This window comes from uncultured Algibacter sp. (assembly GCF_963976535.1).
GTDB lineage: Bacteria > Bacteroidota > Bacteroidia > Flavobacteriales > Flavobacteriaceae > Algibacter_B.
This window is the reverse complement of sequence record NZ_CAXBLF010000017.1, coordinates 1-57282: the sequence shown is the minus strand read 5'-3', so window position 1 is coordinate 57282 and position 57282 is coordinate 1. Positions and strand designations below refer to the sequence as shown.

Sequence of the window (57282 nt, the reverse complement as noted above, 5' to 3'; positions counted from 1 at the left end):
ACTTAGACTAACTAAATAAAACACATCACAATATTTACAGAGATAACTATTACAACTAGAATAGTTAATCCTATAATAAAATATTTATTAAGAATAGTATTCTCTTTTCCCATTTGAGATTTAGGCATTGGATTGAGTTTTAAAAACTTTGATTAAAAACCCTGCACCATTACAGTGCAGAGTATCTAAAAAATTCTCTCTCAAAAGAATTAATTAATAGCACTGTAAATGTAGTATGCATTGAGGAGAAAAAAAATACGCACTTCTACGTATTTTTGAAGTTCGTTTTTAGGAAAAAAGGTTTATAAAAAATGAAAACTCTAAATCATTACAATTTAGAGCTTTCTATAATTCTCCCTAAGAACTAATTAATAGCACTGTAAAGATAACTTGTTTAAGTGATATACGAAATACGTACTACTACGTATTTTATAACTTTTATTAATTTCAATTGGTAAAAGGTATTACAAAAAATCTTTATTTAAAGTGGCCCAAATAGAAAGGGAAGTGGGTTTGTTGTCTAATTCAAGTTTATGTACAATATTACTACGATGCTTATCTACAGTTCTAACAGAAATTGATAATTCATCAGCAATATCCAGACTTGTTTTATTTTCTGAAATAAGCTTTACAATTTTTAATTCAGCTCTGGTAAGAGCTTCTAAAGTCTCAGGTTTTAAATTTAAAGTACTCGCATTTAAGTATGATGCTATTTCTTCGCTAAAATATGGTTTACCATTAATAACCTGGCTTATACAAGTTTCTATTTCTTCAATGGCAAATTCTTTTAAAATATAACCGAAAACGTTAAACGCTTTAGCTTGATCAAAAAGTTCTTCTTCTTTGTCAAAAGTTATAAGAATAACTTTAGTTGGTAAATTGTTTTTTTTACAGGCTTCGGCAATTTCTAATCCAGTTTTGTAGGGCATTCTTATGTCAAGAATCGCAATTTCTGGTTTTAATTTTACAATTAAATTGTAAGCTGCATTACCATCTTCTGCACTACCTATAATATTATAGCCTTTAGAGGTTAAAAAATCTGTTAAACCACGCAACATTAATGGATGATCATCAGCTATGACAATAGATGTATTCATTTAGATTAAGAGAGAGATTTAGATTGCTATTAATTTATAACTTTAAATATAGATATTTCTTTTCATAATCTATTACGGCTTTCCCTTTTTTTAAAATATCTGCACCAATAATACCATCAACTGGTTTAGAATTGTGGTTTATAAGTGCTGTATTTACGTGCGTTAGATTGAATAAAACTAAAACCACTTTATTATTGATCCACTTTCCAATTTTAACCTTATTTTTCTTTGATGTTTTAGTGTCCATATCAATAGCTCCCGCTCCAGCAGCTTTAATTAAGGAGTCTTCTGCTTTAAGTTTAAATGTTTCTATGGCTTCAAACCCCACACAAGAACTTGATGCTCCTGTATCTAAAATAAACAGTCCCTTTTTTCCATTTATGGTGGCTTTTATTTCAAAATGATTTGTTTTGGTAAGGTGTAATTTCACCTTGGTATAGCCTTTTTGCTCCAGAAAATGTTGCAACGTTTCCATCTAATTAGTTTTAAACAAATATAATCATGTAAAAACAATTATTTTTACAAAATAGTATAACATAAAATTTCGACTTTGATTATTACAGATACCCACACACATTTATATAGCGAAGCTTTTGATGAGGATAGAAACGAAATGATTAATCGTGCTATTGAACAAGGTGTTTCTCGTTTTTTTATTCCAGCTATAGATTCTACATATACAGATTCAATGCTTCAACTTGAAAAAGATAACCCAGAACATGTATTTTTAATGATGGGTTTGCATCCTACACATGTTAAAGATGGTTATAGAAAAGAACTCAAACATGTTGAGGAGATGCTCGCAAAGCGAAAATTTTATGCAGTAGGTGAAATTGGTATTGATTTATATTGGGATAAATCAACATTAGATATTCAGAAAAAAGCATTTAAACATCAAATTCAATTAGCGAAGCAATATAAACTACCAATTGTTATTCATTGTAGGGATGCTTTTGATGCTATTTTTGAAGTTTTAGAAACTGAAAAAAGCGATGATTTATTTGGAATTTTTCATTGTTTTACAGGAACGCTTCAACAAGCACATCAAGCGATTTCTTATAATATGAAATTGGGTATTGGTGGCGTAGTAACTTTTAAAAATGGAAAAATAGATCAGTTTTTAAATCAAATAGATTTGGAAAATATTGTTTTGGAAACGGATGCACCCTATTTGGCTCCAGCGCCATACAGAGGAAAGCGTAATGAAAGTATGTATATTATAAAGGTATTAGAAAAACTGTCAGATATTTATAATGTCTCTCAAGAAGATGTTGCAGAAATAACGACACAAAACTCAAAAGATGTTTTTAAAATATAAATCATGATTAAATCTAAAACAAACATACTCCTTATATATACAGGAGGAACAATTGGTATGGTGAAAGATTTTAAAACGGGCTCTTTAAAAGCCTTTAATTTTAAAAATCTTTTAGACAAAATTCCAGAATTGCAACTTTTAGATTGTAAAATAGATACAGTGTCTTTTAAAAACCCAATAGATTCGAGCAATATGAAACCCGAATATTGGGTGCAAATTGCTGAAATAATTGAAACTAACTATAATAAATTTGACGGTTTTGTAGTATTACATGGAAGCGATACCATGAGTTATACGGCTTCGGCTTTAAGTTTTATGCTAGAAAATTTGGCAAAACCTGTCGTTTTTACGGGGTCTCAATTACCTATTGGCGATTTACGAACAGATGCTAAAGAGAATTTAATTACGTCTATTCAAGTGGCTTCAATGCAAAATAAAGGAAAGCCTGCAATTAAAGAAGTGTGTTTATATTTTGAATATAAATTATATAGAGGTAACCGAACAATCAAACTCAATGCAGAACATTTTCAGGCGTTTGCTTCATTAAATTATCCTGATTTAGCTAAATCTGGAGTACACCTAAAGATCAATTATGAATATTTGTTCAAACCAAATCTTAGAAAGAAACTTAAGGTTAATAAAAATTTAGATGAAAATATTGCAGTTATAAAATTATTTCCTGGTATTTCTAAGTCAGTTATAGAAAGTGTGCTTAATACTTCCAATTTAAAAGCAGTTATTCTTGAAACCTATGGTGCTGGAAATTGTACTACTGAAAAATGGTTTATCAATATTTTAAAAAATACAATATCAAAAGGGATACATATTATAAATATTACACAATGTTCTGGCGGAAGTGTTATGATGGGCCATTATGAAACGAGTAGTGCCCTAAAAAAAATTGGTGTAATCTCAGGAAAAGATATCACTACAGAAGCTGCTGTGGCTAAATTGATGTATATGTTGGGACAAAATATTTCTGGTAACACCTTCAAAACCATATATGAAGCACCTTTGCGCGGAGAAATGACTTAAAATTAACTCTTAAAGTTTTAGTCTTTAATTTTTTTTTTGTTATTTGGACCGCAGTAATTAGTTTTTTAAATAAAGAGAGGTGGCCGAGTGGCTTAAGGCGCACGCTTGGAAAGCGTGTATGCGTTAATAGCGTATCGAGGGTTCGAATCCCTTCCTCTCTGCTGTTTTTTTTTATTATTTTTAATTACTTTTTTTTTATATCTTTAACACTTTAACTAATAAAATTAAGATCGAAACATGAAAAGATTATTTTCTATCCTTGCCATAACTGTAATGGTGGCATTCGGAACTGCTAATGCAACTACAATTGCTAACACTAGTACAGCTGTAGCAACAGTTACAACAATGACACAAGATGACGCAGCACCTGCTGAAGAACTTGGATTTCATCAAGAATTAAAAAAGAGATTTATTGAAGGAGGCCCAGGCTTTATGGGTATTGTATTATTATGTTTAATTCTAGGATTAGCAATTGCTATAGAAAGAATTATCTTTTTAAACTTATCAACTACAAACACTAAGAAATTAACGCAAGATGTTGAAGATGCTTTATCTTCTGGTGGTGTTGAAGCTGCTAAAGAAGTTTGTAGAAATACAAAAGGACCTATTGCATCCATTTACTATCAAGGTTTAGATAGGACAGATGAAGGTTTAGATGCTGCTGAGAAAGCTGTTGTAGCTTACGGTGGTGTTCAAATGGGTCAATTAGAGAAAAATGTATCTTGGATTTCATTATTTATTGCACTGGCACCAATGCTTGGTTTCATGGGTACGGTAATAGGTATGATTCAAGCATTTGATAAAATTGAGGCTGCTGGAGATATGCAACCATCACTTGTTGCTGGAGGTATTAAAGTAGCACTTTTAACAACGGTATTTGGTTTAGTAGTAGCCATCATACTTCAAATTTTTTACAATTATATTATTGCTAAAATTGATAGTATTGTTAACGATATGGAAGATGCTTCTATTACGTTAATGGATCTATTAATTAGAAACAAGAAATAATAATATAATTAAATAAAAGAATTATGGGTTTACATAAAATTTTAAAAATAGTAGCTTTTGCCCTAGCTATTATTGGTGCGATTGTTGCACTAATAATTATTGCGGGAGATGAAGATACAGCTCTAAGTATGAGCGGTAATATGCTATTGATAGCTTATGCGGTATTAGGCATAGTGATTCTGTTAGTTTTATTATTTGTAATAAAAGGATTATTTGCAGGAGATATTAAAAAGACTTTAATGACGGTTGGTGCATTTGCAGTGGTAATCATTATATCTTATGTTATATCATCTGGTTCAGATTTAAACTTACAACCTTTTAATGATAAAGGATTAGGAATTACTGAAGCGATATCAAAAAATGTAGGAGCTGGATTAAATGCTTTTTACATTCTTGCAGTATTGGCAATAGGCTCTATGCTATTAGGAGGAGTAAAAAAACTTTTTAATAAATAAATTATGGCAAAAAGAGCAGCACCAGAAGTAAATGCAGGCTCCATGGCCGACATTGCTTTCTTACTATTAATATTCTTTTTAGTAACGACAACAATCGAAACAGATTCTGGTATTAACAGAAAACTCCCACCTATGGAAGAGTCTGACGAAGATGTTATTATAAAGCAAAAAAACATTTTTACGGTTTTATTAAATGGTAAAGATCAATTACTTGTAGAGGATGATATAATGGAATTGAAAGATTTGCGAAAAGCAGCCAGAGAGTTTTTAGATAATGGCGGAGATGGATCATGTACTTACTGTAAAGGTAAAAAGGATCCTTCTTCTTCAGATAATCCTGATAAAGCTATTATTTCTTTAAAGAACGAACGAGAAACATCCTATAAAACATACATTGCTGTGCAAAATGAATTAGTTGCGGCATATAATGAGTTAAGAGATGCCAGAGCCGAAGCCTTATATGGTAAACCATTTACAGAAATGGAAGCTAATTATAAGGATGTAAATTGGCCTGGAAATAAAGATAAGCTGAAAGAGAAAATTGATCAAATAAAGGTTGATTACCCTCAAAAGCTTTCAGAAGTACAATAGATTAAAATTTAACATTTATAGATATGTCTAAATTTAATAAGAAAAAAAGTGGCGATATGCCAGCGGTTAATACAGCATCATTGCCTGATATCGTATTTATGTTATTGTTCTTTTTTATGGTTGCCACTGTGATGAGGCAAAATACCTTAAAAATTGCAAATAATTTACCTTTCGCCGATCAAGTTGAGAAACTTGACAAAAAAGATTTGGTCATGTATATATATGCAGGTCAACCAAGTCAAAATTACAAACAGTATGGTACTGAAGCAAGAATACAGCTTAATGATGACTTTGCTAGCGTAAAAGATATTGCTGCTTTTATTGCCCAGGAACGCGCTTCCAAGCGTGAGGAGTTAATTCCATTTTTAACTACAGCCTTAAAAGTTGATGGTGATGCCAATATGGGATTAATTGGTGATATAAAGCAAGAGCTACGTAAAGTTAATGCGCTTAAATTAAACTACACAACCAAAAAGGGTAGTGTGTTTGGAAGAGATTAATTTTACATTCTTAATTTTATATAAAGGCGCTTTGAAATTTCAAAGCGCCTTTAATTTTTTAATGCCTTCACAATTTTAATTATTATTGTGAGGTTATATTATAACTCCCATAATATTAGTCTTAGATGAGATATCTGTTTTTGATCTTGTTTTGTTTATCAAGTATTTCCTTTTGTTATACTCAAGAAAATACGATTAAAGAAGTTGATTCACTTTACAAAGAAGATCAATTTTATGCAGGTATCACCTACAACTTATTAGGTAGAAAGCCTAATAATCTTAATCAAAGTGGTTTTTCATTAGGGTTCCATTTAGGATTTATTAAAGATATGCCGATTAATAAAGCAAGAAATATTGCCATAGGCATCGGTTTGGGTTATTCTACAAATTCATTTAATCAAGACCTTTTTATAAATAAAAATAGTACGAATGCGTTTGAGTATAGCATTCTAGAGGATAGTCAAACGTATTCCAAAAACAAATTTTCAACGCATTTAATAGAAGTGCCTATAGAGTTTCGATGGCGAACATCAACATCAACAGATTATAATTTTTGGCGTATTTATACAGGATTTAAGTTTGGTTATATCGTAGCAAATACTTCAAAATATGAAGGTGATTTAGGCCGAATAAAACACACTAACAATAACGATTTTAATAAGGTTCAATATGGACTTACACTAAGTGCTGGGTATAACACTTGGAACATTCACATATATTATGCTTTAAATTCAATATTCTCAAAAGATGCAAAAATAAATGGCGAGAACTTAGATATCAATGCTATAAAAATAGGACTCATGTTCTATATCTTATAAATAATTTCTTCATTCCCATGAAGATGGGAATCTCTATAACCAATAGTTTACCAAAATTAGTTGAGGCATAAACCCAATAAAAACCCCTATAATTAACTCTATATAAGTATGTGCTTTTAAATGTAGTCTAGAGGTTGCAATAGCACCTACTATTATGGCCGTTAGGGCTAGAGTTCCATTTATATTAATGCTAAAATGAATACTAAGGGCTACGAAAAACATAAACACTCCAGAAATAGCTATCATGTGTATGCTTGCTTTAAATTTCATAATGGCAAGTAATAAACAAGTCATATTAGATATAAGGATACCTACAAAGAAAAAGTAAAGCTCAATAGCTTGTGTTGGTGTCAAAATGCGTTGCAAAACAATTAATATAACAATACCATTTAGTATTAATGGATAAATACGCTCTTTGGTTGTTTCAAGATTAATGGTATGAACTATTCCAACTGTTTTCAACAATAAATACAGTAAAATAGGAAGTATAACAGTTAATATAAAAAGGGATACTAATTTAGCTTGAATTATTTCAATTGGAATGAAACGAGGTGATTTTGAAAAATAAAAAATGACACCCAATAAAGGCATTATCAAAGGATGAAAAATATATGAAATACTCTTTAATAGTTTATCCATTATATTTTTTTACGTAAACGTGCTACAGGAATATCTAATTGTTCTCTATATTTTGCAACTGTACGTCTGGCTATAGGATACCCTTTTTCTTTTAAGATAGAAGCTAAATTCTCATCGGTTAATGGCTTTTTCTTGTTTTCTTCTTCGATTACAGTTTCGAGAATTTTCTTTATTTCTCTTGTTGAAACGTCTTCTCCTTTATCATTTTTCATGGATTCAGAAAAGAATTCTTTTATCAACTTGGTGCCATAAGGCGTGTCAACATATTTACTGTTTGCTACTCTTGAAACCGTTGAAACATCCATATTAATTTCATCTGCAATATCTTTAAGAATCATCGGTCTTAAATTGCGTTCATCACCAGAAAGAAAGTATTCTTTTTGGTAATGCATTATTGAGCTCATGGTAACAAATAGTGTTTGCTGACGTTGTTTTATAGCTTCAATAAACCATTTGGCAGCATCTAGTTTTTGTTTAATGAAGATAACCGCATCTTTTTGTGATTTCGACTTGTCTTTGGCATCTTTATAGCCCTTAAGCATATTGTTGTATTCTCTAGAAACATGAAGTTCTGGTGCGTTTCTTCCGTTAAGTGTTAATTCTAATTCACCATCAACAATTTTAATTGCAAAATCTGGCACAACATGTTCTACAATTCTGTTATTTCCAGCATAAGAGCCTCCAGGTTTGGGGTTTAAATGCTCAATTTCAGATATGGCATGTTTTAACTGAATTTCAGTAATGTTAAATTTATGAAGTAATTTTTTGTAATGCTTTTTTGTGAATTGATCAAAGGCATTATCAATAATATTAACAGCTAATTCAGTATCTACTGTTTTTGCTTTTCTATGTAATTGAATACTTAAACACTCTTGAAGATGGCGTGCACCAACACCTGCAGGGTCTAGTTGATGTACTATTTTTAGAACTTTTTCAATTTGATCTTCAGTGGTATAAACGTTTTGTGTAAATGCCAAATCGTCCATGATATCACTTAATTCACGTCTTATATAACCGCTTTCATCTACACTTCCAACTAAAAATTCAGCAATATCACGTTCTTCATCAGAAAGTCTATAAGTGTTTAATTGATTTTTTAAATGTTGCGTAAATGAAGTGCCTGCTGCATAAGGCATCGTTTTTTCTTCATCGTCACTACTGTAATTATTGGCATGTGTTCTGTAATCTGGAATTTCATCATCACTTAAATACTCATCAACATTAATATCTTCAGCATTTATTGATTCGTTGTCCTCATAGTCGTCAGTAGAATTGTCAAAATCAGAATCTAATTCGTCTTCTTGACGCTCTTCCTTTCCACCTTCTAATGCAGGGTTTTCCTCTAGTTCTTGCTTTAAACGTTGCTCAAAAGCTTGTGTAGGCAACTGTATCAATTTCATTAATTGAATTTGCTGCGGCGACAGTTTTTGTGATAATTTAAATTGTAAATATTGTTTAAGCATATTTTGATTTAAGGTTCTTTCTCAAAGATAAAAAAAGGGATTAGTATACCAAAGTTGTACCAAGGTTCCCTTTTCTTTAACTTTTTGCTAAAATTCTGCGTTTTGAGGGGTTCTAGGAAACGGAATAACATCTCTAATATTACTCATCCCTGTTGCAAACATAACTAAACGCTCAAAACCTAAACCAAATCCTGAGTGAACAGCAGTTCCATATTTGCGTAAATCTAGATACCACCAAAGCTCTTCTTCTGGAATATTTAAAGCAGCCATTTTTTCTTTTAAAACATCTAATCGTTCTTCACGTTGCGCACCACCAACTATTTCTCCAATTCCTGGGAAAAGAATGTCCATGGCACGAACGGTCTTGCCATCCTCATTTAAACGCATATAAAAGGCTTTAATGTTTGCAGGATAATCAAACAAAATAACGGGGCATTTAAAATGCTTTTCGACTAGAAAACGCTCATGTTCACTTTGTAAATCTGTTCCCCATTCGTTTATTAGATATTTGAATTTCTTTTTCTTATTAGGTTTAGAGTTTCTCAAAATATCAATGGCTTCAGTATAACTAACACGTTTAAAATTGTTATCTGTAATAAATTTTAACTTTTCAATTAAAGTCATATCGCTTCGTTCTACCTGAGGTTTTGTTTTTTCTTCGTCTTGAAGACGTTTGTCTAAAAACTCTAAATCTTCACGATTGTTATCTAAAATATATTTTATAACAGATTTCATAAAATCTTCTGCTAAATCCATATTTCCAGCTAAATCCATAAAAGCAACTTCTGGTTCAATCATCCAGAATTCAGCTAAATGGCGAGATGTGTTTGAGTTTTCAGCTCTAAATGTTGGCCCAAAAGTATAGACTTTACCTAAAGACATGGCATAAGTTTCTGCTTCTAGCTGTCCTGAAACGGTTAAATTGGTTTCTTTTCCGAAGAAATCTTTTGAATAATCAATATTTCCTTCATCATTTAAAGGTGGGTTTTTAGCATCAAGACTTGATACTTTAAACATTTCGCCAGCACCTTCAGCATCACTTCCAGTAATAATTGGCGCGTGCATGTAATAAAACCCGTTATCATTAAAGTATTTATGAATAGCAAAAGAGAGTGCTGAACGTAATCGCATAACAGCACTAAAGGTATTTGTTCTGGTGCGTAAGTGTGCATTTTCTCTTAAAAACTCAAAAGAATGTTTTTTTGGCTGAATGGGATAAGTATCGGGGTCTGAGTCTCCTAAAACATCTAATTCACTAACTTGAATTTCAACTTTTTGCCCCTTACCTTGGCTTTCAACAAGTTCGCCTTTAATATGAATTGCGGCTCCAGTTGTAACTCTTTTTAATAAGGATTCATCAAAGTTTTCAAAATTTACCACACACTGAATATTATTAATTGTTGAGCCATCATTTAAAGCAATAAAACGATTTGCTCTAAAGGTTCTTACCCAGCCTTTAATTTCTACCTCTGGGATAATAATATCTTCCGATAATAATTCTGAAACAGTTTTCAAAGTCACTCTTTTTTAAAATTAATAATGTAAATATAATGGTTTCATTCATCAAAATTCAATTTCTAAATTTCAAAATTTAAAGGCGTTGAAATTTGATATTTTTTTTGAATAATTAGATTTTAATTCACTACGTCGTCGTCTTCAGGAATAATATTTATGGAAGGTTTTCTAAGCACCTGTTTGTTTGCAATGCTACGTTCTAAAGAAAGTAATAAAGAGGGTAAAAGCAGTAAATTAGACAACATGGCAAATAATAATGTTGCTGAAACTAAAGCTCCTAAAGCTACGGTGCCTCCAAAACTTGAAATTGTGAATACTGAGAAACCAAAAAACAAAACAATAGAGGTGTAAAACATGCTTACCCCAGTTTCGCGTAAAGCACCATAAACCGAGACTTTAATTTTCCAATTATTAGCTTGAAGTTCTTGTCTGTATTTTGCTAAAAAATGAATGGTATCATCAACCGAAATACCAAAAGCAATACTGAATACTAAAATTGTTGAAGGTTTTATAGGCACTCCTATGTAACCCATTAAACCAGCTGTTACAAGAAGTGGTAATAAGTTTGGAATGAGGGATATGATTATCATTCGTCCAGATCGAAACATATAAGCCATAAATAAAGCAATTAAAAGTATGGCTAATGTGAGTGATATGACTAAATTTTTAACAAGATATTTTGTGCCTTTTTGGAACACTAAGGCTTTACCTGTCATGGTAATATCATAGCGTTCTTTGGGAAAAACCTTGTCTATTTTTGTTTGAAGATTTTCTTCAATACGTTCCATTTTGTCGGTGCCAATATCTTTCATAAAAGTGGTGATACGAGCATATTGTCCAGTACTATCTACAAAGTTTTTTAGTAAGTCTATGTTTGAAGATGAGTTTTTTGCATACGTTAGAATAAAACTATTTTCTTGAGAGGTTGGCAACTGATAAAATTTAGTATTGCCATTGTAATAGGCTTGTTTAGAATATTTAACCAAACTAACTACAGAAATGGGCTTTGAAAGCTCTGGAATTTCGATAATTAAATCTTCAAGTGCATCCATGCGCTTAAGCGTGGAAAGCTTCATCACGCCCTTTTTACGCTTGGTATCTACCATAATTTCTAATGGCATAATACCATTAAATTCATCTTCAAAAAATCGAATATCATTTACAAATTCAGATTCCTGAGGCATATCTTCAATTAAGCTACCTGATATTTTTATTTGATAAATCCCAATGATACTTACAACTAGTAAAACTACAGAAGTAATATAGATAGCAATTCTTTTTTGCCTTACCATACCTTCCATCCAATTAACAAAACCACCTATCCAACGCTTGTTTAAGTGCTCTAAGTGGCGATCTTTAGGATAAGGCATGAAGCTATATATAATAGGTATAATCAATAAACAGAGAATAAAAATAGCTAAAATGCTTAGTGATGCTACAATACCAAACTCTTTTAAAAGTTTACTTTCGGTTAAAATAAAAGTAGCGAAACCAGAAGCCGTTGTTACGTTAGTCATCAGTGTTGCATTACCAATTTTTGTGATAACACGTTGTAACGATTTCACCTTATTACCATGTAGTTTTACTTCATGCTGATATTTATTAATTAGAAAAATACAGTTTGGGATACCTATTACAATAATTAAAGGAGGAATTAGTGCGGTTAAAACACTTACTTCATATTCCAATAGACCTATAATTCCTAAAGTCCACGCTACACCAATACATACTACAATAAGCGAAATGAAAGTGGCTCGAAATGACCTAAAAAAGAAAAAGAAAATAATAGATGTTACAAGCAAAGCAGCAATAACAAATAAATTAATTTCGTCAACAATATTTTGCGAGTTTAAAGTTCTGATATAGGGCATGCCTGAAACACGGACATCTAAATTATATTTGGTTTCAAAAGTTTTAATCTTTGGAATTAAAATATCAATAATAAAATCTTTTCTTGCCGATGTATTTACAATGGCTTTATCCATATAAATAGCCGTTCGTATGGTTTTTGTTTCTTTATTGAATAAGAAATTATCGTAAAATGGATATTTATTGAAAAGCTCGTTTTGAAGTGTTTCAATTTGGGCTAAAGATGTAATGGAGTCTTTAATAAAAGGTTCTAAGTTGAACTTTTCATTTTTAGTATCTTTTATTAATTTTTGAAGGTCTTTTATTGAAATGACTGTTTCAACAGATTCATTGCTTTTAAAATCTTCTGAAAGTTTATTCCAAGCATTTAATTTTTCTACCGTAAAAAGAGAACTGTCCTTTACCCCTAAAACAATAAGGTTTCCCTCTTCGCCAAAGGTTTTTAAAAAATTATTATAAGTAATATTTACTTCATGATCGTCGGGCAACATATTAGCCTCACTATAGGCTAAACGCATGTTTTCCCATTGACGACTAAAGAAAATAGTAACCAAAAGAATACCAACAAGAATCAAAATTTTATTACGTAAAATCAATCTTGCGGTAACATCCCAAAAGTCTTTTGTAAAAAGTTTAAACATGCTTTAGCTAAAAGATGGGCAAAGGTAGAAAAAACAAGTATAATACGTCATAATGTGACGTTAAATGTAAACTTAATTGCAACGTTATCACCAAACTCTGGTAAATAATAAGCACCATATCGATAAGTACAGCTTAAACCAAAACCAAATAGTAATTTATTAAGCTCAAAACCAGATTCTGTATAGCCTTTTTTTAATGAACCAAACGAAATGTTTTGATGCCTCTCAGGGTTATCCATATCTCCAATAGCGAATCTCGTAATTAAAACCAATTGGGGTTTGTATCGCACTGAAATATTAAATGGTTTTATAAAATGTTTTAGTTGAAATGTGGCAAATTTATCTGAAAAAAATTCATTAAAATACATGGTTTCAAAACTATTTAAACCCGCCACAGAAAAACGTTGTAATATTGTTTCTTTTGTGATATTGTTAGGATAGGCATGATATAAATGAGTAATAGGAATATTTCCGCTAGCGATTCCAGAAACGATGGTGATTTTTGAAAACGAATCTTCACCTTTTCCAATTTTATGAATGGTTCTAAAGTCGAATTTTGAAAAACCAAAATTACTACCAAAAACATCTTTGAAACTTTTAGTGTACTGAAAAGTAAATTTCGGGTAACCATCTTGGGTTTCTTTAATTCCTTTTTCTGAAGATTCAAAAGTGCTAAATGGACTCCATTGAAAAGCTATTTTAGCAGTACTTAAATGAAAAGAATTAGTAGCTATATTATCTAATACGTAGCTGTAATTATAGGTAGGATCTATGTTGCTTATTGCAAATTCTGTTTCAGATAATAAATTAGGTAAAAGTTGGTGTTCTAATGCAATGGCTTTTGTAATATGTTTGTAAAATAAATTAATATTCAACAAACGAGGTTCAAAAAATTGAAAAAACCGTTTGTCTGTTAGAAATTTTGTACTTCCGGTTTCCTGTAAATCATCTGTATAAGATAGGTTTATCCAAGTGTTCGTTTTTTCGGCCAATCTAAAACCGCCCCCAATACTATATTTAAAACGATGGTCTCTAAAACCATAAACAAGGTAGCTGTTAATTCTGTATTTTTCTGAAAAAGCATTATTAGTAATACCACCAAGACCAGTTCTTACGCCTTCGTATTGGTTATACTTTATTAAGTATCGTAAATCTAGATTAAAATATTTTGAAGGAAGGAAACCATTTCCAAGGTTTTTTAATAATTCCTTTTTTTTAATGGAGTCTTGTCTAGGTTCTGGAACTTTTTCATGGAATGATTGCGCTTGCACTAGAGTTGTGCAAATAATTAAAATAAAAAAACAATAACGTTTTAACATTTGTAATACCAATTATTATTTAAAATGGGCTATAAATAATTTGAATTATATTTTGTTCAGATGAAATAGAAAATATAAGCATAGCCATAGTTACGGTTTTATTTTATATTGAAATATGAGCGAAATAGAAACAAATTATATGGATTGTTTTGAGTGATAATTGGTATAAGACCTAGAAACTAAATGTTTATAAAAAAAGCGACTGAAATGTCGCCTTAATATTAATTTAATTGGTATAAAATTATACGGTCATGATTTCTTTTTCTTTATTATCGAAAAGATCATCGACTTTTTTAACGTAAGTATCTGTCATTTCTTGCACATCTATTTCAGCATTTTTCTTTAAGTCTTCAGAAACGTCCTCATTTTTTTTGATATCGTTATTTGCATCTTTACGAGCGGCTCTAATACTTACTTTAGCATCTTCAGCTTCAGCTTTAGCTTGTTTAGCCAAATCTCTACGGCGTTCTTCAGTTAATGGCGGCACATTAATAATAATGGTTTCACCATTGTTCATTGGGTTAAATCCAAGATTTGCATAGGCAATACCTCGTTCTATTTCTTGAAGCATGCTTTTTTCCCATGGTTGAACTGTAATAGTTCTACCATCAGGGGTATTCACATTGGCAACTTGACTTAAAGGCGTTTGCGAGCCGTAGTAGTCTACCATAACACTACCAAGCATTGCAGGACTAGCTTTACCTGCTCTTATGTTTACAAATTCTTTTTCAAGATGCTTTATGGCATTAATCATAGCCTCTTTTGTTGCATCTAATATAAATTGTATGTCTTCGTTCATTGTTTTAAACTTTTATTTCAAATTATATATACTGATTCAAAAATTACGCCAAGAAATTATACCAAATAATATTTTAAAATTCATTTGGTATTAAACGTTAACTACCGTCCCTATATTTTCTCCAGAAACTACTTTAAGCAGATTTCCTTTTTTGTTCATATCAAAAACAATGATTGGTAATTTATTTTCTTGACTCAAAGTAAACGCAGTAGTGTCCATAACTTTTAATCCTTTTCTTAATACATCATCAAATGATATTGAATTAAATTTAATGGCCTTATCATCTTTTTCAGGATCAACATTATAAATCCCATCGACTCTTGTTCCTTTTAAAATTACATCAGCTTCAATTTCTATAGCTCGTAAAACAGCTGCAGAATCAGTAGTGAAATAGGGGTTTCCTGTACCGCCACCAAAAATAACAACACGTCCTTTTTCTAGATGACGCATCGCTTTTCTTCTTATAAAGGGTTCTGCTACCTCATTAATTTTAATGGCTGTTTGTAATCTTGTTGGAATGTTAGCATCTTCCAAAGCACCTTGTAATGCTAAACCGTTAATTACGGTTGCTAACATGCCCATATAATCGCCTTGTACGCGATCCATTCCTTTACTTGCTCCTGCAACGCCTCTAAAAATATTTCCACCACCAATAACTACGGCAACTTCTATACCTAAATCGGTAATTGTTTTAATGTCTTGAGCGTATTCTGCCAATCGATCTGGGTCTATACCGTATTGACGGTTTCCCATTAAGGCTTCACCAGATAGTTTGAGGAGTATTCTTTTATATTTCATCAGTTATTTTATCTTTTTGTTTTAATTGTCTGATGTAATTCGCCAATTTACATTTAGGTTAAAGTTATTGTCTTGGCTTATTTCATGAGCTATTTACTGAGGTTGGACAAAGCTACACAATTTTTTTATTTTTTTATTTTATATGAAACTCGAATTTTGAATAAAAAAAACCACTACTCTTAAAAAGAATAGTGGTTTGAATTGTATTTGGTTTTTTCCCGATAGATATCGGGATTCGCAGGAATTTGTTATCCTACTGTAACACGTTTGAAACCTACGATTTCAACTTCACCGTAAGTAGAAACATATGCAGCAACCGTTTTCTTGTCATCTTTAATGAACCTCTGATCTAACAAACATTGTTCTTGATCTAAAGTTGTATTATCAGAAATAAAACGCTCCATTTTACCTGGTAAAATTCTATCCCAGATTTGTTCTGGTTTACCTTCAGCTTTTAATTCAGCTTTTGCAACATTTTCAGCTTCAGCTATAACTTCAGGAGTTAATTGTGCCATAGAAATATAGCTAGGTACATTTTTAAGTGTTTTACCTAAACGACCTAATTCAATATTATCTTTTTCAATGACTGCGATTCTTGCTTCAGTTTCTGATGCTACAAAAGCAGGATCAAAATCTTTGTAAGATAATGAAGTTGCTCCCATAGAAGCTACTTGCATTGCAACGTCTTTCACTAAAACATCAGCATTATCAACTTTTGCAGTTAATCCGACTAAAGCAGCAATTTTGTTAATATGAACATAAGAACCAACATAAGGCGCTTCTAATTTCTCAAAAGCCGTAATGTCTAATTTTTCACCAATAACACCAGTTTGCTCAATTAGTTTTTCAGCAACACTCATGCCTCCACAATCAGCAGCTAAAAAGTCTTCTTTTGAATTCGTGCTTAATGCGATGTCAGCTAACTCATTAGCTAATGCTATAAAGTTTTCGTTTTTACCAACAAAGTCTGTTTCACATCCTAAAACAATAGCAACACCTTGCGTTTGGCTTGCATTAATTTTTGATACAGCAGCACCTTCAGATGAATCTCTATCTGCTCTTTTTTCAGCTACTTTTTGTCCTTTTTTACGAAGAACTGCGATAGCTTTATCAAAATCTCCTTCAGCTTCAACTAAGGCTTTTTTGCAGTCCATCATACCTGCACCTGTAGCTTGTCTTAATTTATTTACTTCAGCGGCTGTTATTTTTACTGTAGTACTCATAGTTATAATAATTTAAAAAAGTCGTTCAAATTTTGGACGAGGTTCCTGCCTTCGCGGGAATGACACTTAAATAGGAAACCTTGACGCCGAAACGTCAAGGAATATTTTTTCAAAAAAGAACTAAACGACTTATTTGTGTTGTATTAATGTTATTTATTCTTCTTCTTCAGCAGCAGCTTTTTTAGCTGATGCTGCTTTTGCTTTTGGCGCAGCTTTTTCAACTACAACTTCAGCTTTCGTCTCAACTACTACTTCAGCCTTAGTTTCAACTACTGCTTCAGTTTTAGCTTTTGGCGCTTCTTCTTTAGGAGCTGCAGCTGCATCTTTTTCAGCTTTACGTTCTGCTAATCCTTCAGATATTGCAGATGTTACATGCGTTAAGATTTTATCTATCGATTTAGAAGCGTCATCATTTGCAGGGATAACATAATCTACTTCACGAGGATCTGAATTGGTATCAACCATTGCAAAAATTGGAATGTTTAATTTTTGAGCTTCTTTAATCGCGATATGCTCACGCTTAATATCTACAACAAACAGCGCCCCTGGTAAACGAGTCATATCGTTAATTGAACCTAAGTTTTTTTCTAACTTAGCTCTTAAACGATCTACTTGTAAACGTTCTTTTTTAGATAAAGTCATGAACGTACCGTCTTTCTTCATTCTATCAATAGTAGCCATTTTTTTAACAGCTTTTCTAATAGTAACAAAGTTAGTTAACATGCCACCTGGCCATCTTTCAGTGATGTAAGGCATATTAATGTCTCCAGCTTTTTCCGCAACAATATCTTTCGCTTGCTTTTTTGTTGCAACGAATAAAATTTTACGTCCTGAAGCTGCGATTTTTGCTAATGCTGCTCCGGCTTCGTCAATTTTAGCCGCTGTTTTGTAAAGGTTTATAATATGGATGCCATTACGCTCCATATATACGTAAGGTGCCATGTTTGGATCCCACTTACGTGTAAGGTGTCCGAAGTGCACACCTGCTTCAAGTAATTCTTTTACTTCTACTGCCATTTTGTAATAGTTTACGTTCTGTTGTATTAGCAATGATTAAGTGGTCATTTTTAAAATTCGCCTTAATCATTTAGATGCTTAACTAAATCCTGTCTTTATTTGGACTAGGACAACAATAACTGTTTATTATTTATTTTTATTGGGTTCAACAAGATTGAGATAACTGATAAACAGATCCCCAACCCAGTTGAGGATAAATTAACGTTTAGAGAATTGAAATTTCTTACGAGCTTTCTTCTGACCGAATTTCTTACGTTCAACCATTCTTGGGTCTCTTGTTAATAAACCTTCTGGTTTTAAGATTAATCTGTTTTCAGCATCAATCTCGCACATTACGCGAGAAAGCGCTAAACGAACAGCTTCTGCTTGACCAGTAATACCACCTCCGAATACATTTACTGTAATATCAAAGTTGGCGTCATTGTTAGTCAAAACTAAAGGTTGTTTTACTTTGTACTGTAAAGTAGCGGTAGTAAAATAATTAGCTAAGTCTTTTTTATTGATTGTAATGTTACCTTTTCCTGGGGCAACATAAGCGCGCGCAACAGCCGTTTTTCTACGGCCAATTTTGTGAATTACATCCATTTATTTGAATTCGTTTAAGTTAATTGCTTTTGGTTTTTGAGCTGCATGTGCATGCTCTGTACCAACAACAACTGTTAGGTTACGGAATAAAGCGGCACCTAATTTGTTTTTAGGGAGCATTCCTTTTACTGATTTTTCTACTACTCTTGCAGGATCTTTTCCAAACAATTCTGTAGCTGTTAAACTTTTTTGACCTCCTGGATATCCTGTGTGACGAATGTATGACTTGTCAGTCCATTTGTTACCAGATAACGTGATTTTTTCAGCATTGATAACAATAACGTTATCTCCGCAATCTACATGAGGTGTGAAGTTTGGCTTGTGTTTACCTCTTATAAGTTTTGCAACTTTAGAAGCTAAACGACCAAGCGCTTGACCTTCAGCATCAACCAAAACCCACTGCTTATTTACAGTAGCTTTGTTTGCTGAAATCGTTTTGTAGCTTAATGTGTCCACACTTTGATTTTTTAATTATTAAACATTCCTCTTTCAAAAAGAGTTTGCAAATTTACGATAAACTATTGGATTACCAAACCTAGTTTAGGGTTTTTTTGTGGTTGAAAATCAGATAGCTAAGAGAAGAAATATTTAACTACTAAAGGTGGCGCGTTGCAACCTATCATTAATAGATTTTCCTAAGCCAAAATCTGGAAAACGTTCTGCTATTATAACATCGAGATTTTGATGGTCCAAATTGTGCATGGCATCATAAAGTTTTGATGCGGCTTCTACCATATCACCATGTTTAGATAAGATGATTTGAGCTGTAATAGTATCGTCTTTTAAGTCTGATTTAAAAACAAGAACGCCAATACGCTTTCCAAGATGTTTTTTAATTTCTTCTGAAATAGTATCGGTTAGAAATGTTTGTGTTGAAGGCGCATAATGTCTATCTAACATCCCGGGCGCATCCGGACTGATTTCTTTACTGTTTTTGATAGTTACTTTGCCAACTACGGCTTCAACATCTTCTATGGCAAGAGCGCCCAAACGGTAAATAATTGGGTCATCGTTTTCAAAACCTATAATAGTAGATTCTATACCGTTGGCACAAGCGCCACCATCTAATACTAGATCAATATCGTTTTTAAAATATCGTGCTACATGTTCTGGTTTTGTTGGACTGATACTTCCAAAAGGGTTTGCACTTGGTGCCGCCAATGGAAATGGTAATTGTTTTAAAAGTTCTAAAGTTATAGGATGGTTTGGTACTCGTACTGCAACCGTGTTTTTTCCTGCGGTAATTAAATCGGGGATAGTGGATTGCTTTTTAAGTACCAACGTCATTGACCCTGGCCAAAAGGTTTTGGCTAACAATTTTGCTTTTGAAGGAATATGACTTACAATATTTTCTAATTGCTCTACTGATGGAATATGAACAATTAGCGGATTAAAAAACGGACGCTTTTTAGTTTCAAAAATGCTTTTAATAGCTTTCTCGCTATAGATGTTTCCTGCAAGACCATAAACGGTTTCAGTAGGAATCGCTACAAGTTTGTCAGCTTTTAAAAGTGCAACAGCTTTTGATATGTCTTTTGAAATAATGCTCATCGTTAATAAAACAGTGTGCAAAATTACTTAAAAAAATGATGTGATTGCTATTTGAAAGCCTAATGCAAACTAAAGTTTAGGGATTGTAGCGGCATCCTTTTTAAAATAATAAACATAAAACTTACCATTTAAGAGTTAACCTCGTCTTTGGTTCTCGCTATGATGTTTAAAAAAGACCTGCCTGCCAGCAGGCGCCCAAAGAACACACTTTTAAAAATAAAAAAATCCCAATCAAATTAATGATTAGGATTTTATAATTAATGTTGGCCCATAAACTTCTCGCCCTATTATGATTAATTCCAATAAAAAACCCTAACTATTTTCATAATTAGGGTTAAATTAAAGTTGGCCCAATAGGTCTCGAACCTATACTCTTTTGCACCAAAAACAAACGTGTTACCAGTTACACCATAGGCCAAAATCTCAAAAGAGAGTGCAAATTTAATATAAAATTTTCTTTGCACAAGTATTTTTTGCAAAATAATCGTCATTAGGCAACGTTTAATTAAAAACGTTTGTGATACCATGAGTTCGCGGTTATTATTATTTTATTTCTTTATGCCTTTTGAGTATTTTTCTTATATGTTAAGACAAACTAAATAGTTATGTGTCATTTCATATTTATTGTTAAATTCGCCAAAGCAAATAAACACATATACAAATGGCACATTTAAACTATAAAAAATGGAATACCATTTTAGGTTGGTTTTCTTTTTTAATAGCGCTTATAACATATAGTTTAACGGTTGAACCTACAGTAAGTTTTTGGGATGCGGGTGAATATATTTTAACCTCGGCCAAACTTCAGGTAGGTCATCCTCCAGGAGCGCCCTTATTTCAAATGATGGGTGCCTTTTTCTCTATGTTTGCTTTTGAACCTTCGCAAGTTGGTTTTATGATGAATATGATGAGTGCCGTAGCCAGTGCATTCACTATTTTATTTATGTTTTGGACCATTACTTTATTGCTTCAGAAATTAGTCGGAGAGAAAAAAGAGATGTCTCAAGGTAAAACTATGGCTATTTTGGGCAGTGGATTAGTAGGAAGTTTAGCTTTTGCTTTTACCGATTCATTTTGGTTTAATGCGGTTGAAACTGAAGTTTACGCCATGGCGACTTTAATTATGGCCGTTTTATTCTGGTTAGGATTGCGTTGGGAACAAGACATGGTTAAACCTCGAGGTAATCGCTGGCTTATTTTAATCGCTTTTGTTATTGGGCTTTCTTTTGGAGTTCACTTTATGGGGTTATTAACTATTCCCGCTATCGGACTTATTTATTACTTTAAAAACTACAAAACGATTACCATTCAAAATTTTATTATAGCTAATGTGGTTTCAGTAGGTGTTTTACTTTTTGTGTTTAAATTATTAGCACCAAACATCCTTAGAATATTTAGTGCTTTTGAGCTGTTTTTTGTTAATACTATTGGATTACCTTTTAATTCAGGATCTATTATTGCTGGTATTGCTTTGGTAGCTCTTATATTTTACGCTTTAAAATATACGCGTCAAAAAAATTACACCCATTTAAATACATCCATTCTTTGTTTAACCTTTTTGATTATTGGTTTTTCTACTTGGTTACTGTTACCTATTCGCGCTAATGCAAATGTGGTTATTAATGAAAACAACCCTTCTAGTGCCAGAGAATTATTAGCCTATTATAACTTAGAACAATACCCTAAAACACATTTATTTTATGGACCTCAATTCACAGACCAATACGCCTATTTAGATGATAACAATCCTTATGTTGATGATAAGCCTAAATATGAAAAAAACGAAGAGAAGGGTGAATATGTTGTAGTTAATGATTGGAAAAATGCTAAACAGAATTACAATTCAAAACATGCTTCTATCCTACCGCGAATGTGGAGTACTGAACATGCCGAAAATTATATGATGTTTTCTGGTTTTTTAGATTTTAAACTGAAGCCAGATTATCAAATGGAAAATGAATTGCGTACAGCTGTTTCAAATTTTAGAAATGATGTAGCTCAAGGTAATATTGATTATGAAGATTATAACGATTTCTTAAAACAGTTTAAAGACTACATTGATATAGAAAAACCTTCTTTAGCAAGTAATATTGTTTACCTATTTGAATACCAATTGGGTTATATGTATTGGCGTTATTTTATGTGGAATTTTTCTGGAAGACAAGATGATATTCAAGGTCGTTATGACAATCACGGGAATTGGATTTCTGGTATAAAACCTATTGATGAATGGCACTTGGGTATGTCTCAAGATAATTTACCAAGTGATGTTAAAAATAATAAAGCTAGAAATACTTACTATTTACTGCCTTTAATTTTAGGGCTTATCGGGTTTTTCTTTTTGTACAACAAAGACAAAAAACTATTTTGGGTGATGCTGGTATTTTTCCTATTTACAGGAATCGCTATTCAAGTCTATACAAACGTGCGTCCTTTTGAACCTAGAGAACGTGACTATTCTGTAGTTGGGTCTTTTTATGTATTTGCACTTTGGATTGGTTTTGGAGTTTATGCTATTTATGATGTCCTCAAAAAGTATATGCCTAAAAAACTGGCAGCACCAATTATAACTGTAGTATGCCTAATACTAGTTCCAGGAATTTTAGCTGCCAACAATTGGGATGACCATGACCGATCTGGCAAATACACTGCAAAAGCCATGGCTAAGATGTATTTAGATTCTTGTGCTGAAAATGGTATTCTATTTACTATTGGTGATAATGATACTTTTGCGCTATGGTATGCCCAAGAAATTGAAGGTTATAGAACTGATGTTAGAGTCGTAAACACCAGTTTATTTCAAACCGATTGGTATATAGACCAAATGAAACGTAAAGCTTATGAGAGCGATCCTGTGCCATCTCAATTAACACATGATTTATATAAATATGGCACTAATGATTATATTATCATCCAGCAAGTCATTAATGATACTTTAGATGTTAAACAGTTTCTGGATTTTGTTGCAAGCGACAACCCTAAAACAAAATACAAATACGTATTACAGCAACGCGGTATAGACTTATCGGATGTTAGAAGTCAAGATGCCAATGCCACTTATTTACCAACACCGCATTTAAGAATTCCAGTAAATAAAGAAAATGCCATAAGATTTGGCATTGTAAAACCTGAGGATGTAGATAAGATTGTACCACATATTGATATTAAAATTTCTGGTGGCGCACTTTACAAAAATCGATTGTTGATGCTAGATATTGTTGCCAACAATGAATGGAAACGCCCTATTTATTTTACTGGTGGTAGTTTTGGTGATGATGATTATATCTGGATGAAAGACTATTTACAATTAGATGGTATGTGCTATAAGTTAGTGCCTATTAAAACCCCAGTAGACAGAGCCAATCCTTTTGATATGGGCCGTGTTGATAGTGAATTGATGTATGAAAAAGTTAAAAATTGGGATTGGGGTAATAGTGGGAGTTCTGACATTTATCATGATGTTGAAACACGTAAAAACTCAATCACTTACAGAGGTAATTTAGCACGATTAGCAGAACAGTTAATTAATGAAGATAAACTTGATAAAGCTGAAGAAGTAGCAGATATAGCCATGGATAATATGCCTGTTGAATACTTTGGTTATTATACGCTTTTAGAACCTTATATAGGTGCGTATTATGAAGTTGGCAATACCGAAAAAGCACAACGCTTGTTTAAGGATGTTGCTAAAAAATATCAAGAAAACTTATCGTATTACAGCAGTTTAAAAGTGGATAAGCAAGAGCGTATGTTTGAAGATATTTATACTGATATTCAGCGTTATAAAGGCTTAGTTGATGTTTTAATAAAATATGATGTTGAATTTGCAGAAGCTGAAGGTGATATTTTTAATAATTACCTGAGGTCTTTTAGTCATTTTTACGGAGAAGATGTACCAGAAAATGACATACGAATAGATAAAGATGTTCCTGTTGATAACGGATTACAAATAGAAAGCGATAGCTCAAATTAACCCTTAAGGCGTGACCTTAACACCTATAAAAACACCATTAGTTGCTAAGAAATTATTTCCAAATTATATTTGGGACATTTCGACAACTGAAAAGGTTATTTACTTAACTTTTGATGATGGTCCAACGCCCGAAATAACTAATTGGACTTTAGATGTTTTAAATCAATTTAACGCTAAAGCTACTTTTTTTTGTATTGGAAATAACATTGAAAAACATCCAGAAATCTTTAAGGGTATTTTGAATGACGGACACGCTATTGGTAACCACACGCACAACCATATAAAGGGTTGGACAACTAAGGCAAAGGATTATTTAAAGAATATTAAAGACGCTCAGGAAGTTATAACTGCTCAAATTTCAAATTCTGAATTCCATGTTCATAAATCGTCAATCGTTAATCAAAAATCGTTAATTATAAACCTTTTTAGACCTCCTTACGGACAAATAACCCCAAAACAAGGCAAAAAATTAATAGCCTTAGATTATAAAATAATTATGTGGGATGTTTTATCTTTTGATTGGGACAAAAATGTTGAACAGGAACAATGTTTAGAAAACGTGTTAACCAATACAACTGCCGGAAGTATTATTGTTTTTCATGATAGTATAAAAGCTTCGAGAAATATGCAATATACATTGCCTAAGATTCTAAAGCATTTTAGTGAAATAGGATATCGCTTTGAAACTTTAAATTCTGCTTATTAAACTGGTTATAAAGTTAAATTGTAGTTCTGCTTTGCGTTAGGGATTGCAGTGAAAATCCTTTTGCTTTTTCGCTAAAGATTGTAACGTAAAGCCCGACCCTTGTGGTAACGCCCAAACATTTAATAGTCAGTTCCTTTTTGAGATTTTAGATATAATCTTGAATAATACTTATGAGTGTATTAGCGTCTTGCTCGCCACTTTGACGCCATTTCATCTCGCCATCTTTATAGATGATAAGTGTTGGCAACGTCTTTACCCGTAGAGCTTCTGCAAGTTCTTGGTTTTTTTCGACATCAATTTTTATAACCTTTGCTTTATCGCCCAAAGCTGCAGCAACATCTCGTAAAATTAGATGCATCGGCTCGGTTTGATCACTCCATTCTGTATAAAAATCTAACAAAACTGGAATTTCTACATCTATTAGTTCTCCAAATTTCGACATACTTTATTATTTATTAATCAGAAGTACTCTTACAAACCTACAATTTTTATTTGTTTTTTTATCTATAGCGTTAAAAATAGGTTCACTATGCCTTTTAACATAAAATATAAAACTTCATAGTAAATATAGCATTTCTTAGCAATTATGCATTATTTATGCCTTTTTTAAGTTCTATAACCGTTATTTCTGGCCAAATACCAACACGCCCAGGAAACGCTAAATATCCAAAACCTCGATTAACATTTATATATTGACCCAGCTCTTGATAAATACCAGCCCAATATTTATAGCGCCATTTTACTGGGCTCCATTTAAACCAACCTGGTATTTCTATGCCAAATTGCATACCGTGGGTGTGCCCACTTAATGTTAAATGATAGTGATAATCGTCTTGAATAACCTCTTTTTCCCAGTGTGATGGGTCATGGCTCATTAATATCTTAAAATCGTTTTCGTTAATATTTTGAGATGCTTTTTTTAAATCTCCTGCCTTTTTAAAGCCGCCTGCTCCCCAGTTTTCAACACCTACTAAAGCTATGCGGTCGCCATTTTTCTCTAGAAATTTGCTTTCGTTTAAAAGCACAGTGAATCCAATTTCTTTTTGAAGGCTTTTCAAATCTTCTAAATTTTGATGTTTTGCTTCATCAGAATCCCAGGTTACATAATCGCCATAATCATGATTCCCAAGTACCGAAAACAAGCCGTCTTTAGCTTTTAATTTATTAAAAACATTTTTATATGGTACTAATTCTTCAACCTTATTATTTACCATATCACCAGTAAATAAAATCACATCGCTCTTTTGTTCATTAATTAAATCAACAGCATACTTCACCTTTTCCATATTATCAAAACTCCCAGAATGTATATCACTTATCTGGGTGAGTTTATAACCATCGAAAGCCCCTGGTAAATCTTCAAAATGTAAGGTGTATTTTAAAACTTTATAGTTATACTTTCCTCTATAAATTCCATAAATAATAGATGCTAACGGAATGGCAGCTAAACCCATTGCTAACTTGCTTATAAATTGTCTTCTGGTAGCAAAATAGTTGCCTTTTGCAGTATCACCTTCTGTAAAATATCGATAAATGGCTTGGGGTAATCTAAATACATCTTCGGCAAACATGCCCAATAACAAAATCATTTTTGGAACTAAAATGGCTATAAAAAAACCAAAGGCGTAAGCATGAGCATGCGAAAACCCATCACGCCTATTAAAGCCATAATAATGAAACACAAAATTACCAATCACTAAGGCTGTTATTAGCCAATATAGAATTTGAATCCAGTAATTTTTGCTAACGGTTTTAAATGCTTGAAACGCATATAAGTCTATCACTCCAAAAATGGCAAGAAAAATTATCCAACGAAGCATATCAATTTTTTATTTGCAAAGTTAATGAATAACAATTCCCTTAATCTTATTAAATTGTTAAAGAAAAGGCGTGAATATTATTCATCAAATACTAACTCACCTCTAGCTTCTTGTTCTTTTAATTTCTGAACCAAATCTAAAGCGTCTGGAATAACATCACTGCAAAGCACAATAAGAGAACCTTTTACTGCATTTTTAACGGCATGAGTAATAGCTTCTTTTTCAGAAGGAATGATGGTTGTTTTCTTATTCGGGTCTTTCATTTTAATACCATCATTCAACATTTTAATAAGTTCTTGCTCAGTTTTTCCGCGCAAGCGCTTATCCTGACGTATAATAATTTCATCAAACATTTCTGCTGCTATACTACCCATTTCATTATTATCTTCAACACGTCTATCACCAATTCCGGCTATAATACCTACCTTAACAGTTGCATCTAGCTCTTCTACAAATTTTTGAAGCGCCCTCATACCTGCAGGATTGTGTGCGTAATCTAACAGAATAGTGAAGTTATTAAATTCAAATAAATTCAAACGACCAGGCGTTTGAGCTGCAGAAGGAATAAATGTTTCTAAAGCTGCTTTCATATCTTCAATACTAATGCCTTGTACATGAGCAGCTAATACGGCACCTAGCACATTTTGAATCATAAATTTGGCTTTCCCTCCATAGGTTAATGGGATGTTTTCCGCCTTCATTAATCGCATTTTCCATTCACCTCTACATATTGTTACATAAGCATTTTCGTAAATGGCGGTAATACCGTTTAAGCGTTGTAATGCTTTTATTCTAGGATTGTTTTCATCCATTGAAAATAAAGCAACATTACATGTTAGATTACGTCGCATATCATAAACTAAGTCATCATCTGCATTTAAAATAGCATAACCATCGGGCAATACCGTTTCTGGAACAACAGCTTTTACTTTAGCTAACTGCTCTATAGTATGAATGCCTTTTAATCCTAAATGATCTGCAGCTACGTTAGTAACAACAGCTACATCACATTTTTTGAATCCTAATCCGGCACGCAATAAACCACCTCTAGCACATTCTAAAACTGCAAAATTCACGGTTGGATCTCTAAGCACAAACTCTGTACTTGCCGGTCCTGTGCAATCACCTGTCATAAGTAATCTGTTTTGAATATAAACACCATCACTCGTTGTATAACCCACACGATAACCATTCATTTTTGCAATATGGGCAATTAATCGGGTAGTTGTTGTTTTTCCGTTAGTTCCAGATATTGCGATAATAGGAATGCGTCCCGTATCTCCTTTTTGAGGAAATAATTTATCAATCACTGGTGCAGCCACATTTCGAGGCAATCCAGTTGTTGGTGCTAAATGCATCCTGAAACCTGGTCCAGCGTTTACTTCTAACACAGCGCCTCCAGTTTCAGATAAAGGTTTAGAAATATCGGTAGTCATAATATCAATTCCACAAATATCTAAGTCTATTATTTTAGAAATACGTTCTGCCATACTCACATTTGCAGGGTGAATAATATCGGTAATATCTTCAGCTGTTCCTCCTGTACTTAAGTTTGCAGTATCTTTTAGAATAAGTTTCTCGCCTTCAGCGATAACAGAATCCAAAGTATAACCCGCATCTTTTATAATGTTTAGCGTTAATTCATTGGTTGTTATTTTTGTTAATACATTTTCATGACCAAAACCACGACGTGGATCGCTATTCACCCAATCTATAAGTTCTTGAACTGTGGACTTTCCGTCTCCAATTACATGTGCAGGTGTTCTTATAGCTCCTGCAACTAATACATTATTAATAACCAACAATCTATAATCATCCCCAGTAATAAATTTTTCGACAATAATTGCGCCACTTCGTGAACTGTCTTTTGCATGATGAAAGGCAACTAAGGCATCATCATAATTCTGAATATCTACCGTAATGCCTCGACCATGATTGCCATCAACAGGTTTAATAACCAAAGGATAGCCCACATACCGACAAGCTTCTTCTAAACTACGCTCGCGGCGAATAATTTCACCTTTTGGTACTTCAACTTCAGCTTGTTCCAATAAATATTTAGTGTCTTCTTTATCACAAGCTATCTCAACACCAATACTACTAGTTTCGCTAGTTACTGTTGCTTGAATACGCTTTTGATTGGCACCATAGCCCAATTGACATAACGAATATTTATTTAACCGAATCCAAGGAATCCCTCTACTTACCGCTTCCTCGACTATAGACCCTGTACTTGGACCTAAACGATCTGCTTCACGTAGCTCTCGCATTTCTTGAATATCCTCAGTCAAATCATAAGTTTCTCCAGCAATTAATGCCTCACAGATTTTAACAGCAGCTTTTGCGGCATAACGTCCGACAGATTCTTCCATATAAGAGAAAACCACATTGTAAACGCCAACTTCTCCATAGCCTCTAGTTCTACCAAAACCAGTATCCATTCCAGCCAAGGTTTGAATTTCAAGTGCAATATGCTCAATAATATGCCCCATCCAAGTGCCTTCATCAACACGCATAAAAAACCCGCCTTCACATCCTTCAGAACAGCGATGTGAATACATGGATGGAAACATGGCTTTTAAACGTTCTGGAAATCCATCAATTTTATTTGAGGGTAAAGCTTCCATCTCTTCAAGATCAAGAACCATTACAATTAATTTATGTCTTCTGATCGACCAATAATTTGGTCCTCTCATGGCATTAATCTCGCGTATTTTCATGGAAGTTTGTTTTAGTTTAGAATTTGTGAAAGAATATAAATATAGTATTTTTCAATACAAAAATTAGTTTATTTTTGCCTAATATTTAAACCAGAGCCATAGATTTTATGCAGAAGATTAAAGGAATCCTTATTCCAATAGGAGGGAATGAAGATAAAGGTACAGAAGACAGTGAATTATATACGCTTGAATTTATTGACGAGGGAATATTATTTCATGTCGTTAAGGAAGCTGGAGGTATAGACGCAAAAATTGTGGTAATCCCAACAGCATCAAGTATTCCAGTTGAAGTTGGTGAAAATTATTTGAATGCCTTCGCAAAATTAGGTTGTAAAAATGTACATGTTCTCGATATTAGAAGCAAACAAGATTCTGAGAAAAAAAGTTCTATTGATTTAATAAAATCAGCCAATTGCATCATGTTTTCTGGAGGAAATCAATCTAAGATTACAAAACATATTGGGGCAACCACCATTCATGATATTATGCTGGATCGTTATAAAAACGAAACAGGATTTGTAATTGCAGGAACAAGTGCGGGTGCTATGGTTATGACCAATGAAATGATTGCAGGCGGTAGCCCAAAAGAGGCTTTTATAAAAGGTGCTGTTGCCATGTATACGGGCTTAGGTTTAATTCCAGAATTAATTATTGACACCCATTTTATTAGACGTGGCCGATTTGGAAGACAAAGTGAGGCTGTAGCTAAATTTCCCAAACTTATTGGTATAGGTCTTGCTGAAGACACCGGAATGATTATAAAAAACGGGAATGATTGTACGGTAATTGGATCAGGAATGGCTATTGTTTTTGATGGGAGTAAACTCACTCATAATAACGAAAAATTATTAGAAGAAGGCACACCAATGACTATTGTAAACATGACCGTTCACGTACTTTCTAATAGCGATCAATACGATATAAAAAACAGAAAGGTTACTGTGCTACCAATTGAAGCTCCTTTTATTTAAATCTCCTTCGCAGGCAGGAATCTTATAAATTTTTGGGCGTTACCTAAAGGTCGGGCTATACACTGTATCTTTCTGCGAAGCAGTCCCGAACTTGATTCGGGATCTCATAATCAATATACCTCTCGTTTCAAATAATAGTCTTAATGTTGAAACCTTCGCACAAAGGATGCCGTTTCTATCCCTAACGCGGAAATCGAGGTACATTAAAACTAAAAACAAACAGATTGCCACATCCCAAAAAAAAATGAGATTCGCAATGACGATTTATTTATAAATAGAAATTTCTTCTTCTCCATTGGACGATTTACTAGCACGATACATGCCTTCAGTATTAAAAGGCATCGCAATATTTCCTTGTGAATCTACAGCTATTAAACCGCCATCACCATTTATTTCAAGAATACGTTTATTAATCACTTCGTTTGAAGCCTCTTGAACAGACATGCCTTTATGTTCCATTAGGCAAGCCACATCATAAGCGACTACACCACGAATAAAAAACTCGCCACTTCCGGTACAACTAATAGCACATGTTTTATTATTCGCATAATTTCCAGCGCCAATCATGGGGCTATCTCCTACGCGTCCCCATTTTTTATTAGTCATGCCACCTGTAGATGTTGCTGCTGCAATATTGCCATCTTGATCGCAAGCCACAGCGCCTACAGTTCCAAATTTTGAATCTTTTTTAGTCGCATGATCCAACTGAAAACTATCGGTATCTTTAATTTCTAACCATTGCTTATGGCGAAATTCATCATAAAAATATGGGGCATCTTCAATTTTATAATGGAGTTGTTTAGCAAATTCCATAGCGCCTTCTCCAGCTAAAAATACATGCTCACTTTTTTCCATCACATCTCTAGCTAAGCCTACAGGGTTTTTAATTCCCGAAATTAAACTTACAGCTCCCGCATTTAAAGTTTTCCCGTCCATTATAGAAGCATCCATTTCATGAGTTTCGTTTGCCGTAAACACACTGCCTTTTCCGGCATTAAATAGTGGAGAATCTTCTAATAATTTCACAGCGTGTTCAACTGCATCAATGGCTGTGCCTCCTTTTTCTAAAACAGTATAGCCTTTTTCTAAAGCAGTTTCTAATGCCTGTTTATATCGAGATTCTAACGCTGGTGTCATCATCCCTTTAACCAAAGTTCCTGCGCCTCCGTGTATGGCAATTGAGAATGTATTCATGCTGAAATTATTTTTAGTAAAAATACGTTGAGATTTTTTAATAACTTTCTTAAAAATGAGGTTCTTTAGTTTTTAAAGAAATTGTAATTTGCAGATTGCACTCAAAAGTAGTTTTAATTTATATTAAGACGCTTCGACTGCGCTCAGAGTGACATCTCTTTTCATATTTAAAAAATAATATCATTTTTTGTTTAGGTGAACGAATAAGGAAAATGATGATTTTTTTAGCTTATGCAAAAAAGAAAAATAAAGCATAGCCTTAGCTACGGTTTATTTTGAAGCAGAAATGAAAAAAGCGAGTTTTACTGAGTTTAACCTGAATAAAATATGATATAAAATGTCCGACAATAAACGTGTCTTTTTAGTTGATGCTTTCGCATTAATTTTTCGTGGCTACTATGCCTTTATAAAAAATCCAAGAATTAACTCAAAAGGCGTTGATACCTCAGCGGTTATGGGGTTTATGAATTCCCTTTTAGACGTTATAAAACGAGAACGCCCAGACCATTTAGCTGTTTGTTTTGATAAAGGCGGAAGTGCAGACCGCGTAGAAATGTTTGAGGCATACAAAGCCAACAGAGACGAAACACCAGAGGCCATTAGTATTGCAGTACCAATTATTATGGACATTTTAAAGGCTATGCATATCCCCATTATGGTTAAAGAAGGTTTTGAAGCAGATGATGTGATTGGAACGCTTGCAAAACAAGCCGAAAAAGAAGGTTACCAAACGTTTATGGTAACGCCAGATAAGGATTTTGCGCAATTAGTGAGCGAAAATATATTTATGTATCGCCCTATGTTTGGTGGTGGTTATGAAACTTGGGGCATTCCTGAAGTTCAGAAAAAGTTTGAAGTGACAGACCCGTTACAAGTCATAGACTTTTTAGGTATGATGGGCGATTCTAGTGATAATATTCCCGGGCTTCCTGGTGTAGGCGAAAAAACAGCCAAAAAATTTCTAGCGCAATATGGTTCTATGGAAAACCTTTTAGCCAATACGCACGAGCTGAAAGGCAAGATGAAAGAGAAGGTTGAAGGTGCAAAAGAACTCGGTTTACTATCTAAGAAATTAGCAACTATAATGTTGGATGTTCCGGTGACTTTTCATGCTAAAGATTTTGAATTAGACCAACCTGATATTCCAAAAGTAGTTGAGATTTTTCAAGAGTTAGAGTTTAGAAGATTGATTGATAATTTCACAAAAACATTTTCAGATGAAGCAGCTGCCGCAACTGGTACTACAAAAGCTTCAGAAGTAACGGAAACAAAAGCAACACCCAAGGAAGTTCAATCTGCTGGAGCAGGGCAATTTTCTTTATTTGGAGCAGATCCTAGTTCCGCGGAAGCGCCAACAGAAAACACATTACAACGTAAAACAGCCGAAAACAGTTCGCATTTTTACCAAAGTGTAGCGTCTGGAATGGCCACCAAATTGTTTATTAAAAACTTGATGAACCAACCCGCTGTATGTTTTGATACGGAAACCACAGGATTGAATCCGTTGACCGCAGAATTGGTAGGTATTGCATTTTCTTGGGAGGTTGGCAAAGGGTTTTATTTACCGTTTTCGGAAGATAGACATGAAGCACAAGAGTTGATTGAGCAACTACGTCCGTTTTTTGAAAGTGAAACCATTGAAAAAATTGGTCAGAATTTAAAATACGATATTAAAGTTTTAGCAAAATATAAGGTTGTTGTTAAAGGCAAATTGTTTGATACCATGTTAGCGCATTATTTGATAAATCCTGATATGCGACATAATATGGATGTTTTGGCTGAAACCTATTTGAATTACACACCCATTTCTATAACAGAATTGATTGGTAAAAAAGGGAAGAATCAGCTCTCGATGCGAGATGTACCTATGGAAAAACAAACCGAATATGCTGTTGAAGATGCCGATATCACCTTGCAACTAAAAGAACATTTTCAAACGGAACTAGGCGAAGCCAATACTCAAAAGTTATTTGATGATATTGAAATTCCGTTGCTACGTGTGTTGGCGGCTATGGAATTAGAAGGCATTAATTTGGATGAAAAGTTTTTAAATTCTTTATCGGAAGATCTTAACGCTGATATTTTAAATCTTGAAAAAAGCATTTATGAAGCTGCTGGCGAAGAATTTAATATTGCCTCACCAAAACAGCTTGGTATTATTCTATTTGAAAAACTAAAACTGGTTGATAAACCTAAAAAAACCAAAACAGGACAATACGCTACGGGCGAAGATATTTTGAGCTATTTAGCCAAAGACCACGCCATTATTCGAAACATATTGGAATATAGGGGGCTTGCTAAATTAAAAAGCACGTATGTGGATGCGCTTCCTACGCAGGTTGAAGAGGCTACAGGTCGTGTGCATACCGATTATATGCAAACCGTTGCTGCCACAGGACGATTGAGTAGTAACAATCCGAATCTTCAAAACATACCTATTCGTACGGAACGTGGTCGACAAGTGCGTAAAGCGTTTATTCCTAGAAATGAAGATTACATTTTATTGGCTGCCGATTACTCGCAAATAGAACTCCGTATTATTGCCGCTTTAAGTAAAGAAGAAACCATGATTGAAGCCTTTAAAAATGGTGAAGATATTCACGCGTCTACCGCTTCAAAAGTATTTAATGTGCCCTTAAAAGAGGTAACACGAGAACAACGTGGCAACGCCAAAACCGTAAACTTTGGGATTATTTATGGGGTTTCTGCTTTTGGTTTAAGCAACCAAACCGATTTATCTCGTGGTGAAGCCAAAGAGCTTATTGACACCTATTATGTAACCTATCCAAAACTACGTGCTTATATGAGCGAGCAAGTCGATTTTGCTCGCGATAATGGTTACGTGCAAACCGTTTTAGGTCGTCGTCGTTATTTAAAAGACATTAATTCTAGAAATGCTATTGTTCGTGGTGCTGCAGAACGTAATGCCGTAAACGCACCCATACAAGGAAGTGCTGCCGATATTATAAAAATTGCCATGATTAATATTTACAATAAACTGGAAGCCGGCAATTATAAAACGAAAATGCTACTGCAAGTGCATGATGAATTGGTTTTTGATGTTTATAAACCAGAATTAGAAACTATTAAAACTTTGGTTAAAACGGAGATGGAAAGTGCTTTTAAACTAGATGTGCCTTTAGATGTCGAAGTAGATACAGGTATGAATTGGTTGGAGGCGCATTAATTTCATCTGTAACCTAATCCATTTTCTTTAATCGTTCTTCTATTTGTTGATATATTTTTTTATCGGAATACTCTGAGCAGTGTCCTTTCATTGGAGAAAATTCAATTCTTGCATCAGATTTTGGGTTTTCAGTAGTCAGTAAATATTCAGCAAATGATCGTGTTGCCATATTTAAATAAAAATGATCCATATCTCCCATCCAAACATAAATTTTTCCTTGTAATTTTGGCCCTAATGTTTCCCAATTTTCTTGTGTATATTTTAAAAAATCATACTTTTTCCAATGTTCTGCAACCTCTTTATCTATTTCACCTGTTGTAGCGTCAAATAATGGTTTCGGTAATCCATCTTCTCCTTTTGGGCTATATAATGCTGTATGCGATCCTATTTGTCCGCCAGAATTCACATAAGTATTGGAGGCTGCTAAAGCGTTTTCATGATATACAAATGTTTTAAATGATAGCATTGGCTCACCCAAAGTTGAGCGCATAACTGGTCGTTCATAACCATACTCATTTACATAGGCATTTTTATCTTTATATATGTTTATAAGTTGATATCGTTCAAATTCAATAGCATCTGGACTATAAGAAAAACATCCATTAAACGTATCAGGATAATACAATTGTAAACCTAAAGACACCCAACCTCCAGTTGAACAACCATCAACAAATCGTGTTTTTACAGTATCTGTTCCTCGATATTTGCTTTCTAAATATGGGATAAGTTCTGTTGTTAAAGCTTCACCATATGGTCCGCTGTTATCTGAATCCATTTGGTAATGGTCTCCCAAAGGGCCATCACTATCAAGAAATACGGTGATTATTTCAGGTGCTTCATCAGAATTCCACCAATCCATAAACTCTTTATTTCCAGACAATCTGTTAATACGTGTATAACGACCTCCAAATCCTGCGACATTATATCTAATTGGATAGGCTTTATTAGAACCTTCTTTATAGTTTTTTGGCAATAAAATGGTTGCTTTTAAATACATTGGTTTATTCCAAAACTTAGATAAAGCCTCGCTTTTAAGGGCTTCATAACGCACTTGAGGATGCTCGTTAACAACATGCGAATCTATTACTTCTGATAATTCGAAAATAAGATTTACATTTTTATCTAAATTTAAAATCTGCTTTTTACTGAAAATATTCCCTGGAGCATCTACCCTAGATTCTTCTGTATCTTGATCCCAAAGCACTTGAACTGCATATTCTCCAGAAGGTAAATTAGCTAATGTTATATCAGTATTACTTGTCCAATCATTAGAATTCTCTATTTTCACTGATTCTGAACTGTTAAAATCTGTTATGTTTTTAGCAAAAATATACGTTTTCACTACTGGACTTGGCCACGTCATTTGCCTAGGTTCTACTTCTGCATTATCACATATAAATAACAATAATCGTCCATTAGATTTGAATTGACTTTGTAATTCAGTAGCAACAGTAACTGTTGCATTTAAATTTCCACTTGTATTTTGTGCTAAAATATTTTGCGTAAAAAAGAAAAAATAAAATAAAATAAAGATTGATGATAATTTCATAACTAGAAGTGTTTATATTTTATAAATATAAACAATTCAAAAAGAATATTAGGTGAAGAAAAAACAGCAATCAACATGCTACTTCTAGAACTTATATATTTTAAAGCAGGTGTTAACTTAAAAGTTTATAATTTAGAACTGTGTTATACTTTGGGAAATTCGTTGTAATAATAATAATGTTTCTTAACCATTTCAAAACCTAAACATTAACCAACACCCAAAGCTCAACTTCTTCCTCGGCACGCCATTCCTGCTCGCGCATGGTTTTATTTGAAGCCGCTTTCACTTTTCTTTTTAAACAGGTTTCTATTTTAAAACGTCCGCCTTTTGCTAATTCCTTTTTATAGGGTGGTCTTTCGATATCTCTATTATTTCAGCTAAATTTAAAACAAAAACACCCCTATAATCCCCTCAAGGGGATATTGTTCCTAAGTTTAATCGAAGGATTGTCCCCTTGAGGGGACTTTAGGGGTGTCCGCACAAATGAAAAACAAAATAATTCCATACCATCCAGAATTAAAACTATTAGCTAGACAGCTTCGAAAAAACAGCACCTTACCCGAAGTATTATTATGGCAAAATATTAAACAACGTGCTTACGGAGTTCAATTTCACAGGCAAGTACCTATTTTAAATTATATCGTTGATTTTTATTGTCATGAAATTGGGTTAGCTATTGAAATTGATGGGAGCAGTCACGATCACTCTTATAATTACGATTCTAAAAGACAAGGAGAATTAGAAGCATATGGCGTTATCTTTTTAAGGTTTTCAAATGATGAAGTTAAAAAGAATATGTTTAGTGTTTTGCTGGTTATTGAAGAGACTGTTAAGGAGTTGACGGGAGATATTTAAGAAACTTATTCTGAAAAAAACAACCCTATTAGCTACGCTCGGTATCTTCAATAAAAATATATTTTTATTTCGATAATCCTCAAGGGGACAATTTAAACCAATAAACTTTTTAGTAAGGAATAAATATTTTCAATACTAATAAACATCTGAACATTTGTATAATGAAAAACTTAACGTCTCAATAATCAATAACTGGTATAAGCATTTATTCTGTTCATAGGAAAAGTAAGATTTAAAAACTAGATAGTATTACTATTTTTTTACCAACACCCAAAGCTCCACTTCTTCTTCAGTACGCCAATTTTGCTCGCGCATGGTTTTATTTGAGGCTGCTTTCACTTTTCTTTTTAAACAGGTATCTAATTTAAAACGTCCGCCTTTGGCTAATTCTTTTTCTATAGGATGGTCTTTTGTAACCTCTGTTATTTGAGCTAAATTTGAGAATAAAACAACAAGTTTGCCTTCCGGTAACAGTCTTTTTTTAGCTGCTGCAAAAAACTCTGGAAACAAGGTGTCTTTATAATAAATAGCTTCGTCGTTTCTATCTAGCTCTTGAGATGCTGGTAACCACGGCGGGTTAAAAACAATGAGTTCGGTTTGCTTGTCCCATTTACCAAAAAGCGGTGCAAAATCCAGTTCTACTTTCCGAAACATTTTGGTGTCTCCCATAGATTCTGTGAGTCCAACAATGGCATTTGGGTTGGTATCTGTCAAGAAAACTTTCTGAAAACCATGCTTCACCATTTGAAAGGCCAATACGCCACTGCCAATTCCAACATCTATGGCCGATTTTTTAGGTCCATCGTAACGTTTCAGCCAATTATCAAACAGTATTAAATGATCAAACCGTGTTGGGAAATACACACCGTAATACGGATGGATTTTGTTTCGCAATACAGGTAATAATATACCATTTTGGTACCATTGCCATGCACTATTTAGACCTTGAACTTTAGTAAAAGGCAATAAAAAAGTGCTAGTTTCTGGATAAATCTTTGCCAACCAACCAATAGATGGCGCTTTTTTTACGGTTAATTTATGGTCTGCTATTTTTATATAAACAAGACTGGATAACTTTTGAAACGCAGCCCGATACGCACGCTGCTCTTGAAACGTTTTGTTAGACACCGTTTTTTTAAGATGATTATGCAACTCGTTAAGGAGCAGTAAACCGTTGCTATAATATTCTGTTATTTGAATGGGTTTGCCCGCTTCTAAACCTTTAATGGCACGATGCACATTTATAGATTTATTAAATTGTGGCAAGGGTTGTTCGGGTAAAAAAGGCTGTGGTTTGTTTATAGCTATATCTGTAATCATCGTTTGGTTCTGAATTAAAACGGATTGCAGAGTAATGACGTGAGCAAGTCGTAGAATTAAAATCACTATTAAATAGTTGCTTACTAGCAATCAGGCATTAAATTGGCCACTAGGGTTTCATTAATCAAACTAAAGACTTAAGAAATACAGTCTAAAAATTTCGCTGAAGTCTTGCGAAAGGCTAATTAATATCAACAGATAAATAATACGGCAAAGGTACTTCTTTAAAACCTACTGCCGCTTCTTACTTTAATTAAAAGAAAAAGCAGCATCATGAATAAAATTAGCTAAGTGCCTTTAAGTGAATTTTAATTTTCTTAATTTTAAACCACGTCACACTAAAATAAGATATCAGTTGGATTGTTTCAGAATACGGTGTACTAAAAAACACACCCCTAAAGTCCCCTCAAGGGGACAGTCCAAACAATGATATTTTCATGTAACAAATAAACATCTGAACATTTCAAAACACAATAATTAACGTAAACAAATGTCCCCTTGAGGGGACTTTAGGGATGATAGAGTACTGTAAGCAAATCATGAGAAACAAAATAATTCCATACAATCCTAAATTAAAACTTCTAGCTAGACAGTTAAGAAAAAACAGCACCTTACCTGAAGTGTTATTATGGCAAAACATCAAACAAAGAGCTTATGGTGTTCAATTTCACAGACAGGTACCTATGTTAGATTATATTGTTGATTTTTATTGTCATGAAATTAGATTAGCGATCGAAATTGATGGACAAAGTCATGACCATAACTTTTTAAATGACGCTAAAAGACAAGGGGAAATTGAGGCTTATGGTGTTACTTTTTTGAGATTCTCAAATGAAGAAGTTAAAAAGAATATGTTTAGTGTGCTGTTGGTTATTGAAGAAACGGTTAAAGAGTTGACAAAGTAGTTTTTGTAAATACCTTTAGAAAACACCCCTAAAGTCCCCTCAAGGGGACATTCCTAAATATTAAACTTCAGAACTCAATTGAAAATTTTCAAGTTCTTTCAGTACATTTACAAAGCCTCATACTGTATACAATTAACTTTTACAAGAGCATATCCCATAACACTTGGAAAGAAAAATACTAAGCCTCTTATAAAGAATATTTTTTCAACAACTTAGATTACAATTATGAATGTAAACAATTGTCCCCTTGAGGGGCCTTGAGGGGTGTTCAGGAATAAAAGCAGAACCTACCTCCGCTTCTTCTTCTTACTCTTAAACTTAGCCTTGTTTTTTCGTTGATTAAAAGGAATAGCGTCATCAAAAGTATGTTTCGCTTCGCCGCTTGGTTTGTTTTTTCGCCACTTATCGTTTTCTGGTAAGAGTACTTTTAATAAATCTTGACGCCCCAATTTATTTAAAGTCTTTTTAATCCAATCTTTATTTTCGCTTTTATACCAAAAGAAAAAACGGTGTTGTTCATCTTTTTCTTGACGCGATATCGGCGTGTTTACTTTTTTAAGCGTGTATGGATGATAACCACTATAATAAATTACGGTGGCTACCGTCATAGGTGTTGGCGTAAAACCTTGAACTTGTTCTAACTGGAAACCCATATCTTTAGTTTCGGCAGCTAAATTCGCCATATCTTCAACTTCACACGCAGGATGATTCGAAATAAAATAAGGTATCAATTGTAACTTTAATCCCTTCGCTATATTAATCTTATCAAAACGCTCTTTAAATTTATGGAAATAACTAAACGAAGGTTTACGCATCAATTTTAAAACAGGGTCGCTAGTATGTTCTGGCGCTACTTTAAGGCGACCAGAAACGTGCTTAGTCATGACTTCCTCGGTGTAGTCATCTAGCTCTTTTGGGTTGGCATTTTTATTAAATTCTGGCACCAACAGATCATGACGAATACCACTACCAATAAACGATTTTTTAATTTTAGGATGACTATCAACCGCTTGATATAGTTCGGTTAACGGTTTATGAGAGGTATCTAAATTACTGCAAATAACTGGCGAAATACATGACGGCGCTACACACTTATCGCATATAGATTGTACCTTCCCTTTCATCTTATACATATTCGCACTCGGGCCTCCAATATCAGATAAATAGCCTTTAAAATCGGGCATATTGGCAACCGTATCCACTTCTCGCAATACAGATTCCTGACTTCGAGATGCAATAAACTTGCCTTGATGTGCCGAAATAGTACAAAAGCTACAACCTCCAAAACACCCACGATGAATGTTAATGGAAAACTTAATCATTTCATAAGCAGAAATAGGTCCGCGCTTATTATATTTTGGATGGGGTAATCTGGTGTAAGGCAACTCAAAAGACGCATCAATTTCATCTTCTGTCATCGTTGGATATGGCGGATTAATCATCAAAGTTTTATCACCAACCTTCTGAAAAATACGTCGCGCAGCCAATTTATTACTCTCTTGCTCTATAATTTTAAAGTTAGAGGCAAACTTCTTTTTATCCTTTAAACACGTTTCGTGCGATACAATTTCAACATCTTCCCAATTACTATTCTTGGGCACTTTTGCATCAGCATCCAACAAAACAGCTGTTTGCTTTATGGTGGTTATGCTTGAAAACGGAACGCCTTTTTGCAATAAACGCACTACTTCACGCAATGGCTGTTCGCCCATACCATATACCAACATATCGGCTTTCGAGCTTTCTAAAATGGTAGGCAGCAGTTTATCACTCCAATAATCGTAATGGGTTACACGTCGCAACGACGCTTCAATCCCGCCAATTAAAACAGGAACATCAGGCCATTTTTCTTTTAAAATTTTAGAATAAACCGTAGTTGCATAATCAGGTCTAAACCCAATATCACCATTTGGCGTATAGGCATCTTTATCACGACGTTTTTTATTCGCATTGTAGTTGCTAATCATTGGGTCCATACAACCACCCGTTACCCCAAAAAATAATTTTGGAGCTCCCAATTTCACAAAATCTTGAAGATTATCCTTCACATTTGGTTGTGGCACCACAGCAACCCGCAATCCATAACTTTCCAAAATTCGCCCAATAACGGCAGGTCCAAACGATGGATGATCCACATAAGCATCACCACTAAATAAGATAACATCTAAGGCATCCCATCCGCGTATTTTCACCTCTTTGTTTGTGGTAGGCAACCAATCCGAAAGTTTCAATTCCTCCATAGCGCTGCAAAAATAGGCAAAAAAGGGCGCTTACACATTATTGCTCAATTATTTTGGGAGTTACCCTCCCGATAGCTATCAGGAGGGGAGGTCAGGATTTTGGTTACAATCTTTTTATTCGTGCCTCATAAATAGGATTTCCACTGCAATCCCTAATGCAAAAGCAGATTATCAATGAATGCTCTAGATCTTAAAAGTAATCACAGGTCGTTTAGCATGATTAACCAAATCTTCACTAATACTGCCATTAAAGAAATGAGATATACCTTGCCTACCATGTGTACTCATCCCAATTAAGTCAGCATTTACAGATTGCGAAAAATTCATAATCCCTTTTTCAATAGTTACATCATTATAAATATTTATACTGTAGTTTGAAAAATTAGACGCATTAGCAAAATCTTGCATACGGTCATTCGCATGCTCAGTTGTAATAAACCTATTTGGTGTATTAACCGTAAGTAAATGTAGTTTTGCTTCTAAAAGCTTAGCAAATTCAATCGCTTTTAAATAAGTTGCTTTGCTTTCTTCCTTAAAGTCAGAAGCAAAAACAATATTATCAATATTAAATATTTCATGTTCTTTTTTAACTACGAGCACAGGTATTTCAGAAGTTCTAACCACTTTTTCAGTATTACTTCCAATAAGCATTTCTTTTAAACCACTCACGCCGTTTGAGCCCATGATTACCAAATCAATTTCATGCTTTTTGCAGGTATGAAAAACACCTTTAAAAATTTCATTAAAACCAATAGTTTCACGAACAATTATATCTTGCAAGTAGTCTTTATCTAATATATTTTCAAACTTTTTATGAGCCAATTTCATAAAAAACACGGCCTCTGGTAAATCACTATGTGAACTCATAGCATCAACTTCATGTAATGGTATTTCAAGAATGTGTAGTAAATAAATTTCAGCGTTATGGGTTCTAGCCAATTGCGCCGCTACTTTCAAAGCGTTTTCGGCTTGATCAGAAAAATCGGTAGGGACTAGTATTTTTTTCATAATAAGTAAGTTACGTTGTATCTAAATTTATGAAATATTCCTTTAAAAATCAATAAAATATTATATATTTGCACCGTTGAAAGGCGAAATTAAAGATATGAGGGGACGGAAAGTCCCCTCTTTTTATACTTAAAATGTTTAAAACTAAAGTTACAGAATTACTCGATACGGCGTTAATTGAACGCCCAGATTTGTTTTTAATTGATTTTTCGATTAACACTGATAATCATATCAAAGTAATATTAGATGGCGATAACGGGGTTTTGGTTGAAGATTGTATGTTTATTAGTAGAGCCATTGAACATCATTTAGATAGAGAAGAACACGATTTTTCTTTAGAAGTTATGTCGGGAGGAGCAGCATCTCCATTAACGCATAAACGCCAGTATAAAAAAAACATTAAAAGAACGCTTAAAGTAAGAACGAGTTCTGAAGAACTAGAAGGAACACTTACCGAAGCAACTGATGATAATATTACATTAGAGTGGAAAGTTAGAGCGCCAAAACCATTAGGAAAAGGCAAAGTAACGGTAAAAAAGGAAGCAAATATTCCTTATGAAAATATTGTAGAAGCAAAAGTTATGATTAAATTTTAATTTAAAGATTTATGGAAAATGTCGCGTTAATTGAATCTTTTTCAGAATTCAAAGATGATAAGCTAATTGACAGAGTAACGTTAATGGCAATTTTAGAAGATGTATTTAGAAGTGCCTTAAAAAAGAAGTTTGGCGATGATGATAATTTTGATATTATTGTTAATCCAGATAAAGGGGATTTAGAAATATGGAGAAATAGAATTGTAGTTGCTGATGGTGAAGTTGAAGAACCAAATCAAGAAATTTCATTAACCGAAGCTCGTAAAATTGAGCCAGATTTTGAAGTTGGTGAAGATGTGTCTGAGGAAGTAAAGCTTATTAATCTAGGAAGACGTGCTATTTTAGCATTACGTCAAAACCTAATTTCTAAAATTCATGAGCACGATAATACCATAATCTATAAGCAATTTAAAGATTTAATTGGAGAGATATATACTGCAGAGGTGCACCATATTCGTCACAGAGCAGTCATTTTATTAGATGATGATGGAAACGAAATTATTCTGCCAAAAGACAGACAAATACCTTCTGATTTCTTTAGAAAAGGAGATAATGTAAGAGGTGTAATTGATAGTGTAGAGCTTAAAGGGGCAAAACCAACTATCATTATGTCCAGAAGCTCCCCAGCATTTTTAGAAAAATTATTTGAACAAGAAATACCAGAGGTTTTCGATGGTTTAATTACAATTAAACATGTCGTAAGAATTCCAGGTGAAAAAGCTAAAGTAGCTGTTGATTCTTATGATGATAGAATTGATCCAGTTGGTGCTTGTGTGGGTATGAAAGGTTCAAGAATTCACGGTATTGTTCGTGAGTTAGGAAACGAAAATATTGATGTTATTAACTATACAAATAACCTACAATTATTTATTACTAGAGCATTGAGTCCCGCACGTGTTACATCTATTAAATTAGATGAAGAAAACAAGCGTGCTGAGGTTATACTTAAGCCTGAAGAAGTTAGTAAAGCTATTGGTAGAGGCGGACACAATATTCGTTTAGCTGGTCAATTAACGGGTTATGAAATTGATGTGTTTAGAGAAGGTGCTGAAGAAGATGTTGAATTACGCGAGTTCACTGATGAAATTGAAGGATGGATTATTGATGAGTTTAGTAAAGCAGGTTTAGATACCGCTAAAAGTATATTAGAGCAAGATGTTATCGATCTTGTTAAGAGAACAGATTTGGAAGAGGAAACAATCAAAGATGTTATCAGAATTCTGAAAGAAGAATTTGAAGAATAGTAAATAATAGTGCAGATTTGCATTTTATTATGCCTGAAAAGGTATAATACATATATTTGAGTATTTTAAAGGCGATTTATGGCTGAAACAATTAGATTAAATAAAGTATTACGTGAGCTTAATATCTCTCTAGATCGTGCCGTAGAATTTTTGGATTCTAAAGGGGTAGAAATAGAGAAGCGTCCCACTACAAAAATTTCTGAGGAAACTCACAACCTTCTTTCAGATGAATTTGAGACGGATGCTAACAAGAAAATAAAGTCTCAAGAAGTAAGCGAAGCTAAGCTAAAGGAAAAGGAAGATTTACGTATTAAACGTGAAAAAGAATTAGAAGCAAAGCAAAAATCCCAAGAAGCGAGAGAAAAAGCTCAGCAAGAGGAAGTGGTTAAAGCTTCAAAAACACTTTCAGGACCTAAAACTATTGGAAAAATAGATTTAGACTCAAAGAAGAAGGTCGAAGAAAAACCTGCTGCGCCTGCAGAAGCTATTGTAGAAGAAGTTAAAAGTGAAGTAAAGGAAGAACTTAAAGAAGAGGTTAAGGAAGAAGTTGTAAAAGACATAACACCAAAAGCCGAAAACAAACCAGCTACTGAGAAAAAAGAAGCTTCAAAACCTGCGCCTAAACAAGTTGTTGTTGATGGGGAATTAGTAACACCAGACGAGAAAGTTGAAACTCAATATAAAAAACTTACAGGCCCTAAAATAGCTGGAGATAAAATTGATTTATCTAAGTTTAATAAGCCTAAAAAGAAAAAAGAAGAGAAAAAACCAGTAGCAAAAGCTGGAGATGCTGCGAATAAGAAAAAGCGTCGTCGTATAAGTAAAGCTGGTGCGCCTCAATCAGGTAATGGCAATAGACCAGGTGGTGGAAATAGACCTGGAGGAAATGATAGGTTTAAAGGAAAACCAGGTCAAGGGCGTCGTAATGTTCCTAAAGAAGAACCTAGTGAAGAAGATGTTAAAAAGCAAGTGCGAGAAACACTTGAAAAACTTCAAGGTAAATCAAGCAAAGGAAAAGGCGCTAAATACAGAAGAGATAAAAGAGATCTACACAGAGAGCAAACTGAAATTGATCAACAAATAGAAGAAGCTGAAAGCAAGATTATTAAGGTAACAGAATTTGTTACTGCTAGTGAAATGGCAACCATGATGGATGTTGGCGTCACTGAAATTATTTCAGCATGTATGTCCCTTGGTATGATGGTAACTATGAATCAGCGTTTAGATGCTGAAACACTAACTATCGTTGCCGAAGAATTTGGATATCAAGTAGAATTTGTAACCACTGATATTGAAGAATCTATTGAAGAAGTTGAAGATAAACCAGAAGATTTAAAACCACGTGCGCCAATAGTTACAGTGATGGGTCACGTAGATCATGGTAAAACATCGCTTCTGGATTATATTCGTCAAGAAAATGTAATTGCAGGAGAATCAGGTGGTATTACACAGCATATTGGTGCTTACGGCGTGCAATTAGAAGGTGGTCAAAAAATAGCATTTTTAGATACTCCAGGTCACGAGGCCTTTACGGCCATGCGTGCTCGTGGAGCTCAAGTTACAGATATCGCAATTATTGTAGCTGCTGCAGATGATGATATTATGCCGCAAACAAAAGAAGCTATTTCGCATGCGCAAGCAGCAGGTGTTCCAATAGTTTTTGCAATTAATAAAATAGATAAACCAGACGCTAATCCTGAAAAAATTAAAGATGGATTAGCCCAAATGAACTTATTAGTAGAAGATTGGGGAGGAAAAATTCAATCTCATGATATTTCAGCTAAAGAAGGAACTGGTGTAAAAGAATTACTGGAAAAAGTATTGCTTGAAGCAGAATTATTAGAGCTTAAAGCAAACCCAGATAAGTCAGCAATTGGTACGGTTGTAGAAGCGTTCTTAGATAAAGGACGTGGTTATGTGTCAACCATATTAGTGCAAGCTGGAACTTTAAAAGTGGGTGATTATGTATTAGCAGGACAACATAGTGGTAAAATAAAAGCTATGCATGATGAACGAGGTAATGACGTTGTTGTTGCAGGACCTTCAACACCAGTATCTATTCTTGGTTTAGATGGTGCGCCACAAGCAGGAGATAAGTTTAATGTGTTTGAAGACGAACGTGAAGCAAAACAAATAGCTTCAAAACGCGCACAATTACAACGAGAACAATCGGTTAGAACGCAACGCCATATTACCTTAGATGAAATTGGTCGTCGTATAGCTCTTGGGGATTTCCAAGAATTAAATATTATCCTTAAAGGTGATGTGGATGGTTCTGTAGAAGCCTTAACGGATTCATTCCAGAAACTTTCTACTGAAGAAATTCAAGTGAATATCTTACATAAAGGAGTTGGCGCCATTACAGAAAGTGATGTGCTATTAGCTTCAGCATCTGATGCGATTATTATCGGGTTTAATGTGAGGCCTGTTGGTAATGCAAGAACCATTGCTGATAAAGAAGAAATCGATATTAGATCATACTCTATTATATACGATGCTATTAACGATCTTAAAGATGCTATGGAAGGCATGTTATCTCCAGAGCTTAAAGAAGAGATTACTGGTACTGCTGAAATTAGAGAAATGTTTAAAGTGTCTAAAGTTGGAACTATTGCGGGTTGTATGGTAACTAATGGAAAAATAATGAGAAACTCTGGAATTCGATTAATTAGAGACGGAGTTGTTGTTTTTACAGGTGAATTAGCATCTTTAAAACGATTTAAAGATGACGCTAAAGAAGTAACGAAAGGTTACGATTGTGGTATGCAAATAAAAAATTACAACGATGTTAAAGAAGGTGATATTATAGAAGCCTTCCATGAAGTTGAGGTTAAAAAGAAATTAAAATAAGTTCTTCATTTAACAAATTGAATTTTAAATAAAAAATAAAGAGCGACCAATTGGTCGCTCTTTATTTTTTATATATTACATGACAAAAATTTAGAATAGAACTATAAACTGCCTGCATATAACATATTACGGCTTTATAGTTATGTAGTCCTCACAGGTTTTTAAAACCTGTGAGGACTTTGTTATCCTGAAAATTTCGAGTCGTTTATTTCTTAAAAATAATTTTTGTCATGAACTTAAAAAGGCTTCTTATTAATTTATATCTTTCTTAGGTTTAAAAATAAACGCGTTAGGAAATTTTCTCTTAATTCTTTTTAAAGCTCTATCAGCCTCTAAGCGAGTTCTAAAGTTTCCTGCCCAAATTTTAAAGTTTGGTGGTTCAAAATGAATTGTTGGATACCAATCTGCAAATGATTCGCTGAATTCTTTTTTAGCAGCATGAGCCCCTGATCGATTCCCGTTGTATACTTGTATTTTATAGCGCTCAGAATCCGTTTCATTCTTATTCATTTCCTTTTTCAAATCTAATAAAACAGTAATATGTTTATCTTGATTTATGGTAACATTTCCTTGTTGAGAGAAGCAATATGTTGAAATCAACGTAAAACATAAGAGGCTTAAAAAACTAATCTTTAAATTCAATGGTTTCATTTTAAAAAAATATTTATACAAATGTATACGATATAAAACTTAATTGTGGTTCGTTTTATTATTTAGAATCCCTCTAAATTAACAATTAACACTTCTGTAACATTTCTAAAATCGACTTTTAATATTACTTTTGCGAGAGATTTTTTTAACTGTATATTTTTGCATTTAACACAATGAAAAAATCATACCAAAGTTTAGAAGTTAATTTGACCAACAATATGAGAAAGGTGATTCACCGTAAATTAAGCACAAACTTTCTTTGTTTAGGCTTTACTATATTATTAGCGTTTACAACCGCTCTTTCAGCTCAAGAAGGAGATCCAGTAAAAGGAAAAGCTTTATTTAATGCCAATTGTGCTGCTTGTCATCAGTTAGACAAAAAGATGACAGGGCCTGCATTACGTAATTTCCAATCGCGTTTGGAAGAAGATGAAGGATTAGATAGTGCTTGGATTAGTGCGTGGATTCGTAATAGTGCTGGACTTATTAAATCTGGTGATGCTTACGCAAACAAAATCTATAATGAGTATGGTGGCGCTGCCATGACCGCTATGCCTCAACTATCAGATGAAGATATAAGTAATATTCTTGCTTATACCGCTGAAGAAAAGAAAGCGCCAATTGATGCTTCAGGAGGAGCCGTAGCAACTCAAGCCACAACTTCATCAAACGGTATTTCAAACGAAATCATTTTAGGAGCTTTAGCTATCCTATTTATATTATTGGCTGCTGGTTTATATTTAGTAAAAAAAGCATTACGTCGTTTTGCTTCAGCTCAAAATATTGATTTACCTGAAACTTCGGGTAGAACACCACTATGGAAAGCATTTGTACAAAATCAATTTTTAATGGTTGTAGTAGCCATATTCTTTTTATTAGCAAGTGCTTATTTTGTTTATGGATACTTTATGCAAATTGGTGTAGATCAAGGGTATCAACCTGTGCAACCTATCTATTTTTCACACAAGATACATGCAGGGGATAATGGTGTTGATTGTAAATACTGTCACTCTTCTGCTAGAGTTAGTAAAACTTCTGGTATTCCTTCATTAAACGTATGTATGAACTGTCATAAATCTATTTATGAATATACTGGGGAAACAAGTCCAGAGTATTCTAAAGAATTTTATGATGATGAAATCAAGAAATTATATGCTGCTTCAGGGTGGAGTGACGACGAGCAAAGATATACAGGTGATGCACAACCAGTAAAATGGGTACGTATTCATAGCCTTCCAGACTTTGCTTACTTTAATCACTCACAACACGTTACTGTTGCTGGTGTTGAATGCCAAACATGTCACGGGCCAGTAGAGGAAATGGAAGTGGTGTATCAATACGCTCCTTTAACTATGGTATGGTGTGTCGATTGCCATAGAACAACAGATGTGAATGTTAAAGACAATGCCTACTATTCTAAAATTCATGAAGAATTATCTAAAAAGTATGGTGTAGATAAGTTGACAGCTGCTCAAATGGGTGGATTGGAATGTGGTAAATGCCATTATTAAGATTATAAAAATCAGTTTCCGTGTAAACGGAATTTTGGACAAACAAATAATTAGTTAAAATATTTTAGAATTACGAATTACCTTTGATAGGTTTTTTTAAAATCATTAAATAGGAATCGTAAATCGTAAATCAAAAATCGTAAATAATCAATATGTCATCAAACAAGAAATACTGGAAAAGTGTTGAAGAGCTAAACGAAAATAGCTCTATTGTTGAGACGCTAAAACAAAACGAGTTTGTAGCAGAGATTCCTACTGATGAATTTTTAGGTGATAAAGAGACATTAGAAGAAACATCTACAACACGACGCGATTTCTTAAAATATGTAGGATTTAGTACTGCTGCTGCTTCATTGGCAGCCTGCGAAGGTCCTGTAAAAAAGTCTATTCCCTATATAGTGCAACCTACGGAGGTTATTCCTGGTGTAGCTAATTACTATGCAACAACAATTGCTGATGGTTATGATTTTGCAAGTGTTTTAGTGAAAACGCGAGAAGGTCGTCCGATAAAAATTGAAAACAATACTATGGCAGCTGCAAATGGTAGCGCAAATGCTAGAGTTAATGCTTCAGTTTTAGGTTTGTATGATAGTTTAAGAGTTCAAGGTCCTAAAAAGGGTGATGCAAGTATTTCTTGGAGTGACTTTGATATTGAAACTACTAATAAATTAACTGATATTGCTGCGGCAAACAAAACTATTGTGTTACTTACACAAACTTTTGCTAGCCCTTCAACTAGCAAATTAATTTCTGAGTTTAAAGAAAAATATGGTAATGTTCGTCATGTAGTTTATGATGCTGTTTCAGAATCGGCCGCTTTGGATGCTTACCAAGCTAAATTTGGAGAACGCGGATTAGCGAATTACAATTTTGCTAAAGCAATGACTATCGTATCTGTTGGTGCAGATTTCTTAGGAGATTGGCAAGGTGGCGGATTTGATTCTGGATATTCTAAAAACAGAGTGCCAGATCATGGTAAAATGTCTAGACATATTCAGTTTGAATCTAATATGTCTTTAACAGGTGCGAACGCAGATAAGCGTGTGCCTTTAACACCTTCGCAACAAAAAATAGTTTTAGCTAAATTACATAGTCAAATTGTGGGAGGTTCGGTTTCTGGAAATTTACCCGAACATATTGAAAATGCAGTTGAAAAAGCAGCGTCTCAATTGAAGAAAGCAGGAAGCAATGGTGTGGTAGTTACAGGTATTAATGATGTAAATGCACAATCGGTTGCTATAGAAATTAATGAAGCCCTAGGTAGTAAGGCTTTTGACCCTAAAACACCAATTAAAACAAGACAGGGTAGCGATAAGGCTGTAGCACAATTAGTTGCCGATATGAAAGCTGGTAAAGTTGGAGCTGTTATTATGAGTGGTGTAAACCCAATGTACACTTTGGCAAATGCTTCAGATTTTGCTGAAGGATTGAAAAAAACAGAACTATCTGTGGCGTTCTCAATGAAAACTGATGAGACGTCCTCAGAAGCACAATATATTGCAGCAGCACCTCATTATTTAGAATCTTGGGGAGATGTTGAACTTAAAAAAGGACACTATGCTTTAACACAGCCAACAATTCGTCCTTTATTTGATACCAGACAATTTCAAGACGCTTTATTAAAGTGGACAGGGAATGATGAATCGTATCATGATTATATCAAAGGTGCTTGGGGTACTACTATCTTAGGAGCAAGTTCGTTCAATAAAGCTTTACATGATGGTGTTTTTGTTGGAACTATTGCGACTGAGGTTGAAGATACAGGCGAAGTAGTTGAAGAAGAAAAGGCCACACCTTTTGGAAATGCAGCACGTTCTTTAGCGGCTTCTGCAAAATCAGAAGGTTTAGAATTAACATTATATACTAAAACAGGTATGGGTGATGGTCAACAAGCCAATAACCCATGGTTACAAGAGTTTCCAGATCCAATTACAAGAGCATCTTGGGACAACTATTTAACCATTTCAAAAGCGGATGCTGATGCACTAGGTTTAATGAATAAGCATGTTGCTAACGGTGCATTAAATGGTAGTTATGTTAATGCTACGGTAAATGGAGTCACTATTAAAGTCCCTGTAATTATTCAACCCGGACAAGCCAAAGGATCTGTTGGATTAGCTTTAGGATATGGTAGAACTACAGGTTTAAAAGAAGAGATGCAAACTGGTGTTAATGGATATTCATTATACCAAAATTTTAATAACGTTCAAAATGTAACCATTGAGCCTGCTGCTGGAGAGCATGAATTTGCCTGTGGGCAGTTGCAAAATACTTTAATGGGACGTGGTGATATTATCAAAGAAACCACTTTAGAGATATTCAATACTTACGATAGAGAAGATCATGAACACGGATGGAATAAAGTTCCTAAAGTGTCTTTAAATCATGTCGAAACTCCAGTAACATCGCCAGATGTTGATTTGTGGGATGAGTTTGATCGTTCTATTGGGCATCACTTTAACTTGTCAATCGATTTAAATGCTTGTACAGGATGTGGAGCGTGTGTTATAGCTTGTCATTCAGAAAACAATGTACCTGTTGTTGGTAAGGAAGAAGTAAGACGTAGCCGTGATATGCACTGGTTGAGAATTGATAGGTATTATTCTTCTGAGGAATCATTTATTGGGGATAATGAAAAGAAAGAAAATTTTTCTGGATTGGGCAGCGTGTTAAGTGAGTTTACTGAAATGGAAATCGCTTCAGAGAATCCTCAAGTGTCATTCCAACCAGTCATGTGTCAGCATTGTAATCATGCACCTTGCGAGACGGTTTGTCCTGTTGGCGCACCTGTGCACGGTCGTCAAGGTCAAAGTCAAATGATATATAACCGTTGTATTGGTACAAGATATTGTGCAAATAACTGTCCTTATAAAGTACGCCGTTTTAATTGGTTTAGATATAACAGTAACAGTGAATTTGACTATCACATGAATGATGATTTAGGACGTATGGTACTAAATCCAGATGTGGTTGTGCGTTCTCGTGGTGTGATGGAAAAATGTTCTATGTGTATTCAAATGACACAAAAAACCATTTTGGACGCTAAGCGTGATGGACGTGAAATTAAAGATGGTGAATTCAAAACAGCTTGTTCTGCAGCTTGTAGCAATGGAGCAATGACGTTTGGAGATATCAATAATAATAAAAGTGAAGTTGCAAAACTTTTAAAAGATGATCGTATGTATCACTTATTAGAAAGTGTTGGTACAAAGCCTAATGTGCAGTATCAAACCAAAGTGAGAAATACAACAGAAGCATAAATTTAATTAAAGAATCAATTATATAATTATGGCGTCTCATTACGAAGCACCTATTAGAAAACCTTTAATTACAGGAGAAAAATCATACCACGACGTAACTGTGGATGTGGCTAAACCTGTAGAAGGAAGAGCAAATAAGCAATGGTGGATAGTTTTTTCTATAGCACTTGTTGCTTTTCTTTGGGGTATTGGGTGTATTATCTATACAGTATCAACAGGTATCGGTACTTGGGGGTTAAACAAAACTGTGCAATGGGCATGGGACATTACAAATTTTGTGTGGTGGGTTGGTATTGGTCATGCAGGAACACTAATTTCTGCGGTACTATTGCTCTTTCGTCAAAAATGGAGAATGGCCATTAACCGTTCTGCAGAAGCCATGACAATTTTTTCCGTTATACAAGCTGGGCTTTTTCCAGTTATTCATATGGGAAGACCATGGGTGGCTTATTGGGTATTACCAATTCCAAACCAATTCGGTTCTTTGTGGGTTAATTTTAACTCTCCATTGCTTTGGGATGTATTCGCGATTTCCACGTATTTATCGGTTTCAATGGTATTCTGGTGGACAGGTTTACTTCCTGATTTTGCAATGCTTAGAGATAGAGCTATTAAGCCTTTTCAAAAGAAAATATATTCATTATTAAGTTTTGGATGGTCTGGGCGTGCTAAAGATTGGCAACGTTTTGAAGAAGTATCTTTGGTACTTGCTGGTTTGGCAACACCCTTAGTGCTTTCTGTACATACTATTGTATCTATGGACTTTGCTACATCGGTTATTCCTGGTTGGCATACCACAATATTCCCACCTTATTTTGTTGCGGGTGCGGTATTCTCAGGATTTGCTATGGTAAACACGCTTCTTATCATTATGAGGAAAGTATGTAACCTTGAAGATTATATTACAGTGCAGCACATAGAATTAATGAACATAGTCATCATGATTACAGGTTCTATAGTAGGTGTGGCATATATCACTGAGTTATTTATTGCATGGTATTCTGGTGTAGAATATGAACAATACGCGTTCTTAAACAGAGCAACCGGACCTTATTGGTGGGCATATTGGACAATGATGACTTGTAACGTGTTCTCTCCACAATTTATGTGGTTCAAGAAATTAAGAACCAGTATTATGTTCTCGTTCTTTATCTCAATTGTTGTAAATATAGGAATGTGGTTTGAGCGTTTCGTAATTATTGTAACCTCGTTACATAGAGATTACTTGCCATCTTCATGGACTATGTTCCAGCCAACATTTGTGGACATAGGGACGTTTATTGGAACTATAGGATTCTTCTTTGTTTTATTCTTATTATATTCAAGAACATTCCCAGTAATTGCGCAAGCCGAGGTTAAAACAATTTTAAAATCTTCTGGAGAGCGTTATAAAAAAATACGAGAAGCAGGGAATAGTTTGGTAGGAACAGGAGCTGATACAAGAACATCAGGTGATACCATTGCTAAACCTGTTGCTAAAACAACTTCAAAAAAAGATAATTCAGAAAAAGTGAGTAACTTACTAGGAAGCATTGGTGCTTTTGATTCAGCTACTCAAACTGCTGATGACTTAAAGAAGGTAAACGGTATAGGCCCAAAAATGGAGGAAGTGCTTAATAGTATTGGTATTTATACTTTCGTTCAGGTAAGTAAGATGACTAAAAAAGAATATGATTTGTTAGATAGTATCACTGGTTCTTTCCCAGGAAGAGCAGAACGTGATGATTGGTCTGGACAAGCTAAAAAATTAATAAACTAAATATAGTCAATGGAAGCTTCAAAAGTTATTCACGCTATTTATACGGATGATGATATTTTAATGTCGGCAGTTAAAAAGGTTAAGGCAGAAGGACATCAGATCGAAGAAATTTATACACCGTTTCCGGTTCATGGGCTAGACAAAGCTATGGGATTAGCTCCAACACGAATTGCCATTACAGCATTTATATATGGCTGTATTGGGTTGATTGTAGCTATTTGGATGATGAATTATATGATGATAGATGACTGGCCTCAAGACATAGGTGGAAAACCAAGCTTTAGTTATTTGGAAAATTGCCCAGCATTTGTGCCTATTATGTTTGAACTGACCGTGTTTTTTGCCGCACACTTAATGGTCATGACCTTTTATATGCGCAGTAGGATGTGGCCATTTAAAAAAGCTGAAAACCCTGACCCAAGAACTACTGATGATCATTTTTTAATGGAAATAACGGTTGATGGAAATGAAAGTGAGTTAGAAAACTTGCTTCAAGAAACAGGAGCAGTTGAGATTAATTTAGTTGATAATGCCCATTAATGATACAGATGAAATGAGCACAAACAAATTTAATTTCTAGTTTTATAAAAAATTAAAACGTTTTGTGAATTACACCTGCCTGTCGGCAGACAGGTTTGACAAAAAAAGACAATATACGCTGACAAATGAAAAGCTTGATTAAAATATTAGTAATAACAGTCGTTTTGGTTACGATATCGTGCAAAAATGATACGTCACCGAATTATCAATACATGCCCGACATGTATAACTCTGAAGGCTATGAAACTTATAGTGAATCTAATGCATTTGCTAATGGAGTTGAAGCACAATTACCTGTTGAGGGTTCTATACCTAGAGGATATATTCCTTTCGATATAGATAATTCTACAGCTGGCTATGACTTAGCAAAAGCGACTTTAACTAGTCCATTAGATTCTACTCAAGTTGATTTAACTCGAGGAAAAGAGTTATATGATATTTATTGTGGTATTTGTCATGGTAATAAAGGAAAAGGGCAAGGGAAATTAGTTAAACGTGAAAAAATTCTTGGGATACCAAGTTATGATGATGCAGGTAGAGCTATAAACGAAGGAAGTACTTACCATACTATTTATTATGGGAAAAACGCCATGGGTTCTCATGCCAACCAATTGAACGAGGAAGAACGCTGGCAAGTTGTTTCTTATGTATTAAAATTGAAAGCAGATTTAGAAAATTAAGATAGATAAGATTATTATAGATATGTATACATTTTCAAATAAATTAAAGACATTTTCTTTCATTCTAATGATTTTAGGAGCATTAGGTGTTGGTTATGGTTTTATGACATCTCATAAATCTTTAGATGAAGTAAAAACAATGCTTGCAGAAGAGGCTTCTAACCATGGAAGCGGACATGCTGAGGAAGCACATGTAGTTGCAGATGCTCACGATACGCATGCAGAAGAAACTCATGGTGAAGACAATCAAGGTGAAGATGCACATCAAGGTGATGCGCATGCAGAACACGTTCAGCATCAAATAGCGAATAGACCTTGGTCTGCACTTTACGTTGCAGCATTTTTCTTTATGATGATTGCTTTAGGCGTCTTAGCTTTTTATGCAATTCAAATCGCGTCACAAGCTGGATGGTCTCCGGTTCTATTTAGAGTTATGGAAGGTATTACGGCATACTTATTACCAGGTGCTTTAATAGTATTAATTATTGCAGTTGCTTCTGGTACCATTGGTCATTATAATCTATTTGTTTGGATGGATCCCGAAGTTGTTGCTCATGATAAGTTGATAGCAGGAAAATCATCATTTTTAAATCTTCCTTGGTTTATTATACGTGGTTTAATATTTATTACAGGCTGGAGTTTATATCGTCATTTTTCGCGTAAGTTTTCAATAGCACAAGATACAGCTGAAGATAAAAGTAACTTTAAAAAATCTTTTCGTATTTCAGCAGGATTTTTAGTATTCTTTATTTATACAGAATCTATGATGTCTTGGGATTGGATTATGAGTGTAGACCCACACTGGTTCTCTACATTATTTGGATGGTATGTGTTTGCAAGTATGTTTGTAAGTGGCATTACGGTTATTGCATTAATGATTATTTATTTAAAATCTAGAAATTACTTGGAGTTTGTAAACGAAAGCCATTTACATGATGTTGCTAAATATATGTTCGCATTCAGTATTTTCTGGGCATATCTATGGTTTTCTCAATTCATGCTTATTTGGTATTCAAACATCCCAGAAGAGGTAACTTATTTTGTAGCGCGTTTTGGAGATTATAAATTGCCTTTCTTAGGCATGGTAGTTATGAACTTTGTGTTTCCATTTTTATTATTAATGAATGCCGATTACAAACGTATTCCTTGGTTTGTGGTTATGGCAGCTTTAGTAATATTGTTTGGACATTATATAGATATATTTGTTATGATTATGCCAGCAACTGTAGGAGACAGATGGTTTATAGGAATTCCTGAAATAAGTTCAGTATTACTTTTCGCTGGGTTATTCATGTTTGTAGTGTTTACAGCTTTAACAAAAGCACCATTGCTTGTAAAAGGATATCCTTTTAGAAAAGAAAGTGAAGAATTTCATTATTAATTAGATATAAATAAAGACGAACGATACCAATGACTGCTTTATTAACAATTATAGTTTTAGTATTTATTTTAATTGCCATTTGGCAAATGGTAAAGATTTTTGATTTAGCTCAAGCTAAAAA

General features: G+C 33.9%; 45 protein-coding genes and 2 tRNA genes. 23 read left to right on the top strand and 24 right to left on the bottom strand.

What is annotated here, in order from left to right; genetic code table 11:
• Positions 1–464: 464 nt before the first annotated feature.
• The gene (locus tag AAC024_RS07010; RefSeq protein ID WP_339894572.1) at positions 465–1097 is read right to left on the bottom strand and encodes a response regulator transcription factor; all 633 of its coding nucleotides are present in this window, start codon (positions 1095–1097) and stop codon (positions 465–467) included.
• A 34-nt stretch (positions 1098–1131) separates the two neighbouring features.
• The gene (locus AAC024_RS07005) at positions 1132–1572 is read right to left on the bottom strand and encodes a retropepsin-like aspartic protease (RefSeq protein WP_339894571.1); all 441 of its coding nucleotides are present in this window, start codon (positions 1570–1572) and stop codon (positions 1132–1134) included.
• Between the two features lie 75 nt (positions 1573–1647).
• On the opposite strand from AAC024_RS07005, the gene AAC024_RS07000 reads away from it, so the two are divergent.
• The 8 genes from AAC024_RS07000 (at position 1648) to AAC024_RS06965 (ending at position 6822) form a co-directional block, all read left to right on the top strand.
• The gene (locus AAC024_RS07000) at positions 1648–2415 is read left to right on the top strand and encodes a TatD family hydrolase (RefSeq protein WP_339894570.1); all 768 of its coding nucleotides are present in this window, start codon (positions 1648–1650) and stop codon (positions 2413–2415) included.
• A gap of 3 nt (positions 2416–2418) precedes the next feature.
• The gene (locus AAC024_RS06995) at positions 2419–3450 is read left to right on the top strand and encodes an asparaginase (RefSeq protein WP_339894569.1); all 1032 of its coding nucleotides are present in this window, start codon (positions 2419–2421) and stop codon (positions 3448–3450) included.
• A 73-nt stretch (positions 3451–3523) separates the two neighbouring features.
• A tRNA-Ser gene (locus AAC024_RS06990) sits at positions 3524–3611 on the top strand.
• A gap of 76 nt (positions 3612–3687) precedes the next feature.
• A complete protein-coding gene (locus AAC024_RS06985; protein WP_339894568.1) occupies positions 3688–4458 on the top strand; it encodes a MotA/TolQ/ExbB proton channel family protein in 771 nt (256 codons plus the stop codon).
• Positions 4459–4481: 23 nt separating this feature from the next.
• Entirely contained in the window at positions 4482–4913 is a 432-nt protein-coding gene (locus AAC024_RS06980) for a hypothetical protein (RefSeq protein WP_339894567.1), read from the top strand.
• Between the two features lie 3 nt (positions 4914–4916).
• Positions 4917–5504: a biopolymer transporter ExbD gene (locus AAC024_RS06975; protein ID WP_339894566.1), complete on the top strand. Its 588-nt coding sequence runs from the start codon at positions 4917–4919 to the stop codon at positions 5502–5504.
• 23 nt (positions 5505–5527) lie between these two features.
• Entirely contained in the window at positions 5528–6004 is a 477-nt protein-coding gene (locus tag AAC024_RS06970) for a biopolymer transporter ExbD (protein WP_339894565.1), read from the top strand.
• A 125-nt stretch (positions 6005–6129) separates the two neighbouring features.
• Positions 6130–6822 (top strand): porin family protein, encoded by a 693-nt coding sequence (locus AAC024_RS06965; RefSeq protein WP_339894564.1) that lies wholly within the window; start codon positions 6130–6132, stop codon positions 6820–6822.
• Positions 6823–6855: 33 nt separating this feature from the next.
• On the opposite strand, the gene AAC024_RS06960 is transcribed toward AAC024_RS06965, so the two are convergent.
• The 13 genes from AAC024_RS06960 to AAC024_RS06900 all read right to left on the bottom strand — a co-directional run bounded on the left by AAC024_RS06960 (position 6856) and on the right by AAC024_RS06900 (position 20659).
• The gene (locus AAC024_RS06960) at positions 6856–7461 is read right to left on the bottom strand and encodes a hypothetical protein (RefSeq protein ID WP_339894563.1); all 606 of its coding nucleotides are present in this window, start codon (positions 7459–7461) and stop codon (positions 6856–6858) included.
• The gene (rpoN, locus tag AAC024_RS06955; RefSeq protein ID WP_339894562.1) at positions 7461–8924 is read right to left on the bottom strand and encodes an RNA polymerase factor sigma-54; all 1464 of its coding nucleotides are present in this window, start codon (positions 8922–8924) and stop codon (positions 7461–7463) included. The genes AAC024_RS06960 and rpoN overlap by 1 nt, the downstream gene beginning before the upstream one ends.
• A gap of 87 nt (positions 8925–9011) precedes the next feature.
• On the bottom strand, positions 9012–10445 hold the full coding sequence (asnS, locus tag AAC024_RS06950; protein ID WP_339894561.1) for an asparagine--tRNA ligase: 1434 nt from the start codon (positions 10443–10445) through the stop codon (positions 9012–9014).
• Between the two features lie 113 nt (positions 10446–10558).
• The gene (locus AAC024_RS06945) at positions 10559–12949 is read right to left on the bottom strand and encodes an MMPL family transporter (RefSeq protein ID WP_339894560.1); all 2391 of its coding nucleotides are present in this window, start codon (positions 12947–12949) and stop codon (positions 10559–10561) included.
• A gap of 47 nt (positions 12950–12996) precedes the next feature.
• Positions 12997–14268 carry a hypothetical protein gene (locus AAC024_RS06940; protein ID WP_339894559.1) on the bottom strand — a complete coding sequence of 424 codons (1272 nt, stop codon included), beginning with the start codon at positions 14266–14268 and terminating at the stop codon, positions 12997–12999.
• A 241-nt stretch (positions 14269–14509) separates the two neighbouring features.
• Positions 14510–15067 carry a ribosome recycling factor gene (gene frr, locus AAC024_RS06935; protein ID WP_339894558.1) on the bottom strand — a complete coding sequence of 186 codons (558 nt, stop codon included), beginning with the start codon at positions 15065–15067 and terminating at the stop codon, positions 14510–14512.
• 90 nt (positions 15068–15157) lie between these two features.
• Positions 15158–15865, bottom strand: a complete 708-nt coding sequence (gene pyrH / locus AAC024_RS06930; protein ID WP_339894557.1) for a UMP kinase — start codon at positions 15863–15865, stop codon at positions 15158–15160.
• A 248-nt stretch (positions 15866–16113) separates the two neighbouring features.
• Complete coding sequence (gene tsf, locus AAC024_RS06925) at positions 16114–17088, bottom strand: translation elongation factor Ts (RefSeq protein WP_339894556.1); 975 nt, start codon at positions 17086–17088, stop codon at positions 16114–16116.
• Positions 17089–17241: 153 nt separating this feature from the next.
• Positions 17242–18105, bottom strand: coding sequence for a 30S ribosomal protein S2 (gene rpsB, locus AAC024_RS06920; RefSeq protein ID WP_339894555.1), 864 nt, complete (start codon positions 18103–18105; stop codon positions 17242–17244).
• A gap of 198 nt (positions 18106–18303) precedes the next feature.
• On the bottom strand, positions 18304–18690 hold the full coding sequence (rpsI, locus tag AAC024_RS06915) for a 30S ribosomal protein S9 (protein ID WP_271560375.1): 387 nt from the start codon (positions 18688–18690) through the stop codon (positions 18304–18306).
• Entirely contained in the window at positions 18691–19146 is a 456-nt protein-coding gene (gene rplM, locus AAC024_RS06910; RefSeq protein WP_339894554.1) for a 50S ribosomal protein L13, read from the bottom strand.
• 132 nt (positions 19147–19278) lie between these two features.
• On the bottom strand, positions 19279–20241 hold the full coding sequence (locus tag AAC024_RS06905) for an L-threonylcarbamoyladenylate synthase (RefSeq protein WP_339894553.1): 963 nt from the start codon (positions 20239–20241) through the stop codon (positions 19279–19281).
• Between the two features lie 345 nt (positions 20242–20586).
• Positions 20587–20659: transfer RNA gene (locus AAC024_RS06900), tRNA-Gln, on the bottom strand.
• 243 nt (positions 20660–20902) lie between these two features.
• Between AAC024_RS06900 and AAC024_RS06895 the strand changes: the two genes are divergently transcribed.
• Both AAC024_RS06895 and AAC024_RS06890 read left to right on the top strand, forming a co-directional pair.
• The gene (locus AAC024_RS06895; protein ID WP_339894552.1) at positions 20903–24214 is read left to right on the top strand and encodes a DUF2723 domain-containing protein; all 3312 of its coding nucleotides are present in this window, start codon (positions 20903–20905) and stop codon (positions 24212–24214) included.
• A gap of 10 nt (positions 24215–24224) precedes the next feature.
• Positions 24225–24920 (top strand): polysaccharide deacetylase family protein, encoded by a 696-nt coding sequence (locus AAC024_RS06890; RefSeq protein ID WP_339894551.1) that lies wholly within the window; start codon positions 24225–24227, stop codon positions 24918–24920.
• Between the two features lie 145 nt (positions 24921–25065).
• Here the strand turns inward: AAC024_RS06890 and AAC024_RS06885 are convergent, their stop codons facing one another.
• The 3 genes from AAC024_RS06885 to cphA all read right to left on the bottom strand — a co-directional run bounded on the left by AAC024_RS06885 (position 25066) and on the right by cphA (position 29460).
• Positions 25066–25362: a thioredoxin family protein gene (locus AAC024_RS06885; protein WP_339894550.1), complete on the bottom strand. Its 297-nt coding sequence runs from the start codon at positions 25360–25362 to the stop codon at positions 25066–25068.
• A 142-nt stretch (positions 25363–25504) separates the two neighbouring features.
• On the bottom strand, positions 25505–26740 hold the full coding sequence (locus AAC024_RS06880; protein WP_339894549.1) for a metallophosphoesterase: 1236 nt from the start codon (positions 26738–26740) through the stop codon (positions 25505–25507).
• Between the two features lie 77 nt (positions 26741–26817).
• Positions 26818–29460 carry a cyanophycin synthetase gene (gene cphA, locus AAC024_RS06875; protein WP_339894548.1) on the bottom strand — a complete coding sequence of 881 codons (2643 nt, stop codon included), beginning with the start codon at positions 29458–29460 and terminating at the stop codon, positions 26818–26820.
• 107 nt (positions 29461–29567) lie between these two features.
• Between cphA and AAC024_RS06870 the strand changes: the two genes are divergently transcribed.
• Positions 29568–30431, top strand: a complete 864-nt coding sequence (locus AAC024_RS06870; RefSeq protein WP_339894547.1) for a cyanophycinase — start codon at positions 29568–29570, stop codon at positions 30429–30431.
• Between the two features lie 264 nt (positions 30432–30695).
• Here the strand turns inward: AAC024_RS06870 and AAC024_RS06865 are convergent, their stop codons facing one another.
• Entirely contained in the window at positions 30696–31625 is a 930-nt protein-coding gene (locus AAC024_RS06865) for an isoaspartyl peptidase/L-asparaginase (protein WP_339894546.1), read from the bottom strand.
• Positions 31626–31962: 337 nt separating this feature from the next.
• Here AAC024_RS06865 and polA point away from each other — a divergent pair, with 337 nt between their 5' ends.
• Complete coding sequence (gene polA / locus AAC024_RS06860; RefSeq protein WP_339894545.1) at positions 31963–34812, top strand: DNA polymerase I; 2850 nt, start codon at positions 31963–31965, stop codon at positions 34810–34812.
• A 13-nt stretch (positions 34813–34825) separates the two neighbouring features.
• Here the strand turns inward: polA and AAC024_RS06855 are convergent, their stop codons facing one another.
• Positions 34826–36361 (bottom strand): alpha/beta hydrolase-fold protein, encoded by a 1536-nt coding sequence (locus AAC024_RS06855; RefSeq protein ID WP_339894544.1) that lies wholly within the window; start codon positions 36359–36361, stop codon positions 34826–34828.
• Between the two features lie 483 nt (positions 36362–36844).
• Here AAC024_RS06855 and AAC024_RS06850 point away from each other — a divergent pair, with 483 nt between their 5' ends.
• Positions 36845–37216 carry a DUF559 domain-containing protein gene (locus AAC024_RS06850; RefSeq protein WP_339894543.1) on the top strand — a complete coding sequence of 124 codons (372 nt, stop codon included), beginning with the start codon at positions 36845–36847 and terminating at the stop codon, positions 37214–37216.
• 252 nt (positions 37217–37468) lie between these two features.
• On the opposite strand, the gene AAC024_RS06845 is transcribed toward AAC024_RS06850, so the two are convergent.
• Positions 37469–38536, bottom strand: a complete 1068-nt coding sequence (locus tag AAC024_RS06845) for a methyltransferase (RefSeq protein WP_339894542.1) — start codon at positions 38534–38536, stop codon at positions 37469–37471.
• A 539-nt stretch (positions 38537–39075) separates the two neighbouring features.
• Between AAC024_RS06845 and AAC024_RS06840 the strand changes: the two genes are divergently transcribed.
• Complete coding sequence (locus tag AAC024_RS06840; RefSeq protein WP_339894541.1) at positions 39076–39441, top strand: endonuclease domain-containing protein; 366 nt, start codon at positions 39076–39078, stop codon at positions 39439–39441.
• 287 nt (positions 39442–39728) lie between these two features.
• Here AAC024_RS06840 and AAC024_RS06835 read toward each other — a convergent pair whose 3' ends face one another.
• Entirely contained in the window at positions 39729–41681 is a 1953-nt protein-coding gene (locus AAC024_RS06835; RefSeq protein WP_339894540.1) for a YgiQ family radical SAM protein, read from the bottom strand.
• Positions 41682–41864: 183 nt separating this feature from the next.
• Entirely contained in the window at positions 41865–42689 is an 825-nt protein-coding gene (locus AAC024_RS06830; RefSeq protein WP_339894539.1) for a universal stress protein, read from the bottom strand.
• A 134-nt stretch (positions 42690–42823) separates the two neighbouring features.
• On the opposite strand from AAC024_RS06830, the gene rimP reads away from it, so the two are divergent.
• From rimP to infB, 3 genes are all read left to right on the top strand, one after another.
• On the top strand, positions 42824–43285 hold the full coding sequence (gene rimP, locus AAC024_RS06825; RefSeq protein WP_339894538.1) for a ribosome assembly cofactor RimP: 462 nt from the start codon (positions 42824–42826) through the stop codon (positions 43283–43285).
• Between the two features lie 11 nt (positions 43286–43296).
• Positions 43297–44529: a transcription termination factor NusA gene (gene nusA / locus AAC024_RS06820; RefSeq protein ID WP_339894537.1), complete on the top strand. Its 1233-nt coding sequence runs from the start codon at positions 43297–43299 to the stop codon at positions 44527–44529.
• A 78-nt stretch (positions 44530–44607) separates the two neighbouring features.
• Positions 44608–47379 (top strand): translation initiation factor IF-2, encoded by a 2772-nt coding sequence (gene infB, locus AAC024_RS06815; RefSeq protein WP_339894536.1) that lies wholly within the window; start codon positions 44608–44610, stop codon positions 47377–47379.
• A 252-nt stretch (positions 47380–47631) separates the two neighbouring features.
• Here infB and AAC024_RS06810 read toward each other — a convergent pair whose 3' ends face one another.
• The gene (locus AAC024_RS06810; RefSeq protein ID WP_339894535.1) at positions 47632–48030 is read right to left on the bottom strand and encodes an SPOR domain-containing protein; all 399 of its coding nucleotides are present in this window, start codon (positions 48028–48030) and stop codon (positions 47632–47634) included.
• A 218-nt stretch (positions 48031–48248) separates the two neighbouring features.
• On the opposite strand from AAC024_RS06810, the gene AAC024_RS06805 reads away from it, so the two are divergent.
• The 6 genes from AAC024_RS06805 to AAC024_RS06780 all read left to right on the top strand — a co-directional run bounded on the left by AAC024_RS06805 (position 48249) and on the right by AAC024_RS06780 (position 57161).
• Complete coding sequence (locus AAC024_RS06805; RefSeq protein ID WP_339894573.1) at positions 48249–49541, top strand: cytochrome c3 family protein; 1293 nt, start codon at positions 48249–48251, stop codon at positions 49539–49541.
• Between the two features lie 152 nt (positions 49542–49693).
• The gene (locus AAC024_RS06800; protein WP_339894534.1) at positions 49694–52801 is read left to right on the top strand and encodes a TAT-variant-translocated molybdopterin oxidoreductase; all 3108 of its coding nucleotides are present in this window, start codon (positions 49694–49696) and stop codon (positions 52799–52801) included.
• Positions 52802–52829: 28 nt separating this feature from the next.
• The gene (gene nrfD, locus AAC024_RS06795) at positions 52830–54560 is read left to right on the top strand and encodes an NrfD/PsrC family molybdoenzyme membrane anchor subunit (RefSeq protein ID WP_339894533.1); all 1731 of its coding nucleotides are present in this window, start codon (positions 52830–52832) and stop codon (positions 54558–54560) included.
• Between the two features lie 9 nt (positions 54561–54569).
• Positions 54570–55100, top strand: a complete 531-nt coding sequence (locus AAC024_RS06790; RefSeq protein ID WP_339894532.1) for a DUF3341 domain-containing protein — start codon at positions 54570–54572, stop codon at positions 55098–55100.
• A 212-nt stretch (positions 55101–55312) separates the two neighbouring features.
• A complete protein-coding gene (locus AAC024_RS06785; protein ID WP_339894531.1) occupies positions 55313–55780 on the top strand; it encodes a cytochrome c in 468 nt (155 codons plus the stop codon).
• A 22-nt stretch (positions 55781–55802) separates the two neighbouring features.
• Entirely contained in the window at positions 55803–57161 is a 1359-nt protein-coding gene (locus AAC024_RS06780) for a quinol:cytochrome C oxidoreductase (RefSeq protein ID WP_339894530.1), read from the top strand.
• The last annotated feature ends 121 nt before the right edge of the window (positions 57162–57282 follow it).

Bases quoted from the DNA above. Each gene is read 5' to 3' on its own strand.
- polA (WP_339894545.1), top strand. From the start codon at position 31,963: ATGTCCGACAATAAACGTGTCTTTTTAGTTGATGCTTTCGCATTAATT.
- AAC024_RS06835 (WP_339894540.1), bottom strand. From the start codon at position 41,681: ATGGAGGAATTGAAACTTTCGGATTGGTTGCCTACCACAAACAAAGAG.
- AAC024_RS06965 (WP_339894564.1), top strand. From the start codon at position 6,130: ATGAGATATCTGTTTTTGATCTTGTTTTGTTTATCAAGTATTTCCTTT.
- nrfD (WP_339894533.1), top strand. From the start codon at position 52,830: ATGGCGTCTCATTACGAAGCACCTATTAGAAAACCTTTAATTACAGGA.
- nusA (WP_339894537.1), top strand. From the start codon at position 43,297: ATGGAAAATGTCGCGTTAATTGAATCTTTTTCAGAATTCAAAGATGAT.
- AAC024_RS06880 (WP_339894549.1), bottom strand. From the start codon at position 26,740: ATGCTTCGTTGGATAATTTTTCTTGCCATTTTTGGAGTGATAGACTTA.
- AAC024_RS06960 (WP_339894563.1), bottom strand. From the start codon at position 7,461: ATGGATAAACTATTAAAGAGTATTTCATATATTTTTCATCCTTTGATA.
- AAC024_RS06885 (WP_339894550.1), bottom strand. From the start codon at position 25,362: ATGTCGAAATTTGGAGAACTAATAGATGTAGAAATTCCAGTTTTGTTA.
- AAC024_RS06855 (WP_339894544.1), bottom strand. From the start codon at position 36,361: ATGAAATTATCATCAATCTTTATTTTATTTTATTTTTTCTTTTTTACG.
- AAC024_RS06845 (WP_339894542.1), bottom strand. From the start codon at position 38,536: ATGATTACAGATATAGCTATAAACAAACCACAGCCTTTTTTACCCGAA.
- AAC024_RS06980 (WP_339894567.1), top strand. From the start codon at position 4,482: ATGGGTTTACATAAAATTTTAAAAATAGTAGCTTTTGCCCTAGCTATT.
- rpsI (WP_271560375.1), bottom strand. From the start codon at position 18,690: ATGGATGTAATTCACAAAATTGGCCGTAGAAAAACGGCTGTTGCGCGC.
- tsf (WP_339894556.1), bottom strand. From the start codon at position 17,088: ATGAGTACTACAGTAAAAATAACAGCCGCTGAAGTAAATAAATTAAGA.
- AAC024_RS06805 (WP_339894573.1), top strand. From the start codon at position 48,249: ATGAGAAAGGTGATTCACCGTAAATTAAGCACAAACTTTCTTTGTTTA.
- AAC024_RS06970 (WP_339894565.1), top strand. From the start codon at position 5,528: ATGTCTAAATTTAATAAGAAAAAAAGTGGCGATATGCCAGCGGTTAAT.
- rimP (WP_339894538.1), top strand. From the start codon at position 42,824: ATGTTTAAAACTAAAGTTACAGAATTACTCGATACGGCGTTAATTGAA.
- AAC024_RS06865 (WP_339894546.1), bottom strand. From the start codon at position 31,625: ATGAATACATTCTCAATTGCCATACACGGAGGCGCAGGAACTTTGGTT.
- AAC024_RS06850 (WP_339894543.1), top strand. From the start codon at position 36,845: ATGAAAAACAAAATAATTCCATACCATCCAGAATTAAAACTATTAGCT.
- AAC024_RS06975 (WP_339894566.1), top strand. From the start codon at position 4,917: ATGGCAAAAAGAGCAGCACCAGAAGTAAATGCAGGCTCCATGGCCGAC.
- AAC024_RS06840 (WP_339894541.1), top strand. From the start codon at position 39,076: ATGAGAAACAAAATAATTCCATACAATCCTAAATTAAAACTTCTAGCT.
- AAC024_RS06785 (WP_339894531.1), top strand. From the start codon at position 55,313: ATGCCCGACATGTATAACTCTGAAGGCTATGAAACTTATAGTGAATCT.
- AAC024_RS06810 (WP_339894535.1), bottom strand. From the start codon at position 48,030: ATGAAACCATTGAATTTAAAGATTAGTTTTTTAAGCCTCTTATGTTTT.
- AAC024_RS06905 (WP_339894553.1), bottom strand. From the start codon at position 20,241: ATGAGCATTATTTCAAAAGACATATCAAAAGCTGTTGCACTTTTAAAA.
- pyrH (WP_339894557.1), bottom strand. From the start codon at position 15,865: ATGAAATATAAAAGAATACTCCTCAAACTATCTGGTGAAGCCTTAATG.
- AAC024_RS07010 (WP_339894572.1), bottom strand. From the start codon at position 1,097: ATGAATACATCTATTGTCATAGCTGATGATCATCCATTAATGTTGCGT.
- AAC024_RS06940 (WP_339894559.1), bottom strand. From the start codon at position 14,268: ATGTTAAAACGTTATTGTTTTTTTATTTTAATTATTTGCACAACTCTA.
- AAC024_RS06895 (WP_339894552.1), top strand. From the start codon at position 20,903: ATGGCACATTTAAACTATAAAAAATGGAATACCATTTTAGGTTGGTTT.
- frr (WP_339894558.1), bottom strand. From the start codon at position 15,067: ATGAACGAAGACATACAATTTATATTAGATGCAACAAAAGAGGCTATG.
- AAC024_RS06780 (WP_339894530.1), top strand. From the start codon at position 55,803: ATGTATACATTTTCAAATAAATTAAAGACATTTTCTTTCATTCTAATG.
- AAC024_RS06995 (WP_339894569.1), top strand. From the start codon at position 2,419: ATGATTAAATCTAAAACAAACATACTCCTTATATATACAGGAGGAACA.
- AAC024_RS06830 (WP_339894539.1), bottom strand. From the start codon at position 42,689: ATGAAAAAAATACTAGTCCCTACCGATTTTTCTGATCAAGCCGAAAAC.
- rpsB (WP_339894555.1), bottom strand. From the start codon at position 18,105: ATGGCAGTAGAAGTAAAAGAATTACTTGAAGCAGGTGTGCACTTCGGA.
- rpoN (WP_339894562.1), bottom strand. From the start codon at position 8,924: ATGCTTAAACAATATTTACAATTTAAATTATCACAAAAACTGTCGCCG.
- cphA (WP_339894548.1), bottom strand. From the start codon at position 29,460: ATGAAAATACGCGAGATTAATGCCATGAGAGGACCAAATTATTGGTCG.
- AAC024_RS07005 (WP_339894571.1), bottom strand. From the start codon at position 1,572: ATGGAAACGTTGCAACATTTTCTGGAGCAAAAAGGCTATACCAAGGTG.
- AAC024_RS06985 (WP_339894568.1), top strand. From the start codon at position 3,688: ATGAAAAGATTATTTTCTATCCTTGCCATAACTGTAATGGTGGCATTC.
- AAC024_RS06945 (WP_339894560.1), bottom strand. From the start codon at position 12,949: ATGTTTAAACTTTTTACAAAAGACTTTTGGGATGTTACCGCAAGATTG.
- AAC024_RS06790 (WP_339894532.1), top strand. From the start codon at position 54,570: ATGGAAGCTTCAAAAGTTATTCACGCTATTTATACGGATGATGATATT.
- infB (WP_339894536.1), top strand. From the start codon at position 44,608: ATGGCTGAAACAATTAGATTAAATAAAGTATTACGTGAGCTTAATATC.
- AAC024_RS06800 (WP_339894534.1), top strand. From the start codon at position 49,694: ATGTCATCAAACAAGAAATACTGGAAAAGTGTTGAAGAGCTAAACGAA.
- AAC024_RS06870 (WP_339894547.1), top strand. From the start codon at position 29,568: ATGCAGAAGATTAAAGGAATCCTTATTCCAATAGGAGGGAATGAAGAT.